The sequence below is a fragment of the Arcicella sp. GW821-FHT09D11 genome (assembly GCF_059416265.1).
This window is the reverse complement of the sequence record NZ_JBWKOV010000002.1, coordinates 1-57,671: the sequence shown is the minus strand read 5'-3', so window position 1 is coordinate 57,671 and position 57,671 is coordinate 1. Positions and strand designations below refer to the sequence as shown.

Genomic DNA, 57,671 nt, shown 5'->3' with positions numbered 1-57,671 from the left:
CCTTTTTCTATGATTTTGCTTTTTACTATTCTTCTGTAATTACATAAAACTTAAAGTTAAGCGGGTCGAAGACTTCAGCAATTTGCGTCAAGAATTCAGGGTTGTTCAAATAGAAATTCAAAAAGTTCTCGCTTCTTTCTTGGGGAGTTCCATTCGGGAAAAGCTTCTGTTTTACTCCCAACAGCTGATTTACTTCTGTTTCATGGTTTCTTTCTTCTGCTTTTTTCAAACGCTTTTCTAGGTTTTCAAGTGCATTCAATACTTTTTGTTGCTCTCCTTTTACGGCACCTTCCAACGTTCTATCTATTTTTACTGCTTTTGTCAGTATCTCCTCAAAAACCTGCACAAAAGAATTACTCTCGGTAGAAAGGCTTAAGCTATTTTCAGAATGCTTTTCAATAAAGCTTTTCTTCAAGCTTATTTCATCCAAAAATAAATCCTGACTGGTTAAATCTAATTTTTCTATCCTTTTAGCAGTAGCTTTATTGACGATCAAACAGAAGTTTCTAGGCATCAAGATAGGGAACGCTACCTGATGGAAATCAAAAATGCCTTTTAATTGAAGCCAATAAGGTACTTCTGATGGCCCACCAATATAGGCTAAGTTTGGAAGAACCACTTCTTCATAAACGGGTCTTAATACCACATTAGGACTGAATTTTTCAGGTTCAGCTTCTAATAGGGCAAGGATTTCCGTTTCAGAAAATTGCAAATTAGTATTCAATACTTTATAGGTATTGCCTTCTTTGACAATACGCTCACGAAGTCCATTTTCTAAATAAAAGAAGTTGATTTCACGGGGAGAAATTTGGGTTTTATAGCCCAAAGATTCTAGTTTTTCAGAAGTTTTTGAAACGACATCAAAAGCAGTATGGTGTAGTAAATCGTTTTTAATAATGGGCGCAAACAGTTTTTTCAAATTTCTGTCATCGGCGTCGATACAAATCAATCCTTGGTCTCCGAATAAATCATTAGCGTAACATCGTGCTGCATTGGCCAAAGTCTCATTGTTCAGGTATGCATCCTTGAAAATAGCAGGACATTCGGCCATTTCTGTTATCAAAGCCTCTAATTCTTTCGGGTTCATTCTACCTACTGCTCCTTTTTGGGCTGTCTCCCAAGCTAGTTTCTTACCGAACAATGAAAAATGATTGATTTCTGCAAAATCATGGTCTTCTGTTGCCATCCAATATACTGGTACAAAATTGTAAGCTGGAAAAGCATTTTTCAATGATTTCGCCAAGTTAACTGTTGTAACAAGCTTATAAATTACATAAAGAGGGCCTGTAAAAATATTGAGTTGATGTCCCGTAGTAACGGTAAACGTATTTTCTTCTAAAAGAATATCAACATTTGGCTTATTGCTTATACCTGAATACTGTTTTTTTAGCGTTTCTACTAAAATACTACGTTTGGCTGAATCAAATTGTTTTAAAGCGATTTGCTTTTCAAATCCTTGAAGAGCGGGATAATTTTCGTAAAAATCTTTAGTTTTTGTGGATTGATTAATGAAGTCTAAAAAAAGAGACGAAAACTGATTGACGTCCTCTAACGGTAGTTGATGTATTTGCATTATTGCCTTATGCGTTTGATATTTAAAATTCAAACAGTCTTGTTTGGATTACAAGTTTAACGTAGAAGTTTTAAACTTTGTTCTTTTCTAGCAAGAATTTCAACAAAAAAGCCTTTAGAAATTTTCTAAAGGCTTTCGATATTCTCCATAAGCTATTTAATTATCTTTTATTTCCATAAAATTTTGCAGTAATGCATCTTTATGAAAACCTGTACAATCTTAGTTTCTACACAAACCCAAGCCGATTGTCTTTCTAATATCATCTACGTGATAAAAACAACTAAGGTTTCATGGGTCTTTGCTTTTTTTCACTTACCTCTTTGATTTCTAAATATTTACCTTCCAAAAACAGGCTTATCTACCCGTTATTTTGATTGAAGTAAATAAATCGACTAATAGTAACTAGTAAGCATGATAATAGACACATATTTTTTTCAAAAGGTTGGATACTCATTAGAATATTAATAGAAAAACCTCTTTTATTATTATCTTTAGTATTAAAATGTGAACTTCATCGCTATTATGCCCAAAATTATACTTGTTTTTTTAATGATTACCGCGAGTTTGATGGCATTTGCCCAAACTCAACCTCAGTATAGTCAATACATGATGAATAGCTATTTAATCAATCCAGCAGTTGGGGGCATTGAAGATTATACTGATATTAAAACGGGTTATCGAAACCAATGGACAGATTTTGAGGGAGCTCCTACTACTTATTATGTGTCGGCTCATATGCCCATTGGCAAGACAGATAGAACAAGTACGGGCGTTCGTCCTAATTTTAGTAAGTCTATTCGGCGACCTATGGCACTATCAAACCAATTCAATACTTCGGCTAAAGTACCTATCCACCACGGTATTGGGTTTATATTAGTATCTGATAAAACAGGAGCCAATACGCAGAATAGTTTTAACATCAGCTATTCATTACACGTCCCTATTACCACGAAAATGAAACTTGCCATCGGGTTTTCTGGTGGAATATCTCAATACACTGTAGATTTCAGCAAAGTACAGGTAAAAGACAACCCTGACCAAGCTATTGTTGCAGGCTCAAGGCTTACAGCTCTTCAACCCAATCTGAATGCTGGTGCTTGGCTATATTCAAAGCAGTTTTTTGTGGGAGTGTCAGCTAATCAATTTATTTTTAATAGCTTTAATTATAAAAATACGGATAACCCTAATCAAAGTTGGAGTGGCGATGCCATACCTCATTATTTTCTAACAGCAGGTTTTAGACAAGAACTCAGTGAAGATTGGACCCTCACTCCTTCTACACTTATTAAAAGAGTAGCACAAGCTCCCATCAGTTTTGATGTTAATGTAAAAACTGTTTTCAGAGATCGCTTTTGGTTTGGCACATCATATCGTCATAAAGATGCTTTTGTGGGATTAGTTGGTGCAAATATTAGTTCGTTAATCAACTTGGGGTATTCTTACGACTATACATTATCTGGACTAAAGGAACGCTCGAGAGGGTCGCATGAGGTAGTAATTGGCATTATGTTGAATAATCGTCAACGAGTACTTTGTCCACAAAATCTATGGTAGTTTATCGCTAGCCAATCTTCCAATACTTTAAGAAACTCCAAGCTCTTCTATTTTCCAAATATGCTAGCTTGTCTTCGTTTTCATAAGCTTCCTTCTCAAAACAAATATTGCTATACGCTACCTGATGGTTTTGTCCTTTGAACCTGTTCAATAAATATTCTGACAAATACCAAATATAAAATGGGAGGATGAGTAACTCGAGCTGTTGCGCTAAATGGATGCACTCATGATTAATTAATATTTTAGAAGGGGATTTTGTTCTAACAAGTATAAAAGGAAAAATCGCCATGCCATCGACATTAAGAAAAGGGCAATAGATGGTAAAAAACAAGGCTTTTTTACGATTTCCCAACATCTTACGGCTTTTACTTGCTATATTTTTCGTTTATTTTATCGTAAAGCGAAGCAGGTATTTTAGATTCATATTCAGTAATTTTCACTTCTGGACGTACCCAGTCTAAATGACCTTTTATCCAAGCATAGGCTAAGCCAATCAATAATACGCCAATAAATACGAACATTTCTACTAACGAGAACCACCCCCACAAACCATCTGTATCAGCAATTAATCGCTGATTGCCAAAAACTGTTGCCCAAGGAAATAAAAAGATAATTTCGACGTCGAAAAGGATAAAAATCAAGGCAATTACATAAAAACGAATATTAAATCGAACGTTTGCATTCCCGTCTGGCTCTTCCCCCGACTCATAAGTAGTGAGTTTTTCCTCATTCGGGCGGTTCGGGCGAATCAGTTTTGCCAAAAATAATATTACGGCTACAAAAACTATCGCAGCAATGATAAAGAGTAATATATAACCAAAATCAGTAATCATCGTAAAAAGGTATTGTCGTTAGGCATTTTTTATTTTTTCCTGAAATTCAAGTATCCTTTTACTACCGTAAAAGTGGTGATAGCCAAGAAGAATAAAATAACGTAATGAACATAGTTGATAATCCAAGGGAATTCTACTCCAAAATAATAGCCTCCGCCTACTAAAGAACCAACCCAAATTGCACCGCCAGCAATATTCAAAAAGAGGTATTTTGGGTAATTCATTCGGCTAATTCCTGCTAAAATTGGAGCAAAAGTACGGATATAAGGCAAAAATCGACTAATTATTAATGCTTGGCTACCATATTTTTCAAAAAAATCGCGGGTAGAATCCAAGTGTTTTTGCTTAAAATACCAAGTATCGGCCTTATTTTCGAGGTTACTGCCAAAAAACCGCCCAAACAAAAAGCCCGTTAAGGAGCCTACTACGGCCGCCACAAAAAGGTATAACAAAACCGTTCCGATAGTATACTTTAGGAAGCCTGTTCCTACAAAAACACCCGTCAAAAAAAGCAGATAGTCACCAGGAAGGAAAAAGGCAAAGAACAAACCGTTTTCAGCATATACAACAAAGGTAATAGCAAAAAGCCCCGCACTAATGATTTCCTTAGAATCTGATAAGTATTTAATGATTTCGGATATGTCCATTTTACAAATAGATGAAATGCCTGTCGGGCTGAAGTATAAAATACTTGTTTCTGTTAAGAGGCTTTTTTCAACGTTAGTTTATAACTAAACAACTGAAAGACAAATTTAGTCTATCAATCTGTTTATTTTAATTTTATTAATTGATTTAAAGAGTATTTCATACAATCAAAAACAAAATACTTAACAAAGCGTTCTGTTAACATTGAATGTTACATTAGTAAAATTACTTAAATTTCAGACAAATTCTCTAATCCTAAAATCATTAATTAATCAAATCATTGTTTCCTAAAAAACACTTAAATGAATTAACGACTATGAAAAAAACTATCATTATCATTTTAGTGCTTCTACTACTTCTCGGAGGGTTTTTCTCTTCTAATCTCATCCGGTTTTTTTATAATTCATCTTCTGATGCTGAGACCGCCGAAGCAGATACAATTAGCGTAATTCCAGAAATGGCAGAACCTGTTTTTAAAAAAGAAGGAGAGTTAGAATTTGTAAAGACTAAACAAAAATTAACGATTGAGATTGCCGATAATGATAAGGAAACAGAACAGGGCTTAATGTTTCGTCGTTCAATGCCCGACTCTTGTGGAATGTTGTTTATCATGCCAGAAAATCAGCCTCAAAGCTTTTGGATGAAAAACACTTTTATTCCTCTTGATATCATTTTTTTAGATACCCAAAAAAGAGTTGTAACCATTCAAGCCAATAGAGCTCCATTTTCAGAAGAAGAGATACCATCTTATGAAAACGCAAAATATGTATTAGAAGTAAATGCAGGGTTTTGCCAAAGAAAGGGGATTGAGAAGGGGGATTTGTTGAAGTGGTGAGTTAGGGGAGATTTTAGACACAAGACGTTAGACACTAGACATTAGACTCAAGACGAAAGACACAAGAAAAAGATATAAGAGGAAAGGCTAGGATACATGATTTAAAGTTTTTTTTACTATTAGTATTAAAAACCTTGTATTTTATCTCTTGTTTCTCCAGTCTTGAGTCTAATGTCTAGAATCTTAAATCTAAAATCTTGTGTCTAACGTCTTATATCTACAATCTACTTAACCTCCACCTCAAAAGTCCCATCAAAATCTATACTCCCTACCGTAAATGAACCATTTTTGATTGGAGAGCCATTCACTGGTGGTTGATGGTGTAAAACCACCTGCAATTTGCCCGTTCCTGCTACAGAAGTTTTTACAGTGGCCGTCAAGCCCACATCAAAACCACGAGAATCTTTATCTTTTCCAGAAACAGTTAATAATGTTGCAGGAGTAGCTATATATTCAAACAAATGTTCATCTTTTTGCTCTTGAATCTCTTCTGTCACATTGACAACAGGCGTTTTTGTTTCATCTAGCATCTCGACAGCCAAAGCATAGGTTTTGTTCGCATCTAACGAAATCTTATCAATCGTCGGGGCATTTCCTCCAATACCATCAAGGTCTTTGAATAAAAAAGTTTTAGTAACACCGCCCTCAGTAAATTTCAACCTTACCGTTGTTAGGTTCTCATTGTCTTCCTGTGGTACAGGGTCATCCTTCTTACATCCTACTACCAAAGCAAAGGCTAACGTTGCCATTAAAAGTGTTTTCTTAGTCAATTTCATATTTGTTGAATTTATATAATGCAATAACGTTGCAAATATAACAAATGGAGATAATATTTTTGCACTATTGTTGCAAAATAAAATTTCTGTTGTCATATTTGCAACATTGTTGCAAATATGAAAAAACTATTTTTTAAATATCGTTATGATTACCTAGGCATATTAGGCTCAGGAATCTGCTTGGTGCATTGCTTAGCTACACCATTAATAATGCTTGTACAAGCTTATTATAAAACAGAAGCCAGTGTTAGCGCTCATGAAGGTATCCGCTATTGGGATTATATCTTTCTAATTACCTGCTTTGTAGCAGTATTTTTTACTACTAAAGAAAGCACTTCACAGAAAATAAGTAGTTCATTTTGGTTATTCTTCTCGCTTTTCGCAGGCGCTATTCTATTTGAAGACGACTTTAAATACATCAATCTACTGGGCTATTTTGCTTCAGTTGGACTCATCATCACTCATATCATTAATATTAGAAATTGCAGAAGATGTCAAACAAAAAACTCCCCGTTACAGTGTTAAGTGGTTTTTTAGGTGCAGGAAAAACCTCGTTGCTCAATCATATCTTACATAATAAAGACAACCTAAAAGTGGCAGTTATTGTAAATGACATGAGCGAAATAAACGTAGATGCCCAATTGGTGAAACAAGAAAATACCTTATCAAGAACCGATGAGAAGTTAGTCGAGCTATCAAACGGTTGTATTTGCTGTACGCTTCGGGAAGATTTGATAATTGAAGTAGAGCGGCTGGCCAAAGAAAATCGTTTTGATTACCTTTTAATTGAATCAACAGGGATTTCAGAACCTTTGCCCATTGCCCAAACTTTTAGTTATATCGATGAAGAAAATGGCATAGATTTATCTAAATTCTCCAGACTAGATACAATGGTTACAGTCGTAGATTGTTTCAATTTTGCCAAAGACTTTGGCTCTATTGATACTGTGTGGACACGTGGCATGAACGACGAAGACCCAAGTGATACTAGAACAATTGTAAACTTGCTGATTGAACAAATTGAATTTGCCAATGTAATTATCTTGAACAAAACGGATTTATTAACGCCAGAAAAAGTAGGCGAATTGAAGGCTATTATTCAAAAGCTAAATCCTAAGGCTAAGATACTCTCAGCTGAATTTGGAAAAGTACCCACAAAAGAGATATTGAATACTGGTTTATTTGATTTTGAAGAGGCTTCTAATACTACTGACTGGATACAAGAATTAGCCAATGCAAAGCATACCCCTGAAACAGAAGAGTATGGCATTAGCTCGTTTGTATTCAGAGACCCTCGTCCTTTTCATCCAGAAAGATTCTGGAATTATATTAATAACTATTGGCATGGCGGCATTATTCGCTCGAAAGGTTTATTCTGGATAGCCTCTCGCCCCAAAGATGCCCTTAATTGGGGTCAGGCTGGCGGGTCAGTCCGTGCAGATTGGGCTGGTTCTTGGTGGGCAGATGTTCCCTCATGGGAACGTCCTTTTTATCCCGCTTGGCTAGAAAACAAGGAAACCATCATGAAACGGTGGGATAAACGCTTTGGAGATAGAATCAATGAGTTAGTAATTATTGGTCAAGATTTAGACAAAGAAGCCATTATTGAGGAGTTGGAGGAATGTCTCTGTGTTGAAGAAGAAATTGTACGAATGCAAAATAAAGGAACATTTATAGACCCATTTCCAGTATTTCAATAAAAATCTTAAGTAAAATAAAGGTAGTGTAATACTAAAACCCATAGGCTTTTGGCTTATGGGTTTTTATGTAAGAACACTTTTTTATCTATTATAAAACCTAAGAGCGCACGAAATGTATTAGCGTATAGGCTATCTTAAAAAAGATGGTCTCCCTAACGATTTTAGAACTGTAAGATACAGATTGCCAATTTTTTTTCGTAAAATTGCTTTACAATGAACACATACATATAAGCTTTATATGGTAGATGCCAACGTTTATTAGGTTTTCATAAATTGATAAACATTGGCTAATTAATCTTACCTCAATACAATAATGACTTCACGAGAAAAAATAAATCAAGTTTTTGAAGAAATGGGAAAGGTAGTGGTAGGTCACGAAAAATTGACGAATCGACTACTTATTGGCTTATTTACAGGCGGACACGTTTTATTAGAAGGCGTACCGGGCTTGGCCAAAACATTATCCGTAAATACTTTATCAAAAATCCTTAAGTTAGATTTTCACCGTATTCAATTTACGCCCGACTTATTACCTGCCGACCTTATCGGAACGATGATTTATAGTCGGAAATCTGATGATTTTGAAGTGAAAAAAGGACCAGTTTTCGCTAATATTATTCTAGCGGATGAGGTAAACCGTGCCCCAGCAAAGGTGCAATCTGCCCTTTTGGAAGCCATGCAGGAGAAACAAGTGACCATCGGTGATTTTACTTATCCGCTTGATAAACCATTTTTAGTACTGGCAACTCAAAACCCTGTAGAGCAAGAAGGGACTTTCCCTTTACCAGAAGCACAAGTAGATAGGTTTATGCTCAAAGTATTTGTTGACTACCTCAATAAAGAACAAGAATTGGAAGTAATGAGGAAAATGTCGAACATGGATTTTAATTATCAGCCAAAACCTATCCTTAATAAAGAAGACATTTTCAAAATCAGAAAGGAAATCAATGATATTACTATTTCTGAAACCCTTGAACGATATATCATCGAATTGATTTTTGCCACGCGTAAGCCAGGAGATTATGGATTGAGGGAAGAAGCGCGTTATGTACAATTTGGAGCATCGCCTCGTGCAAGCATCAATTTAAATTTAGCAGCGAAAGTTTTAGCGTATTTAGATGGTCGAGATTATGTATTACCAGAAGATATCAAAGAAATAGCTCCAGATGTATTGAATCACAGAATTATGCTTAATTATGAAGCTGAGGCTGATGGTATCACAACGATGCAGGTAATCGACACTATTTTAAGAAGAGTAGCGATTGGCAGGTAAAGAATTGTAGAAGATTTTCTACACAATCTTCTACAACAAAATTGAGTATTTTATTCTACAAACTCTTTGTTTTGAATTTCACCTCGTATAATGAAAAGAGGTCGGTTTTTAGACTGGAAAAAGACCCTTAAAATGTATTCTCCTAGTACGCCCAACGCTAATAATTGAACGCCACTAAAAAGAATAATCATAAAAAGCAACGCAGGAAAACCCTCTATTACTTCTTGAAGATAATATTTTTTTATCAATACACTTATAAAATAAATCAACGAAACAATAATTGAAAACAAACCCAATCTTGTAACAAATTTGATGGGGAATTCACTAAAATTAAAAATGCCACTATAGGCTAATTTAAAAAGCTGTTTGAAAGAATATTTTGACTCCCCAGCTTGGCGTTCTTCTCTAGCGTACTCTACTCCTATCTGTTTAAAACCTACCCATGTACGCATGCCTCTTAAATAACGACTTTCCTCAGGCATTTTATTTAAGATATTCACTACTCTACGGCTCATCAAAGCGAAGTCTCCACTATCCAAGGGAATATCTACATAAGCGATACTCTTCAATAAGCGATAAAATAGATAATAAGCACTACGTTTAACAAAGCCCTCTTTACGCTGTTTACGAACAGCATAAACAACATCATAGCCTTGTTTTAAATAAGGATAAAATTCGTGGAGTAATTCAGGAGGATCTTGGAGGTCGCCATCAATGACCATCACAGCCTCAGAACCTTTGGAAATGGCTAAACCTGCGGTAAGGGCTAATTGGTGTCCGTGGTTTCGTGCTAAAAATAAACAATGATATCTTCCATCGGCTAATGCCAATGCTTGCATCAGTTCTGCTGTATTATCACGGCTTCCATCATCTACTAACACAATTTCAATGCTTACTTGAGTCGAATCCATTAATGCATTTAACCTTTCTATCAAAAAGGGGAAAGTTTCACTTTCATTATAGAGAGGGGCGATAATTGAAATTTGGGGGATATTCAACGAATTAAACTGTTTTCAGGTAAAGACTTTATGAATTGGTTTCTATAATAGAAAATATAATCAGCCTCAAATATAGCCTAAAAAATTCAGATTAAACTTTCTGCCAGTCTGAATCCTATATGTTTTGCTATCAGACGAAGCTTTAACTGTTTGAAAATTTAGTTTTTTTAAGGAGTGGATACAGCAACACTGAGATTAGAATGATAAATGTTCCCGCATAGAACCCTACGGTCATTCGTTCTTTTTCTCCAAAGAATATATAAGCCAAAATAATCCCATAAACAGGTTCAAGGTTTAATGTAAGATTAAAGGTAAAGGCCGAAAATTTACGAATTAGCTCCACTCCTTCAGCAAAAGCATAAACTGTACACACAAAAGCTAAGATAGATAGCCACAGCCAGTCTAAACCCTGCGGAATAAGGATAAAATCATTATCTGCTTGAATAAACAAATACAAAACAGGTATAAAAGTAATGAATGCCGCACCGAGCATCTCATAAAAAGTAATGATTTGTGGGCTATGTTGTTTAGCAAACTGAGCATTAATGACTGAAAACAATGCACTTAAAAATGCGGAGAATATTCCGACTAATAAGCCCATGATATGGTCTACTTCAAACAAGAAAATTAAATATAAACCTACTATTACCATTAAGCCTAGTCCTACTTCTATGACCCTAATTTTCCTTTTGTCCCACAAAGGCTCAAGCAAGCTTGTCCATAATGACCCTGTAGAAAAACCTGCAAGGCATATCGCTATTGTTGAAATTTTGGCTGCATAAAAGAATGTAAACCAATGCAAAGCAATAATTCCACCTGTGGCTAATAATTGACAAGTAGCTTTTGTAGAAATTTTAATAGGCACATTCTTAAGGTATAAATACAGGAATAATCCTGCGGATGCCATAAAGGTTCTAAAGAAAACAACACTTAAAGAATGGGCAGAAATTAAGGCTCCTAGAATAGCAGTAAACCCTGCAATGAGCACGACAAAATGAAGTTGGAAATAATCTTTTATACTGTTTGTTTTCATGAAGTGCTTTGGTCTGTGTTAGCAATTAGTAATGCTGAAATTCGTTGACTATTATGTTGATTTATCCGTTAGAAAGAGTGCCTGAATAATTGAGAACAAGATACACCGAACTCTAAATTCAAAACTCCTCACTACCTAGGCACAGTATAATATAAAATAAACCCAATCGTCGTAAATACGATATTAGGCAACCAAACGGCTAGTAGCGGAGGCATTCCCCCTGATTGGGCTATTCCCTTGCTCATCATAAAGAATAAAATATATAAGAACGCCAACATAAAGCCTAGGGCAATCTGAAAGCCTACTCCACCTCTTGCTTTCCGAGCTGATACGATTACACCGATTACACTCAGAATGATGACGGCAAACGGATTGGCAAATCGTAAATATTTCTCAATTAAGAAAATTTCAATACCATCTGCTCCACGTGTTCTAATCTGATTAATAGTAGCTTCTAATTCTGAGTTTGTTAGCGTTTCATGAATCTGGTACTTGCTTTCAAAATCTTTGGGAAGTAAATTAAGCGTTGTATCTATCTTAGCGCCGTAAGTTAGTTTTTGTTTGCCATTAGGCAGAAATGTTCTCACTCTATAATCGAAAATAGACCATTTTTTGCGAGTAGAATCCCATGTAATATGGTCTGCTAATAATTTCATTTTTAATTCATGCCCATCTATTTTATCCAAAGAAAAGCGATAGCCCGTTTGTGAACCCGTATCATAGCTTTCCATGTAAGCATAATCCTGTGGGCCTATTTTGATGTGCACATCTCTATCACTATAATAGTAGGAACCTACTACGTATTTTCGTTCAAAAGCAATACGTGTTTTATTGGCATTGGGAATTATCCACCCTACCATAAAGAAGGTAAGAATCCCCACAATAGACGAGGCGATAAAATAAGGTCTGATAAAACGAGTGAAGCTGACACCTGTACTTAGAATGGCAATGATTTCTGTACGTGCTGCCAAGTTTGCTGTAAAAAAAACAGTAGCAATAAACACCATTAATGGGCTAATATAATTGGCCCAATAGGGAATAAAGTTCAAGTAATAGTCAACCAGAACAGCATGAACAGACGCTTTATTATCGATGAAGTTGTCAATTTTCTCGGTATAGTCAATCACCATGATAATAGATACGATGATTAAAACTGCAAAAAAGTAAGTTTTAAGAAATTTTTTAATGATGTATAAATCAAGAATCTTCATTTTTTTTCAGGTAACAATAGCCTAAATTATCGCTATTGAAATAGTAATATGCTACAAAGCTACGAATAAATAAATGTCTGTGCTTTGAAGAGCCATTCTATAAGATTAAAAAATGTTAAAAGTTAATATTCTTCGTTATAACAAAATAGGCAACTGTGGGTATCTAAACAATATTGTTCAAATTATTGTCTGTCATATAGTGGCTCATATACTATAAATGTGTGCAAAAAAATACCCACTTTTATGCAACATCTACAAATTTAAGATGTTTTTGTAGAACGAATGTTTCTTAAAAGAATAGCCACATCTTTTTACACATATCTGAGTAGTTTATCGTTCAGCAAAAACTATAAAACATTATCATTATTCTGGGATAATATTTATATTTTTTGAGAGTGTATTAAAATTATTTGACCTTGTTGAATTATCAATGATATAATAAATTATGATAATTTATGTACTTTTGTCTATCAATCGAATGGAATTCCTGAACTTAGTAGATATATTACTATTTTATTCAAAGCGCAAGCAGTAGATAATTCATCAAAACTATTTTATTGGCGAAGCAACTAAATTAAAACTTCATCATTATGATTTCTAAAAAAGCTAAATATGCTTTGAAAGCCCTAAAGGTTCTAGCTCGTGAATATGAAAAAGGGCCATTACTTATTTCAAATATTGCTGAATCAGAAAATATTCCCAAAAAGTTTTTAGAAGCAATTCTTCTTGAATTACGCAATCATGGGCTTTTACAAAGCCAAAAAGGTAAAGGTGGCGGTTATTATTTAAGAATACCACCTGACCAAGTTTCTTTCGCTAAAATCATTCGTATCATTGACGGTCCTATTTCGCCAACACTCTGTGTATCATTACATTTCTATGGCAAATGTGATGATTGTGGAGACGAAGAAAGCTGTTCATTAAGAAACGTTATGGAAAAATGGAGAGACGCCAATCTTGCCGTTTTAGAGGACAATACATTAATGGATTTAGTAAAATAAAAAATAGCCCAAGCATCAGCTTGGGCTATTTTTTTGGCTTATATCAGCTTTTAAAAAATATTAAAATTGGTATTCTTTCAAGGAAAAAAGTTTATTTTTTTCCCATTCCTTAAAAACCTTTTTTCAATTTTTTAGCTCCAAAAAACGCTTCTTTTTAAGATTAGAAAGCATTTTCATAATTATTTGCATAATAAGCATTAAATAATTGTAATATTTTCAACCTATTAAATATTGCTATATTGAGAATTATTATTATTTTTACAACATAATTGTTCACAATAACCACTATCTAATAAAATGAAAAAGTTTAATCAATTCATGATTCTACAATGGCTAGTATTTTTACCATTAATACTTCCTTTGAGCATTGTTTCGGGCATTCTTCATGGTGTCAAACACTCTATTAGCGACCTTGTAGAGCAGATATCAAGAGATGTGGCACATCCTATTATTCATGAAGAAAATCCAGATTCTTTTGCTTAAAATCGTCTGGATCAAGTTCAAGAAACTCTTCCCAGAAAGCATTCGTTGGAACAGCCGCTTTACAAATAATAGGTTCTTTCTTAATCGGATGAACAAAATACACCCTTCTGGCATGTAAGTTAATGCTTGCATCTGCATTGGGGCGATCAAACCCATATTTTAAGTCTCCACGAATAGGGCAACCCATTGAGGCTAACTGAACTCTGATTTGATGAGGGCGGCCAGTAATGGGTTCTACCTCAATCAAAAAATGTTTATTGATTTCGCCTAATACTTTGTAATTAAGTTCCGCTTTTTGCGAGCCTTTTACTTCAGTCTCATGAGCCGTCACCACATTTTTCGCTTCGTCCTTAACAATCCAATGAATTAGCTTGCCTTTTGCTTCTTTAGGTTTACGCCTAACAATTGCCCAATAGGTTTTTTGGATATCCCTTTTTCTAAACAGCTCCATCATGCGCTCTAGCCCTTTAGACGTTCTGGCAAAAATTACCAACCCACTAACAGGCCTATCTAGGCGATGAACAGGATGTAAAAATACATCTCCTGGTTTATTATATTCTTTTTTGATATATTCCTTAACGGCGTCCGTCAATGTTCTATCCCCTGTTGAATCTCCTTGCACTAAAATTCCAGCCCTCTTGTTGACAATAATAATATGATTGTCTTCATATACTACGTGAAAATCTTTCATTTTCTATTTTTGATTTTACGAGTTCAATTACTATTTAAACTCGATTTTTGATTAATAACTCTCTTTTTCATTCGGAAAATCAACTGATTTTACGTCCTGAATATATTGTGTGATTGCTTCATTCATAATGCCATCCAAATCAGCGTATCTCCTTAAGAATCTTGGTTTAAATTCTTTATTGATGCCAAGCATATCATGAATTACTAAAATTTGCCCATCTGCATCAGGGCCTGCTCCTATTCCAACTGTTGGTATGGTGATACTCTGAGATACTTTTTTAGTAAGACTTGAAGGTATTTTCTCAAGTACAACACCAAAAGCACCAATTTCGTCCAACATTTGTGCATCTTCAATCAATTTGTTGGCTTCTTGGTCTTCTTTTGCTCTTACATTATACGTCCCAAACTTATAAATTGATTGTGGCGTCAAGCCTAAATGTCCCATCACAGGAATACCTGCACTCAATACCCTGATAATCGACTCTTTAATTTCTGAACCACCTTCCATTTTCACGGCATGCCCACCAGATTCTTTCATAATCCTGATAGCCGAACGAAGTGCTTCAGAAGAATTTCCCTGATATGAACCAAAAGGGATATCCACGACAACCAATGCTCTTTTTACAGCCTTCACTACCGAAGTAGCATGATAAATCATTTGGTCGAGTGTAATAGGCAAAGTAGTTTCATGTCCAGCCATCACGTTTGATGCCGAGTCACCAACAAGGATTAAATCTACGCCTGCTGCATCTACAATACGAGCCATAGAGTAGTCGTAAGCAGTAAGGCAAGAGATTTTTTCACCCCTATTTTTCATTTCTTGCAAAATATGTGTAGTAATTCGTTTGATTTCGTTATTCACTGGCATGATTTTTTAAGCTTTTTTTTCGTTACAAATAAGATATACATAAATACATACTTTTAAGCTGAATGATTCTTTTACATGAAAAATAAATCGATTTTCAATTTAAATTAAGTACAGATATTTATATATAGTCCAAGTAAAATTAAATAATGTACAAATTTAAGATTTATTAGTATCTAAAATAGTTAAAATATATTTCGATATGCTTTTTTTCAAAATAAGTGCTTTTTTCAGAGAATATCACTAAATATTTACTAAAAAAGGGGTACTTTTACTTGATAAATCTTATATTCATTCTTATATTCATTTTATCTAATAAATCTATTTCAGTCCCTATCATTTATACTAAATCAAATCAAGTTATGAAACAGATTTTTTCAACAAGAAGTCTATTGCAAAACAAGTCTGCTCAGATTGGCCTGGGTTTATTGACGTGTTTAGCGCTAAGCAATCCGTCATTTGCTCAAGACTCTAGTAAAAAACCAACGATTGTAAGTACAATCACAGACAATGGAATTACAACGACGACCTATTCAAATGGTCAAATTGTAAAAACGGTTGCAGACGGGTATTATTTAGATTCTGCTTTTTACAAAAACAGCAATGTCTTAAAAGCTACTCAAGGCAAACGTTACTGGAAGCTTACTGATAGAGTAGGGGTCTCGATCCCTGTTGGAAACACAGTAAATGGCAAAGATATAACGATGTTCTTGAAACCGGGTGGTTCTAACTCGCTTTCAGTGACACGTCAATGGGGTATAATTGGTCTTGGTATCACTGGAGGTTATCAGTTCTTTCAGGTTGGTGATGATTATAATGGTCCAGATGGACGTATCTATAAAAATTATGATGCTTTAGTATTGTCTGGAAAAATCCCTGCTGGTATTACAAGAAATGATTTGAAATATGATAAGATATCGAGCATGGAAGATTTTTATTTATTGATTGGACCATCATTGGACATTCCGATTGGTAAAAAATTAAATGTGAATCTTGATGCTCGTGGTGGTTTATTCAATACTTCTGCTCCTCGTTTTGGTGCTTATTTACAAGACGGAAATTTTGGTGCACAGTCATTGATTTTTAGAATGAACTCTTCTGCTTCAAAAAATAAACTTGGCGGACTTATTGCCTTAGATGTAACTTACAAAGTAGGTAAAACATGGGCATTAGGCCTTAACGCACAAGGTTTCGTTACAGAAACTCCATTTACAACAGTAGGTCAAGACGTTTCTCAAGGATCTACTAAAACTTTAACCAAAGAAGATTTAAGCACACACGGAGGTTATACTTTCGGACTTGCATTATCACATACATTTGGTGAAGACAACGGTAAAACTGTTTATACGCTATTACCTCCTCCGCCAGCACCAATCGTGGTGTATGCTCCAACAATATTAGGAGAAAACGGAAAGATGTATGATTATAAATCTGCTGAAAAACCTGTATTCAAATGGAAAAGCAATGCTCCTAATCCAGATCAGGAAGAATATTTGTTCAAACTTTACAAAGCTGATGGTTCAGATACTCCAATCTATCAGCAGACAACTAAAAATACTAGCTTAACATTGCCTGATAATGTTGCATTAGCTAACGGTGATGAAGGTGACTTCTACTACTACTCTGTACAGTCAGTAGTTCAGAACAAACACTTCTCAGAAGCAGATGCTGCTAGCTTTGGTTATAAAGCAAAACCTGTAGCTTCAATTACGCCAACTAAACCTACTACTGACCAGTATATGTTTAAAGTATTTGGAGGAACTACAGCACCAAGCTCTATCAAACCAAAAGTACGTCGTAAAGTAACTAAACCTGCTGTAGCTGTTGTTCCTAAGAAATTGGTACCTCGTAAAAAATCTACCAAGCCTGCAAGCAACTATGTTAACTACGAAAACGTAACAGAGAATCCTAAAGTAAAATGGCCTGATGATCTTCCATTACCGAAGAATCCATCAATCTATGAATACGAAGTTCAACGCTTGAATCCTGGTGATTGTAAGCCTGTTGGTCCAGTAGCAAAATATAGATTCTATATTGACCCTAAAAATCCTGATGATATCCGTATTCTTCCTGACAAACCGAAGAAAAAATAATTAGGATTAAATATTAGATAAAACGAAAAAAGCATTCTGAATTCAATTCGGAATGCTTTTTTCGTTTGTATAAGGTTAAACTTATTTTTTTATTTTTCTCCTGTTAATTATTTCTCTATTCTCTGCTTGATAATATTTTTTTTACTCTTTATTAAAGGTATAATCTCTCCATTAGAAATTAACATGAGTGGTTCTGTTTACTTCATATCATTTTAATATACAGTTAGTTATCAATAAATCATGATAGATTTACATAGCCCATAAAGAAATCAGGAAAGAAAAAGAGGATAGTTGTCAGGAAGACTATAATCAGCAATGAATATCAATAAATGTAGAGATGTATGAGTACTTCAAAAAAAGTTTATTTTTTTTTTACTTATCAAGCAACCTTTAAAAAAAGTAGCTTGTCTATATAAGTACAAATAATAAAGCAATTAGTGGTAACATAAACAACCCCTCCGACATGAATCAGAGGGGTTTCGTTTTTTCTACTAGTCTGCTTTTTGTTCCATACGTTTACGCATACTTGGATCCAAGTAAATTTTACGCATACGAATAGACTTTGGCGTTACTTCTAAGTATTCATCTTTTTGGATATATTCCATAGACTCTTCCAAAGAGAACTGGATTTTCGGAGCAATTTTAACATTTGTGTCTGTACCAGAAGCACGCATGTTAGTTAATTGTTTCGCATTCTGAAGGTTTACTTCAATATCATTCTGACGGTTGTGCTCTCCAACTACCATACCTGCATAAACTTCTTCAGTAGGGTCGATAAAGAAAACACCTCTATCTTGTAATTTATCTACAGCATAAGGAGTAACAACACCTGAATTCATAGAAATCAATGAACCGTTGATACGTCCAGCAATTGTTCCTTTGTAAGGCTCATAAGCTTTGAAACGGTGTGCCATGATAGCTTCACCGAAAGTAGCTGTCAATACTTTAGAACGCATACCAATCAAACCACGTGAAGGAATGTTGAATTCTAAGTGTTGTAGGTCACCTTTAGGTTCCATAATCAACAACTCACCTTTACCTTGCGTAGCCAATTCGATTACTTTACCTGCAGATTCGTCTGGAACGTCAACTACTAATGTTTCAATTGGTTCTAAACGCTCGCCATTTTCACCTTCTTTGAAAATTACTTGTGGTTGACCTACTTGTAATTCATAACCTTCACGACGCATCGTTTCGATTAATACAGACAAGTGAAGAATACCACGACCAAATACTAAGAATTTATCTTCAGAGTCAGTTGCAACAACTTTCAAGGCTAAGTTTTTCTCAGTTTCTTTGTATAGACGATCACGTAAGTGACGAGATGTTACAAATTTACCTTCTTTACCAAAGAATGGAGAGTTATTGATGGTGAACAACATGTTCATTGTTGGCTCATCAATCGAGATTCTTGGTAATGCTTCAGGAGTTTCATAGTCAGTAACAGTATCACCGATTTCAAAATCTTCGATACCCATCATTGCACAAATCTCACCAGCACTTACTTCTGCCACTTTTACTCTTCCAAGTCCTTCAAATACTTGAAGTTCTTTGATTTTCATTCTTTTTACAGAACCATCTGCCTTCATCAAAGCTACTTGCATACCTTCTTTGAAAGTTCCACGGTGAACACGACCAATAGCGATACGACCAACGAATGAAGAATAATCTAAAGATGTAATCTGCATTTGTGGGATACCTTCGTTTTCTGGTGCTGGAGGAATCGTATCGATGATTACATCTAATAATTCAGTAATATCTTCAGTTTTACGTTTCCAGTCAGTACTCATCCAACCTTGTTTAGATGAACCATACAAAGTAGGGAAATCTAATTGGTCTTCTGTAGCACCCAAGTTGAACATCAAGTCAAATACTTGCTCGTGTACTTCGTCAGGGCGACAGTTTTCTTTATCTACTTTATTGATGATTACGATAGGTTTTAAACCTAAGTCGATTGCTTTACCTAATACAAAACGAGTTTGAGGCATTGGACCTTCAAAAGCATCCACCAAAAGGCAAACACCATCAGCCAATTTCAATACTCTTTCTACTTCACCTCCAAAGTCAGAGTGACCAGGGGTATCAATAATATTAATTTTTACGCCTTTGTAGCGAACAGATACGTTTTTAGAAACGATAGTGATACCACGTTCACGCTCCAAATCGTTGTTGTCAAGAATTAAATCTCCGAACTCTTGGTTATCACGAAATAACTTTGAAGCATGGATGATTTTATCAACGAGGGTAGTTTTACCGTGGTCAACGTGAGCAATGATGGCAATGTTACGAATACTTTGCATGATTTCAATTTGAAAATTTGAAACGGGCTCGCCCGTGCGATGAATTAATTTGAAAATGAAATTGTAAGAATTATACTCTTCAAACTATCTGATTTCCAAATTTACATTTAAGGGTGCAAAGGTAAGGATATTATCTTAGAAAAATGCTATTAGCTTGAAAAAATAACAAAGAAATAAATTGAAGCCCCAGATTTGGCATAAAAGAGTTAAATGATTGTAAATCAATGGCTAGAAGTAGATTTAGAAATATTAATTTGAAGGATTTAATATAAATTATAAAAGAAAAAATAGCAATAATACAATTTACCAAAACCAGAGCTTTCGTTAAGTCCTATTTAATATTCAGTGGTACTTTCAGTTCTATTAATGTTCCTTTAGATGGTTGCGTCAAGATTTGAAGACTCCCGTTCATAGCAGCGGCTCTTTCTTTCATATTATTTAACCCATTTCCCTGTTTGATGTTGACTTCTTCAAAGCCAATTCCATTGTCTTTCACAATCACAGTAAAATATTCTTCTGTAAAATAAATAGCAATTTCAAGGTAAGTAGCTTGTGCATACTTGACACTATTATTAACAGCTTCCTTAAAAACAAGGTAGATATTATATTGCTTTAAGGGCGAAAACTGAATCTTACTTAAGTCTGCTACATTAAAACTATAATCAATGTTTTTGGGCTCTAGCATTTCGGCTGTGAACTCCTTCATCTTTACGATTACACTATCCAGACTTTCCTCTGTTTGTTTTGTTGTCCAGACAATATCACTTAGCGAACGCTGTACTTTCTGTGAGCTCTCACTAATTCTATGAATCAAATCTTTCACCGAAGTAGGATTTCTATCAATTTGGTTTTCAACAACTTGACTCAATATCCCAATACTACTTAAGGTAGAACCAATGTCATCATGCAAATCACGTGCTATTCTATTTCTCATTTGGTCATTGGCTTTCAATTGTGTAATTACCTCCGCCTGAAATTGTTCTTTTTCCTTCCTGTCTTTATTGATTCTATAAGCCAAAGCAAATGATAGAAGCACGACTTCTAGCGCCGACCCTACCTGTAGTGCATTCCTTGTAAAATTATCGCTAGGCAAAATGTTTGAAAGTTGCATGATAAATATCAAAGCACTTATCAGCATGATAGACCATGCACTTAAAAAGAAGAGTGCTTCTTCTGAGCCCTTCATCCATACGTAAGTGGCAATTACCAACACATAAATCACTGCTACAAAAGCGATTGAATTTAATAATATAATGCTAGTAGTACCTAGCCCCATCCAATGACCCACCAGAAAGAGCAAAATGAGTATGATTAAAACACGAGAAATTTTGTTGGAAATAGGTAAATAACGTTGGACATTCAGAAAGCTATTTGCAAATAATAGACTGAAAATTATGCCCATTGAAATAAAAATGGGTGTAAAGCGATTGAACCAAACAGCATTTGGCCATATAAATTCATGCGAAATCCCTTTGTTATAGGCGAAAAAGCATGCAAATGAGGAAACGTAGATGACATAATAGAGGTACACCTTAGTACGAACTGTACAGAAAATAAAGAAATTGAAGATTGCCATTACTATCATAATGCCCAAGTAAATGCCCTGCATTAAGTCTTTAGGGTGGTTATCTTCAAAATAGACTTTAAGCGGAGCAACCCGCATGGGGAACAATAAAGGCAGGGATGTCTGGAAACGTATATAATACGTACAGGTTTCGCCAGCAGGGATGTTTAAATCAAACAAATAGAAATTGGTTTTTAAATCTCTTTCTGTAACAGGCACATAAGTACCCGATTTTTTTAAGGTTACTTTATTGTGTGAGTCTATTTTATAGAAAATAATGCTATCAATAGTAGCCTCGGCAATCTCTAAAAATAGTCTTTGTGTTGTTTTATTTTGCAACGTTACTCTTGCCCAAATGACAGAAGAAGTAATGCCAAAATTAGGATTTGTTTGTAAGCTCCTAGTAAAATACGCGTCAATATCACGTCGTTTACTTACGTCATCAAAAGTTAAGGATGCTGTTTTATCTTCAAAGATTTCAATTTCTCTACCAATGATTCGGGACTCGTTAGGATTATCAATAACGACCTGACGTTGAGAAAATGCTTCAAAGAAAAACAGCTGTGTAAATAAGAAGATTAGACAAAAACCTTTTACCTCTTTCATAATAATAGTTGTGCTCGCTTTCACTAATATGTGTAGTAAAAGAAAGCAATGAATGTTTTTCAATAAACCTAAGCATTTTATAAATATGCCGTTTATTGACGTTATTAACTTACAAAAAACCTGTGCCTAATCTAGTCTCTTTTGGTATTTTCTCAATACAAAATATGTTAACGGTACAAAAAAGGAAAAAAACTTCAAATATGCTTTTCCTAAATAGATATCAGGCTCTACTTCCACTAGATAATCACGGAGTAATCTTACTGGCGAAAATTTCGCATTCGCTTGGTGATGCCCATAATTAATCAATAGTGTTTTTGATGACCCATCTTCCGAAACATGATAATACCCATCGGTATTGTTTGTCATTAAAGATTTAAGGTGGGGTTCATCAAGCCCGTTTTGCTGCGCTTTTAAATTATAGCCAATTACTGCGTCTCCATCAATATGTGTTGTAAATACTTTAAAGAATTTTCTAATACCCAACACCTTTGTTAATACACCAATATTAACCCCTATAAACTCCCAACCAATCAAATCGGAAGTAATAGGTTGTTTGCCTCTTTCAAAGATAGTTTTTAATTGATTTTGACTAAGAAAGTAATACTTCCTGTAGATGTTTTCCATGTTAATGTAGGTTTTGGAGATATAAGACAATTTAGAGATATATTAGAGGTAATTTAATAACTCAAAATTACAAATATTATGATATTTCTGAGCAAAAAAGGGATAATACAACAAAACCACTAGACTCATGATGTATCTAGTGGTTTTGATATTAATACCGAAAAAATTAAAGCGAATTGAGCCTTATTTGAAAATAAGTACTTGCTAATAAAGCAATTTTTTGAAAATCGGGTACCCTGATTCTCTCATTTTGTATTTTGGAAGCAGGGCAAAGTTTTATTTTATCAAAAAGCCTTAAATAATACCTATACGCCAGATATACCCCTGATTTTGCCCCTTTGGGCAATGCAAGGATTCCTCGCAAAGCAGCATCAAAATCTGCTTGGATATCATCTTCAATCACTTTTTTATCTTCCAAAGTAAAATTTCTGAAATCTACGTTCGGAAAATACGTTCGTCCTCTTTCTTGAAAATCTGACTTAATGTCTCTTAAAAAATTAACTTTCTGAAAAGCAGAGCCTAATCTTCTTGCATCGTTTTTCAATACCTCATACATGGCGGTATCTCCTTCACAAAAAACCCTTAAACACATCAGCCCCACTACTTCGGCCGAACCATAAATATATTCCTTATATCCCTCCTGATTATAGTCGGCAAAATATAAATCCATTTCCATCGAATGTAAAAATGCTTCAATCAACTCGTGGTCAATTTTATACTGGTTCACAATCAACTGAAAAGAATGCAACACAGGATTCAGGCTAATCCCTTCTTTAATACATATATACGTTTCGGCTTTAAAACGACTCAATAATGTTTTTTTATCAAAGCCATCAAAAGTATCTACGATTTCATCAGCATAACGGACAAAACCATAAATTGCATAAATGGGTAAATGAAAACGTTTATCTAAAGTTTTTATGCCTAAAGTAAAAGACGTGCTATAATGTTCAGTAATGAGCTTACTACATCCGAGGGTTGTCTTTGTATATAAATCCATGTGGTTCATTAACTGGTAGTTGATTTTATTTGCTGAGTTTGTACTAAACTTTAAATGCCTTACTTACTTCTTCAGCCGCTACTATGCCCGAAATTAATGATGGTGGTACACCAGGCCCCGGGACGGTTAACTGTCCTGTATAAAATAAATTGTTAACTTTTTTGCTCTTCAAAGATGGCTTTAAAAGGGCTGTTTGCATCAACGTATTTGCCAAACCGTAAGCATTCCCTTTAAAAGCATGATAGTCGGTTTTGAAGTCGTTATGGGCATAACTTCTTTTGAAAACCACTGAATCGCGAATAGTAACACCGCAGTATTTCTCTAGTCGTTCCATGATAATATGATAGTATTGCTCGCGGGTTTCATCCGTATCTATTAAATCAGGTGCTACAGGTATCAACAAAAATAAATTTTCACAGCCTTGGGGAGCAACACTGACATCTGTTTTTGACGGAGCAGAGACATAAAACAATGGTTTTGATGGCCACTGTGGTGCTGTATAAATCTCATGGGCATGCACCTTGAAATCCTCGTCAAAAAATAAATTGTGATGTAATAATTTAGGAATCTTTTTATTAACCCCTACATAAAATAAAAGCGATGAAGGAGACATTACTCTGGAGTTCCAATAATCTTCATCATAATTTCGGAATTCGTCTTCCAGCAATTTATCCTCCACATGATGGTAGTCGGCACTAGCCACCACTATATCAGCTATAAATTCTCCTTGATTAGTAATTACTTTTTTTACAGCACCTTTTATTACCTCTATTTTCTGAACCTCATGATTTAAACGTAGCGCTACTCCCTTCTCCTTTGCCAAGGCAACCATTCCTTCTACGATTTTGAACATACCCCCCATCGGATACCAAGTTCCCAATTTCATTTCAGCATAGTTCATCAGGCTATACATCGCTGGAGTGTTTTCGGGCGTAGCCCCTAAAAACAAAATAGGGAATTCCATTAATTTTAAGATTCTCTCGTCTTTAAAAAACTTGCGAATGTGTGTGGCGAAAGATTGAAATACATCTAAGCGAACTACATCATATAATAATTTGAGGCTCAAGAATTCTATTATACTCACAGAAGGCTTCCAGACAAATTGATTCATTCCTACATCATATTTGTATTCAGCCTGACGCAAAAATTCTTGAAATTTTGCTTTACTTCCCACTTCCATCCCTTCAAACAAATTACCTAATGCATCAAGGCTTGCTGGCAACTCTACCGCCTCATTCCCTGCGAAAATCACCGCATAAGAAGGATCTAGGCGAACTAAATCGTAATAGTCGGATGGTTTTTTATTAAACTTAGCAAAGTAGTTCTCGAAAACATCAGGCATCCAATACCAACTTGGACCCATATCAAAAGTAAAGCCTTCTGCTTTAAAAACTCTTGCCCTTCCCCCCGCCATACTATTTTTCTCTAAAATAGTAACCTCGTATCCTTTATCTGCTAAACTTGTTGCAACTGATAATCCCGAAAAGCCTGACCCTATTACTATTACTTTCATTGAACAATATTCCCGAAGGAGATTTATGCATTTCCTTATTAGCTTCTAACAAAGATAAACTTGTTTTGTTTGATTGATTTTTAATTAATGGATTTTTAAGACAATCATTATAACAAAAAAGTCGAACTATTGCCCGACCTTTTGTGGAATTCTTCTGTTAACCAAAAACTAATACATTGTGGTGTTTCTGACTTGCAGTAACCACAATAGTGATTTAGTTGATGAGAGTTCTTGGTAATGATGAAGCGTAACTCAAACAATCAACTAATACGAGTACATGTGTAATCTATCTTTTAACTCTTTACGAGCGATATGGATTCTATTTTTAACTGTTCCGATTGGAATATCTAGTTTCTCTGCAATTTCATGATATTTAAACCCTCTGAAATACATGATAAAAGGGGTTTTATAAGAATCTTCTAAGGTTGATATAGCACGATTGATATCATTCATGGCAAAAGCACTATTAGCTAAATTATCTGTGCTACTTTCAAGTGAATTGATATAATGTAGGTTATCCGAGGTATCTATGAAAGTATTCTTCCTAATCATTCTTTGATAATTAGTGATGAACGTATTTTTCATAATAGTGTACAACCATGCCTTTAGGTTAGTACCCTCTGTGTATTTATCGCGATTAGTAAAGGCTTTTAATAAAGTATCTTGTAGTAAATCATTGGCTTCTTCATAGTCTCTTGTGAGTTTCATAGCGAAGGGCTTTAATGACTTTGATACTTTTCCGATATGATATGTAAATTCTAATGTTGTCATAGGTTTAAGTTGTTGATGTTTTGTTTAACAAATATATATATTATATAAACAAAAAAGCAAATATTTTCTAAATTAATTTTATGATAACATGATAATTATCAGTTTAATTAAATTAATTTAACCTATAAAACATTATTAAACAGCAAGAAAATGACGCTTCCATAGAATTATTTTTGTTTAATAAATTTCAAATTAAATTAAACAAAAATAATTCTATGGACATATTAAATAATTGTATGTGATGTATATCTTTTTGTTAAATGATAAACTAGAATAAATTTTAATGCAATATTGTTGCAAATATTAGAAATCGATTGCCAAAATATCAGTAAATTGCATGCTCAATCTTCATCATCGTTCATGAAAAGCATATATTATTTTATACTTACGGTATTTATCTTAAAAGGGATTTCCGCAACAGCACAATCTCAAAATTGTTTTTGCACACTTCAAGGCGTAGTCCACGAAAAAGATATTCACCAAGTAGTGCCTGGTGCTGTTATTTATATTAAAGGCACTAACATCTCCACTTTTACAGATGCTAAGGGTATATATTCCTTTAAAAATCTATGCCAAGGGAATTATGTGTTAATCTGTCAAGCAGTAGGTTTCCAGAAAGTGGAAGTCCCAGTCAACCTCACTACAGAACACCATGAAGATTTTTCTTTAGAAGATAAAGATGAACATTTGCAGGAAGTAGTAGTCAGTGGCAAAAAAGTACAGGATGTTACACAATCAAAAGGCATCTTAGAAGGACAAGCCCTAGATCAAACCCGTGGGCAAAGTCTGGGTGAATCCCTAAAGGGCATTACTGGTGTAACTACCCTGCAAACGGGAAGCTCTATTTCCAAACCCATCATTCATGGAATGCATTCAAACAGGGTGTTGATTTTAAATAATGGTATCCGTCAGGAAGGACAACAATGGGGCAGTGAACACGCCCCCGAGATTGACCCCTTTGTCGCCAAAAAACTAACCGTTATCAAAGGAGCGGCTGGCGTACGCTACGGCTCGGATGCTATTGCAGGCGTTATCATGGTAGAACCCGCCCCCCTACCCGATTCTGTTAATATTCATGGTGAAATCAATACGGCTGGTTTTTCAAATGGAAGAATGGGTGTATTCTCGGGTATTGCAGAAGGCGGTTTGGCTCAACTAAAAGGTTTTTCATGGCGTGTGCAAGGCACTTATAAACGCGGAGGTGATTTGAAAACGTCCAATTATTACATGGCGAATACAGGAGTACAAGAAAGGAATTTTTCTGTAGCGCTTGGCTACAACAAAATACATTATGGTAGCGAGCTATTTTTTAGTTATTTCGATACTCAATTAGGCATTTTTGCAGGTTCGCACATTGGTAACACAACAGACTTACAGAACGCTATCAATAACCCCCAACCTAACGAAGCATATACGCCGACTTCGCCAAGTTATAACATCAACCGCCCCAACCAAGACTTAGCCCATCATTTATTAAAGCTAAAGAGCTTTGCTATTGCTGAAAATTTGGGGAAATGGACACTTACACTGGCTCGTCAATATGATTGGCGTTTAGAGTATGACGTTCCGAGAGGAAACAGAAATCTTAATACTTTAAATTTTAAGCTAACAACGTATACAGGTGAGTTGTTGCTCGACCATAAGCCGCTTTTCAATAAAATTGCAGGTTCTGTGGGTATCAGCGGGATGTATCAGGAAAATCTTTCTTCCTCTTATGAATTGAAAAAGCCCTTGGTGAATACCGTACTCATTCCTAATTATCAAGTAAGTACGATTGGAATATTTTTGATAGAACGTTATTTGAAAAATCGTTGGGAATTTGAAACAGGCCTCCGCTATGACCTTAGAAATGCGGAGGCTTATGGACTTACCTTCAATAATCAAGCTTATAACAATTCATTTAGCTTTAATAATTTCTCGGCTACTGCTGGTGCTACTTATACGCTGAATAGTGAATGGGATTTTAAATTCAATGTAGCTCTTGCTTGGCGAGCGCCCAATATGAATGAATTATTTTCTGATGGCATTCACCACGGAGCGGCGGCTTATGAGAAAGGGAATATCAACCTCCAGCCCGAAGTGGCTCATAATTTAAGCTTCTCTGCCAATTATACTAGTGAAAAATTTAGTCTGGAATTTAGCCCTTACTTGAATTTTATTGATGATTTTATTTATCTAAAACCTCGTTCTGAAAATGGCGTATTGCAAACTGTGCTTACTGTACGAGGTGCTTTCCCTGCCTTTGACTATACCCAAGTAAACGCTCGTTTTGCAGGAATTGACCTCTCTGCCAATTATTTGATTACCAATAAAGTATCAATTACCGAGAAATATTCGATGGTAAGAGCCAAGGATATTTTAAATAATCAATACATGGTAAACATTCCGTCCGACCGTCTGGAAAGTACTTTAAAATACGACTTCAAAAAGCATAGTGCCTTCATTAGCATCAGTAATTCATTAATAGCCAAACAAACCAGAGTAGAGGAAAATAGCGATTTCTTACCTCCACCACCTAGTTATAGCCTTTGGAAAGCAGATGCAGGCTTTGCTATCAAAAAAGTAAGTATTGGGATAAGTGTAAGCAATGCCTTTAACCTATCCTACCGAGAATACCTCAATCGTTTTAGGTACTTTACGGATGATATGGGGAGGAATATTTCAGTTAGGGTGAAGTATAGGCTTTAAACAACTATCCTAGCCCTATATAAGCTATCCTAACAATGTAATAACTTATGCCTATAGTAAGATTAATTATATATGTTATGGAATATTGTTGATTATGCGATTTGTCATTATAATTTTTTAGAATATTACAATACAACAAATAGTAAAACTTACTTATATTTATGAATAAGCAAGAGTAGTAATAGTCATTTTACACACATTTTAAATATTAACTATAGATAATAAATGGACAGTCAACTTCAATCTATTTCAAAAATATTTACAGAAAAAATATTTCGTATTCCTGATTATCAAAGAGGGTATGCTTGGACAGATAAACAACTTAAAGATTTTTGGTCTGACATTTTTCTTTTGGAAGAAGGGAAAAATCATTATGTAGGTGTATTAACATTAGAAGGTGTTCCTGAAAAAACCTTTCAGGCTTGGTCTGATGATAACTGGATAATCAACGCTAAAAATTTTGAACCATATTATGTTGTTGATGGACAACAACGATTAACAACTACAATAATATTGATCCAATCATTAACAGAAGTAATTTCAGAAAACGAAGTCCTAAATTATACAACAGTTGCTGAAATTAAAAAACGTTTCATTTTTGAATCAAAAGACAATGGTATTTCAAGATCATATATTTTTGGTTATGAAAAAGATAACCCTTCTTATGAATTTTTAAAAACAAAAATCTTCAAAGAAGATTCTACTAGTGGCTATAATAACGAAATCACTATTTATACTCATAATTTAGAGTATGCTAAAGATTTTTTTATAACTAAATTAAAAGATCTTACAAAAAAAGAACGGGAAACTATATTTAAAAAAGTAACTCAAAATTTGCTATTTAATATCTATGCAATAACAAGTGACATAGACGTTTTTATTGCTTTTGAAACAATGAATAACAGAGGAAAGCCTTTATCAAATTTAGAGCTTTTAAAAAATAGGCTTATTTATTTATCTACTAAATTTAACAAAGAGGATATAGAAAAAAATAAACTAAGAAAAATAATTAATGATGGATGGAGAGGCATTTATCACTATTTGGGTCTAAACAAAGAGAAACCTTTAAATGATGACTTATTTTTAAATAATCATTGTATAATATATTTTGGTCATGAAATTTTTCCAAATGAAGAAATTGAAGCAAATAGATTAAGAAGACCAAGCTACTTTTTAAGAGAAAATTTAGACAATTTTTTATTAGAAAATAAATTCACATTAAAAAATGTGATAATTGATAAAAAACTTACAATTAACTCGGTAAAAGAGTATGTAGAAAGTTTACAAAATTCAGTAATACACTGGTTTTATTTTTTCAATCCAACTTTGTCGACTAATTATTCTGATAATGAAAAATTACTTTTAGATAGAATAAATAGAATTACCCCATTTATCTCTGTTAAAAGTAACTTTTCATCTCTAATTCTTGCAATATATTTGAAAAAACCAAATGAAGATATAAAAATAAAACTTTTAGAAAAGCTTGAAAAATTAGGGTTTTTATATTTGCTCGTTTTATACAGATATTCCGCTCATACGATAGACTTTTCTATGATAGCTATTAAAGTGCAAAAAGGCGATATCTCATTAAATGATTTAATTAAAAATCTAGATTTACAAATAAAAGAAATTGAAGAAAACGCTGATTTTATTGACCGTTTAATTGATAATTTTAAAAGTTATGGATTTTACAGTTGGAGTGGTATCAGGTATTTTCTTTATGAATATGAGCTAAAAATTAAAGAAGTTTCAAAAGCACAAAAAAATAAAATTGACTGGTATGAATATAGAAACGAAAAAGATGATTTTATAACAATCGAACATATTTATCCACAAACACCTAAAACTGAATGTTGGAAAAAAGATTTTAATGTTTATACTCTAAAAGAACGTAAAATCCTCAACAATTCATTAGGTAATTTATTACCTTTATCTAAACCTAAAAATTCAAGCTTACAAAATAAATGTTTTGTAGATAAAATTGACAATGGGGATAACTATGTCGGTTATAAATATGGTTCATATAGTGAAAATGAAATTTCAGGACTATCGGAATGGACACCAATTAGCATATTAGAGAGAGGACTAAAGTTGTTAAAGTTTATGGAGCAACGTTGGGCTTTAAATTTCATATCAGATGAAAAAAGAAAAGAAATATTGAACTTAACATTTATAAAAACAACCACATCAAATAAAAGTTCTATAAGAAAGATTTCAAGTTAATCTTCAATTAGTACAACTAATTAGGAATGCCTGACCAACTAGTGCAAGTATTTAGCGAAGCCTTATTGTAACTAAAATATTCCAATTTCAAGCTGAAGTAAAAACTAATACAAACAACAGACTTGAACTAGTCTTAAAGATGTTGAATTACCTTCAAATTGGACTTATAAAGAAATTTTATAAGTCCAATTTGAAGGTACAAGAACAATACCTCATAAAACTAAATTTTATAACTTAGCTACTATAATTTCAGTAGGTTATCGGGTAAAAGCTACTCAGTTTAAAATTTGAGCAAGTATGGCAGACTACTCTACCTCCAAACTCAAAGCATACATAGCAAAAGACCCTAACCAATGGTCGCCTCCATAATTTCCATTTGCAATATTGGGCAAGGTTTTTTGTAAAAATGTCGTGGCCTTTTCTTGAAATTGTTTCTTGCGTAAGTCTGTAGTGGGTAATTGCTTGGCGATGCCTAATAAACACCAAGCTTTGCTTAATGCTAATCCATCTAAATGTACAATTTGATAATCAGAACGGTCGCTTACAATGGGTAATTGTAGTACGTTTTTAAGCCCTTCTGTTGTGTAAAATTGATTGAACCATTTTTGAAATGCTTGTGGTGTTAATACTCTTCTCATCAAATCTGCAATTTCAAGACTGGGCGATAGAAAGTCTGTTCCATCTGGCTCAAGGGTAGCAGCAACGGCTTTATTAGTGAGATAATAGTCTTTGCTTCGTTGTACTAATAATTGTTCAAAAGAAGTATTTTTAGTAGTACGAGCCCAATCTAACGCAAACACCATCCCAAAGGCCGTATTAGGGTGTACGCCTGTTCGGTTAGGATACGTTTGCTTAGGTAAGTATTCTGTCCATTTTTGTACAATTACTTGTGTCAAAGGTTGTAAGCTTTTATGCCAACGTTTAGCCATTGGATTATCCCAAGTCAATAATTCCTCGTCTAATTTGAGCAACCAAGCCCAGCCGTAGGTGCGTTCAAAGCCTTTTGCAAGCTTATATTGGCTAAAGTAATCTGCTTCTTTTTGTAGATTTTCTACTAAAAAGCTGTTTTCTAACACCGCAATGATTTGCTGAGTTTCGGGTAAATTGGGGTAAGTCTTGAGTATCTTTACCAACATCCAATGCCCATGAACGGAAGAATGCCAATCTAAACAACCGTAAAAAGCTGGATGCAATTGTTTAGGACTAAGTGTCACTTCTTGTGCGGTTTCTATCGTATGATTGGGTTTGTTGGGATATTCTGTTTGAATACAATGCAGGGGCAGATTTGCTAAGAATGAAGCTCCCTCCGCACTTAGCCCTACTTTACTCCCGTCTTTTGATACCGTTAAATATTGATTTTGTTGCCCATAAACTGATAATCCGCAAGCTAACAATGCAGTGAGTAATACATTTTTGATAATCATGGATAAGTTTTTTAATTGTTGATTGGTTTATACTATTTTTGAATAAACATTGATAAAGTGTTATTAGAAAGGTATCGATACTATTTCTATTTTGCAAAAATTTTAATCATAAAGTCAACAAAGAAGTCTATATGGTGTTTTAAAATAAAGAGATAGTCCTTCATTTTTACAAAACTATTTGACCTAGTACCGTTCTCCACATTGTTTAAAAAACAAACTAAACCGATATTAAAAAGCGCAAATGAGCCAAGCATTAAGACGACATTTTGAGAAAATCACCCCCTTAACAGACCAAGAGTTTGATTATATCTTGTCGCACTTTACCACAAAAAAACTAAAAAAACATCAGTTTTTGGTTCAAGAAAACGAGTTTGTGTTTAACGACTATTTTGTAATCAAAGGGTTGTTAAAGGCTTATTATATTTCCCCTGAAGGCAAAGAACATATCTTACAGTTTGCTATGGAAGACTGGTGGGTAACTGATTATCAAGCGTATTTCAATCAGTCAAAAGCAATCCTTAATATAGATTGTATTGAGCCTGTAGAGGTTCTTTGTTTATCGCTTGACAACCGTGAAAAGATTTGTGCTGAACTTCATAAAATCGAACATTTTTTTAGAAAGAAATCTAATATGGGATATGTTGCTTTACAACGAAGAATATTATCTCTTTTAAATAATAGTACAAAAGAGCGATATGACCAATTGCTCAAACAATATCCTACCCTTTTTCAGAGAGTTCCCAAAACTGTAATTGCTTCTTATTTAGGTGTTTCCAGAGAAACATTGAGCCGTCTTTCTTCATAATATGTGATATACATCACACCAAACTTGTGATATACTTCCTGTGTTAAACGCCCTAATGTGCTGAATTTTGCACTGTAATATTTAAACAGTCAACAATGAACAGCACATTAAAAGGTATTTTAACAAGCATAATGCTGATAGCAGGATGCACCCTAATATTGGGTATTAACAACACAAACGCACAAATATTAAAATCTAAAAAGATGAATAAGAAAATTTTATTCGTGGTAACTAGCCACGACAAAAAAGGCAACACGGGACAACCAACAGGCTATTATCTTGGAGAAGTTACGCACCCTTGGGAGGTATTACATAATGCAGGATATGAGATTGATTTTGTGAGTCCCAAAGGAGGAAAAGCTCCTGTTGATGGTTTCGATTTAGCAGATTCTATCAACAAAAAGTTTTGGGAAGACACAAAATACCGTCACAAAATTGAACATACGATGAAGCCTTCGGAGGTTAAACCTGACGAATATATTGGTATTCTGTATGCAGGTGGACATGGAACGATGTGGGATTTTGCTGATAATATAGCGTTAGCAACCATTGCTACTAAAATCTATGAAAACAATGGTTTAATAAGTGCTGTTTGTCATGGTTCTGCGGGATTAGTAAACATCAAATTGAGTAATGGCAAGTATCTAGTAGATGGCAAAAAGATTAATGCTTTTACCAATGAGGAGGAAATTGCTGTGGGTCTTGAAAAGGTAGTGCCGTTTAGTTTAGAAAACAAACTTATAGAACGGGGAGCAAAATTTGAAAAATCAGGACTTTGGCAATCACACGTAATAGTTGACCAACGCGTGATAACTGGACAAAATCCACAGTCGGCACACGCTGTAGGTATAGCTACTTTAAAGGAATTACAGCAATTAAAATAATTGAAGGACTACCCATTAAGGCTTTTATTAACCTTAATGGGCGTTTATTCAAGTATATCTTCATTAAGTTTTGCCCTTGCTTCACTCTCTGATAATTTCTATCATCATTGACATAGATTTTCACTGATTTTATTTTATGTTTGTAAATAGTAAATAGATTTTCCAAACTAATAAAACCACAAAATAAATGTATCAAAAACCATCAGCCGCTTTTATCGGAGCATCATGGGTTGCCTTAGGCACAGGAATGGTAGGCTTTCTTATAGGACTTTGGAGATCTGAGATGTTACTTAATGAAATAGGATATTATTTCACCGTATTAATGTACGGACTTTTCTCTGTTATCTCTGTTCAAAAAAGTGTTCGTGACCGACTTGAAGGTGTTCCCGTTACAGATATTTACTATGGGCTTAGCTGGTTCTCTACTATTTTATCAATCCTCCTCTTAGTCGTTGGACTTTGGAATGCCACTTTACTACCAAGCGAAAAAGGCTTTTATGCATTTGCCTTCCTACTATCTATTTTTGGAGCTATTGCTGTTCAAAAAAATACTAGAGATTCTTTGAATGCAGAAAAGAAAGACTAATACAAGGTTAAAAATCTAATAGATTCAATACTAATAACACTGTTGAGACACAGTGTTATTATTGTTTTATAATCCTCTCATTCTATGCTTCAAGAAACATTCATCATTTTACTGACAAAATATTCAAGCAACCATGAGCTTATTAATGAACTATGGTTGGAAATTGAGAAGCACTATTCAAGCAAAAAAAGATATTATCATACATTACAGCATCTTGATAACTTATTAATACAACTCAATAAAGTAAAAACAAGTATTCAAGATTGGGATACTGTGCTATTCTCGCTTTACTATCATGATATTATTTACAATGCTTTAAAATCAGATAATGAAGAAAAAAGTGCTGAATTAGCTGTTAATAGAATGCAACAACTTGCTATTCCATCTCAGATGATTGAGGTTTGTAAACAGCAGATTTTAGCAACAAAAAGCCATTTGATTAATCAACAAACTGATACTAATTATTTTACAGATGCTGACCTTTCTGTACTTGGGCAAGACTGGGAAATCTATTTTGAATATTGTAAAAATGTAAGAAAAGAATATTCTTATTATCCCAATTTAATTTACAATGCTGGACGGAAAAAGGTATTAAAGCATTTTTTAGCAATGGACAGCATCTATAAAACTGATTATTTCTTCAACGAATTTGAAAAACAAGCGAAACAAAACCTCATGAATGAATTAGCGTTACTTTAATTTTGCAAACGACCTATCCTCTTATTATTTATGACATCGACCAAAACCTATATTATTTTATTGATTTTCCTTTCTTTATTCGCAGTTTCTTGTTCAACAACTAAATCTTCATTTGGAGTCAGTACTATTGATATTAGTACCGATACCACTAAAGCAAAACAAGAAATTGCTAACATTAGAAGCTTAGAAAACGACCTCTTTGATACAAGTACATTTGTTGGCAAAGAAAATATTATCATAAAGTATCGTCTATTTAACCCTAAATCTACTGACAAGTTACCCTTAGTTATTGTATTTCATAGTGCAGGGCGTCCCATAGGGGATGACAATAAAGCTCAGCTCGGAGTATTAGCTAAACTTTGGTTACTTCCCGAAATTCAAAAGAAATATCCAGCTTATGTTTTAGCACCCCAATTCTCAACCCGTTCATCAGATTACGCGTTAGATAAGCATAGAAATATCCTTACATCAACGCCTCGGAACAACTTACATACTGCCTTACAATTGATAGACTCTCTAAAACAAAGTCTTAATATTGATACCACTAGAATATACGTAGTAGGGTTTTCTATGGGAGGGTCAACTGTCATTAACGCACTGTCTGCCAGACCAACACTATTTGCTGCTGGCGTCAGTATTGCAGGAATCCCACAGTTTGATAAAAATAAGGAATTATCAACAATCCCTATTTGGTTAATTCACGGTATTGATGATACGGAAAATCCTATCGATAGCGACGACATCTTTTATAAGGAGATTAACACTAATCATAAAACTAGATTTTGGAGACTTAAACAAACTACACACGACAATATTTTTCTAAGACAAATCTTAGGAGAAACAATACCAGAGTGGTTGTTTAAACAACGGAAAAAATAAAAATTTTCTGATATTGTAGAAGTTCTAACGGTGTCGTAACTTCAACTAATCATTACATTTTTAGACTTATACAACAATCAAACACTTTTTTAGCTCCTTATTTTAATATCATCATGAACAAAATATTCCTCATTACTTTATTCTTATGTTCTTCTTTTACGGATACCGTTTTTGCTCAGACAGATGCTTTAAAAGTCAACATTGAGCAAATCCTCCAAACAAAAAAAGCTACTGTAGGGCTAGCCGTTTATGGACTTGAAGACAAGGATACGTTAAGCATTCATAATACCACGCATTTCCCGATGCAAAGTGTCTTTAAATTTCATATTGCTTTGGCAGTTTTGAACGAAGTTGATAAAGGACGCTTTTCTTTAACACAAAATATTTTTATCAAAAAAAGTGATTTATTACCCGACACTTGGAGTCCGTTGAGAGATGATTATCCAAATGGTAATGTAAATGTTTCTTTAGATAAAATTCTTGGTTATACTGTCTCACAGAGTGATAATAATGGGTGTGATATATTACTCCGACTTATTGGGGGAGAAAAGGTCGCTAATCGATACCTCCACAGTATTGGCATAAAAGACGTAGCAATTGTGGCAAACGAAGAAGCCATGCATAAAGATTGGGATGTACAATTTTTGAACTGGACGACTCCACAAGCGACCATCGCATTGCTTAAAAAGTTTTATGAAAGAAAAATTCTATCTCAAAAAAGTCATCATTTTCTATGGAAAATCATGGTTGAAACGTCAACAGGTAAAAATAGAATCAAAGCTCAGTTACCCTCAGGAACAATAGTGGCTCATAAAACAGGAACATCTGGCACTAATCAAGCAGGAATAACCTCCGCAATCAACGATATAGGCATTGTAACTTTACCCAACGGTAAACATTTTGCTATTTGTTTTTATGTAGCAAACTCGAAGGAGAATGAGCAAACCAATGAAAAAATCATTGCCGATATATCGAAGTTAGTCTGGTATTATTACATCAATAAGAGCAAAAAATAGTTGTTAGGGCTAAACAATAAACATGAGTCATCCCAAATTTTCCCTCAAATAACTCATTTGGGGAAAATTTGAGAGGGTCTTTACTTATTATTGTCCAGTCCTTACTTTTCTTTCCTTGATGAAAGAAAAGTAACAAAAGAAAATCAAGAATTCCTAAACTCGCTCCGCTCAAACAGTAGGAATTCGAGAAACATCAACCATAAAAAAGCGGTCTAAATTAATTTTTAGACCGCTTTTTTAAGATTTTACAATTTGGGATGACTCATGTTTATTCTCTATTTATTCTGTTAACGGAAGTTAACGATGTAGCTGAGCTCGTTTCTAAATTCATTAAAACTTGTCTGACTAGAACCTGGTGTTGGCTTGTTAGAGGTATAGAAAAGTGCTGTCCTCAATTGTTGTCGCTTGGTTATATTATAGCTGACAAGCCCTGTTGCACTGATGAGTAAACTTTTACCTTGTTCTGTAATGCCTTGTGTCAACGAGTTATTCACGTTAACCTGTAATTTTTTTATGAATGTACCATAAAAGCCTAAGGTAACCCCTTGATAAGTATTGTTTAATACCGTACTGGTTAGTTCGGTCCTATTAATATTTACAAAAGCACCTAAGCTCTTTTTAGGGAAATTAATTGAATAGTTAGCCATGTATTGCTTTGTATCAATCGTTCTGTTTGACGCTTCTCCGCTAGTAATTATCTGGTTAAAATCACTGAGTTGATTTTGGGATGCCGAAACGCTGATAGTCTGAATAATAGTAGGCTTAATAATCGTATAACGTGGCGAAACAGTGGCATTTTGGGTAGTTTGCACAATGCGCAACGAATCTGGATATAAACGCAGTGTATTGGGCATCTGATTGTTCGAGAAGTTACTATAGTTCATATCCAATGCGAATGCCTGAGAAATATCCAGACTTAGACTACCAGAACCGATAATTCGTTTATTCGTCGACCGTTTTTGATTCAATAAGTTATCGTGCTGAAACCCTAAACTACCACTTATTCTCAATCTGTTTTTAAAGATATTTAGGCTAGGCCCAAACGTCCATGATTCAACATCTGAATTGAAGAAATACGAGCCCATCGTTTTGTATTCAGGGTCAATGCGTTTATAGTCAACCTTAAGCCTGTAGTTTTTAGCACGGTAACTTAATGAAGCATCCAATGCAGTATAAAATTCGGTAGTGCCATTTACATCAATATATTTTCTTATGTCTTGAACCGCTTTGCTATCTTCGGCAATGGCAATAGGCGAATTAAGGTCACGGGTATAAACACTTACTGCTCCTCTTGTTTCTAACGTTAATCTTTTGAAGAAGGTAATGCGCGTATTATAGCCCAATACATTGTTTGAGGCAGGTGCTATATATTGGTCTGCTTTTACATCTTTACGAGAGACCGTCGTGCTATCATCTCTGGCTTGTAAATAACTGAATTCAAAAAACGCATTGTCTGTACCATAGCCTATTTTACCTGCATAAGCTGTTCGCGAGAATGAGTAAGGCACTAAAGCCTGTGTAGTAGTATCAATCGTAGTAGCACGGTTCAGCTTACCATACATAAATCCTACGCGCAGTTTGCCCGGGTGTAGTTCTACTCCTCCTCCCAATATAGTGTGTCCGCCTAATGTATATGGCGAATAGTCAATATTGCGATAACCACCATGCAAGGTAATCCATTTGTAGGTAGGGCTAATACCAAATTGGTTAAAGGGCTGCCTAAAAGAGCGGTCGGCTTCGCTATACGTACCCGAAAAAGGAATACTTAATCCATAAATATTTAACGTAGCTGCCACGTTGAACAGGTACGAAAACGGCTGACGGCGATTTGCGATACCGCTCGCATCATAAAAAGTCCCACGGCTTTCGAAAGTACCATTAAGGCTCACAGGCTTTTGCCCTCGAATATTCGAAAAATCCTGAGCAGACGCTGGAATAAGGGTTGAAACAACGATGAATAGTATTACACAACCATAGCATCTCTCCCAAAAAAATTTAATTAGAGTAAAAGTTATTTTCATAAGTACAACAACTAATTACAAAAGCTCAGGAAATTCGCTATATATAATTGATTATTAGAGTGTTAAAATCGGTTTTATTGATATTAAAAAAGATTTTCATCTACGATTACCAAAGCATGTAGTATCAAAAACCTATTATATTTTTTGCTTTATCAAAATCTTTTAGAGGCAAGTACAGTACTTATTAAAAGTGGTAATAACATAGTATTACAACTGTTTAAACAATTGAAAAAACACATCTTTATAGTTTCGACCAATCGGAATTTCTTCGTCTCCGAGGTGAACCATATTTTCATTAAATGCCGTAAGATAATTTACATTAATAGCGTATGATCGGTGTATTCTCACAAATCGTTCAGTATTAAAAATATCAATCACATTTTGTAAGGAGTTTTTTATAACATACCGTTTTTCAGTGCTTTGAATATAGGTATAGTTGCCATCAGCCTTTAAATACTGAATATCTTCAAAAGACACTTTGGTGTATTTATAATTCTGCTTAATAAATATGGCATTGTTAAAATGCAAAATACCTTCTTGTTCTGTTGGTTCTTTTTTGACAACAGCTTTTTCTCGTACATCTACTACAGAAGGTTGTAATTGCGAAAAATGATACATCGCTAATTCAATGGCTTTGCGCAAGTCATGAATACGAAAAGGCTTAATTAAGTAAGCCGAGGGCATCGTAGCCTTAGCTCTTTCAAATGTGCTATTATCAGAATAAGCAGTAACATAGATAAAAGGAATCTTTTTAAAAGCACTCAACTGTGTTGCTGTTTCGATACCATCCCAATCTCCTTTGATATGAATATCCAATAAAATCAAATCTACATCTTCTCCTTTAAGTATTTCAAGAGCCTCTCTTCCGTTATCTGCAACTGCCACAACTTTAAACCCTTCTTGTTCAAGGCTCTCTTGTAGTTCAAGGGCTACTATGCCCTCGTCCTCTACAATTAAAATACTTACTTTGGTATGCATAAATTATGGTGTGTTAGTAATTCATTTGGTTGCAATTAATGGAATCTCCAATTCAAATGTTGTACCGTTTTCATTTAAAATGTTTGGTAGACCTGCTATTTGCTTAATCAACATCTTTATCATCTTTACTCCGAAAGAACCCGTAGGGTTATCCCATGACGACTGAGGCATTCCAATTCCATTATCCTTAATTTTTAATTGGATAGCTATTGGTGTTTGACTGATAGCAATAACGATTGAGGGTCTTCCCTCCCAATTTTTAAAGGCATGCTTAAAGATATTGGTAATCCATTCATTCATTATTAAGCCAAGGGGCATAGCTACGTCCACGTTGATATCATCAATACCGATGTCTACAGTAATGTCGATGTTATCACGATTTATACCAAAGCTTTCTAATATACTACTTATCAATACCGCTACAAACTCCTTCATATCAACCATGTTGGCATTATCTTGCTGATAAAGGCTACTATGGATAATTGACATGGCTTCAATTCTTTGTCTACTCACATCAAGCGCTTGTTTGGCATCATCATCTACCATCCGATTTGATTGTAAAGTAAGTAAGCTTGATACAATTTGCAGGTTGTTTTTTACCCTATGGTGTAGCTCTTGCATTAAAGTTTGTAGCTTTTCTGCTTGCTCATTGATTTTTATATTTTTATCATTTAAGGTCGTATTCTTCTTGCGAATAATATTATAAGAATATACAAGCGTAGAACTGAGTAGCATAAAAACAATAATACCCGCAATCAGCCATTGCATCTGTTTGCTTTTTAGCTCCGATGCCTGGTGCATTAAAGCTAACTCTGTATCTTTTTTACTACTCTCATACTTAATCTGCAATTCTCCCATCAGCTTTTCATTATTCTGCACATTTAGCGAATCATGAACCTCCAAGTATCTATCCATAAAAGGGATTGCCTTCTTTAAATCACCAGATGATCTATAGCAGTTAGCCATTGTTTCATAAAGCTCCATTGTGCGGTATGGTTGCTTAATTTCTATGCTAATGCTAATAGCTTTTTCTATGTACTTTGTTCCAAGAGCACGATTACCTTTGCGATAATATGCTTCGCCTAGCCAGCAGTAGCCATACGTTAATGATCTTTTTTTGTTGAGCGCCGTTGCCAAGGCTATGCCTTTTTCAGCATACATAATTGCTTTATCATAATCCCCCATATCTTTATAATGTTGGGCGATATTATGATAAAAGCTTACTCGTTCGCGTTCATATTTAGGACTTGACTCTGCCAATTTCAAGGCCTCAAACTGGGTATAGATACTACTATCAGCAGCTATCGAAAGCCCAAAATGCCTGACATATCCTCTTTTAAACATGGCTGATAGCCCCATCGCACTAATAATCCGCAATGTATCTTTGTTTAATTTGGCAACTTGTAGCGCTTTTGCAGCAGCCTCAAATGCCATAGGATAGTTAGTATTTTCTTTATGTAAGTTACCTATCAGCATATATATTTCTGCCATAGGTTCTTTTACATTGTATTTATGAGCCCTGTTCAAAGCATCAATGGCATAGCGCATAGCGCCAACATGATTAGCTTTTAAATGCTCATAATTGGCTTGAGACAAAGAAGCATACACCAACGACGCTTCATCTTGGTATACAGTATGAAAATTGTTAAAATCCTTCACAATCAGCAACAAAGAATCATTACTAAGCTTACGCGATTGTGTGACTAACTTATTAAGTCCTTCTTTGTAAGTTGCTTCATCGCCTTTTGTATTCCCTCCTTGGCCATAACCTGAGGCACAAAGGCATAGTATTAATATAAAAACACCGTAAATCGTCTTTTTAAGCATAATTAAGCAATGGCAACCTAACAAAACAGTATATCAGACCTTATTTCGATTACACACATAACAAGTTAATAGTGAAAATTATGATACTAATGTATGGACAATAATTGAAATAATACAAATCAAAGTATTTAAACAACCTATTTAAGGATGTAAGTGAGAGTTTTATGTATGCTAATAAAAATCATTTACTTACCTCATGATGCTTCCATAAAATACTAGTTGATACTCTCTCAACATTCAATATTTCATTATAATCTTCTATTATCCAAGGATGATTTTGACACAACACTGAGAATATTATTCGTCCCATAAACCATATTTTAAAATATTTCGAAATTCTAAATGTTGTGCATTATAAAATAGGATGAAGATATCAATATCTATCTGAACAAATAGAAAAGATAAAGTCTTCCATGTAAATTAGTATGTTGAAATCCTTGTTCAATTCATGACAAGATTAAATCTTAAAAACCTTTTCTATAAACAATAAATACCATGAAAAAAATATTAGCAGGCCTATTGTTTGCAGCCCTTTGGGGTTCTGGCTCTGTTGCTACAAAAATAGGTTTAAAAGTTGCTCAACCACTTTTATTAATCACTACTCGCTTCTTTATTGCTGCATTGATAATGTTAGCAGTATCATTACTCATTAATAAAACACGTTTCCCCAAACAACATGAATGGCTTCCATTAATAATATGTGGAGTGCTAAGCATGGCTATTTATCCAAGTGCCTTTGTTTTTGCGATGAAACACGTCACTGCTGGTATTGGCACATTGGGTAGCGCAGCTTGTCCACTCATAATAAGTGTTTTAAATGCTGTGTGGTTACAACAAAAAATCACTTGGAATATCTGGGCTGGGCTTTTTATAGGCTTAGGTGGCGTAGCTATCGCTATTTATCCTTTATTATTAAAAGCCTATGCTACACCTTTCGGAGTAATCTTATTAACATTTAGTATGCTGTGTTATTCGGTAGGAACGGTTTATTATCAAAGCATCAACTGGACATTATCTCGACTAAGTATCAATGGCTGGCAAGTATTATTCGGAGGATTGGTATTACTGCCTTTTACTACTTATTTCTATGAAGCAAGTCTCAATACTATTGACACAAAATTCTGGATTTCTATTCTTTGGCTCGTAATTCCTGTCTCTATTTTAGCTATCCAACTTTGGCTATACTTATTAAAAGTCGAACCTACAAGGGCTTCACTATGGTTATTTTTATGCCCTATTTTTGGCTTTTTGTATGCATCGCTACTTACTGACGAGCCTATTACTATTTATACCATAATCGGGACAATTTTAGTAATTGTTGGACTGTATTTAGGTAAGAAAGAAAATATTGCCTCTAAAGATACAGCAGGGAAGTAACCTATTTTACTTCTCTCCTCCATTTTGGCTACATCATTTTCCAATTCGGCTACATTGTTTCAATGACGTCTGATGAAATTTGTATTCAATTTTAAACAGAAGAAAATGAAGACAATATTCATCACAGGAGCATCAGCAGGTTTAGGAAAAGCCACAGCCAAACTATTTCAAGCGAAAGGATGGCAAGTAATTGCTACCATGCGAAACCCCGAAAAAGAGACAGATTTATCGCTGTTAGAAAACGTAATCTTATTACCTTTAGATGTTACCAATCCGACCCAAATCAACGCAACTGTACAAAAAGCTATCCAATTAGCCAACATTGATGTTGTTTTCAATAATGCAGGCTATGGTTTAGTTGGAGCTTTGGAAGCTTATTCCGACGAACAAATTACGACCCAAATTGAAACTAATTTGGTAGGCGTTCTTAGGGTGACTAAGGCATTTATTCCTTATTTTAAAGAAAAGAAAGAAGGCCTTTTTATCACTACTACTTCTATTTGTGGTTTATCATCCAATCCGTTATCGTGTGTGTATAATGCTACAAAATGGGCCTTGGAAGGTTGGAGCGAAAGCATTTCTTATGATTTAGCCCTCTTTAATATTGGCATTAAAACAGTAGCACCAGGGGGTATTAAAAGTAATTTTATGAATGTTATGCAGGTATCTTCAGATGCAAGTTATGATAATTTAAACAACCGAATGACGGAACTATTTGCTGATGGTACTTTAATGGAATTTACAGAGGCAACCCTCATTGCGGAGGTAGTTTATGAAGCTGCCACTGATGGTAAAGACCAATTGCGTTATCTTGCTGGCAATGATGCTAAAAGAACTTATCAGCAACGATTAACCCAAGGAACGGAAGGATTTAGGATTGGTATGAAAAAATTACTACATCTACAATCTTAGTTAAAAGTTGTGAATACAAATCGCTGATATACACTATTTAAATCATTGTGAAAACGTCATTTATTTACCAACGGGTACTTAATCGTTTTGTTACATTTGTATTATTTTAATTTTTTGCATGATGAAAAGAGAAATTGGTTTACCTGCTGTGTTTAATTCTATCTCTGACCTCCACAAAGCCTTGGGATTTCCCAAGCCTTTGCACCCGTTAATTAGTTTGGTTGACTATAGTGATATAAAAACAGCTCCTGACCAATTACCAACTTCTTTGTTACTGAATTTCTATAAAATATCTTATAAAACTAACTTGCAAGGAAAAGTAAAATATGGGCAACATTATTATGATTTTGATGAAGGTGGTTTATCTTTTATTTCACCCAATCAGTTAATATCAGGCAATGAATCAGAGAAAGATTATGCTGGCTATACGTTGCTTATCCATCCAGATTTCATTAGGCATTATCCATTAGGAAAAAGCATTAAAAACTTCGGTTTCTTTTCCTATTCAGTCAATGAAGCACTTTTTCTTTCAGAAAAAGAAAAGCATACAATCATAGCGGTTTTTAAAAATATAGAACAAGAATTAACGGCTACCATAGATGATTTTAGTCAGGATGTAATGATAGCCCACATTGAAGTTTTATTAAATTATAGTAATCGTTTTTATAAAAGGCAATTTATCACAAGAAAGTCGGTTAATAATGACTTACTAGCCCAATTAGAAAGTTTATTGAATGATTATTTCAATCATAAAACGGGTATTGAACATGGCTTACCTACTGTTCAATACCTCTCTGAAAAATTAAATGTATCTTCACGGTATTTAAGTGATATGCTTCGTACATTAACGGGTCAGAATGCACAACAGCATATTCATCATCATTTGATTGAAAAGGCGAAAGAGGTATTATCGACTAGTAATCTGACAGTAGCCGAAGTAGCCTATCAGTTGGGGTTTGAACATCCACAGTCGTTCAATAAAATATTCAAACAAAAAACTAACCTTACACCGATTGCTTTTAAGCAATCATTCAACTAACACCATGTCATATTGTAATGCAATAGAATTTATGTCGGAAGATAGAAAAGCCTTACACAAAGCCTATCACGACAAACTGTATGGTTTCCCTATACACGATGATAACGAGCTGTTTTGTCGACTAGTGCTTGAAATAAATCAAGCAGGATTGAGTTGGGAAACTGTTTTAAAAAAAGAAGCATCTTTCAGAAAGGCTTATGATAATTTTAACATTGAAGTTGTAGCGGCCTATACCGAAGCAGACCGAGAAAGACTATTAGCGGATGCAGGAATTATTCGCAATCGCCTAAAAATAAATGCTGCCATAGAAAATGCCAAAACGATTTTAGTACTTCAAAAAGAATATGGTTCATTCGAAAAATGGCTGGAACACCATCATCCAAAAACAAAAGAAGAATGGGTAAAAATATTTAAGAAGACCTTTAAATTCACAGGCGGAGAGATTGTCAATGAATTTTTAATGAGCACAGGATATTTACTAGGCGCACATTCTGAAAATTGTGCTATCCATCAAGAGATAATAGCGACTAAACCGATGTGGTTGACAACGGTTTAAGTATGAGTCATCTCCTATTTTTCTTTGAAATAATGAGTTTTAGACGTTTTGTATATATTATAATCTAGTCCTTACTTTTCTTGTCTTGAAACAAGAAACGTAACCGCGCGGCGGACCGCAAAAGAAATTCAAGAATTCCTAATCGCATCGGCGAACCGACTCGCTACCGCTCAAACAGTAGGAATTCGTTGTTCATCAATCAAAAAAAATTGTGATGACTCATGTTTCTTTATGGATGATTAACTAAACTCGCTACAATATCTTGAACAGGAATAAATATTACTTTTTCAAGCACGATATAGAAAAACGAAGGTCTTAATTCATAATGCCCGTAGAATACAATGTTAGGAATGACAACGGATGCAATCAGGCAATAAATAGTGGTTTTACTTATTTCCTCTTTATCAACAAATTTGTTAAGCTGGCTTAATACAAGCATAAACAATGGAAAAAGGAAAGAAATACCCCTTGTTTGGTCGGCAACTACAAAAGCAGAGGCTGAAAAAACCAAACATACGATTAAATAAAAAGGAATCTTTTTTAGTCTAACTACTAGCAAAAAAACAAACACCCATAGTCCTTTGAATGTAAAGATGAATATGCTAAAAAAAGAGTGTTGCCCTAACAAGTAGCCAAGACTAAAATCGTCTGGTAAACTTGTTTTAAAATTTGGTAGACTTAACAGCGTGTATTTCCCAATAAAATAGCCAATCACTGCCAATGGAACTGCTCCATATATCATCAGTTTTTTGTTGGGTTGCTCTTGAAAAAACCACCAAAACCATACAGCTGGTACGGTTATAATTAATGTTCGTTCATTGGCAAAAATGGCACAAAATAAGCTTAAAGCAACGATAATTGGTTGGTTGCTATAAATAGAGATTAATATAAACAAGAAGGCAAAAGTATCCGCATGACCGAAGGTATCGCCTGTTGCCGTATGACTGAAATAACAATAAGTACACGCGATACAAAACAAGATGGTATTGATAATGTGTCCCTTATTGATTCGATAAACCAATTTTACCAACAGAAGCTGAAAAATAAAACTTACTAGCAATTGGATAAGATACATTTGCTTGGTGCTACTGATAGAAAGAAGTTTCATAATCACAGGTACAGTCAGCCTCAAAGCTCTGTTATAGCCATATAGCACATTCTCTAAATAATCATTATTAGTAATATCCTTTGCCTGCATCAACATTACTCCCCACAAGCCCGTATGTAAATCTCCTGTATTAACAGGAGGATTTAATTGTACTGTCCAAACAAATAAAAAAAAGCTAAATACAATCCACCATATTATTTTATTATGAAGCGTGTTAGATTTCACCTCTTCTATAAGTCTTGTAATGTTTTCTTGCATGCTTTCTTTGTTTTATTTGTAGTTTTTTAGTTGGTATATACCAATTTTGGGCAAAAGTAGCTCATTTACTGTTATTAAGCATAAGTGTCTGTCAATTAGTTTTAGAGGAAACTTTAATAAAAAAAATAGTCTAAACCTTAAGCTTAGACTATTTATAGCAATTAACATAGTTATTTTACTGCTCTGTATAATGAAATGTAAGTCCTCCATCTACATAATAAGTAGAGCCTGTTACATATTTTGCATCATCAGACGCTAAAAATGCTACCACACCTGCTACATCTTCTGGTTCACCCAAACGGCGCAATGAAATATTATTTTGTAGTATTCCTAACAATTCGGGCTTGCTTAATAAATCTGCATTTATTGGTGTACGAATGGCTCCAGGGGCTACATTGTTAATTCTAACATTCATAGGCCCTAATTCTACCGCTAAATTCCTCATGACCATTTGCATCGCTCCTTTACTAGCACAATAAGCCGTGAAATTCGGGAAAGGTAACTCTTCGTGTACAGAACTATTATTCACAATTACACCCACTACGTTGTTTTCTCTCATGTAACGAACAAAGGCTTGTGTCAGGAAAAACATACCTTTTAGGTTGATATTCATTACTGTATCATAGTCTTTTTCGGTTACGTCCCAAAAAGGTGCATTAATCTCTACGCCAGCATTATTTACCAAAATATCTAGTTTCCCAAATACCTCTACACTTTCTTTAATCATGGCATACACCACTTCCACTTTCGAAATATCACTTTTTATAAAATGTACTTTTGCTCCTGTGGCTTCTATTTGTCTCTTGGTTTCGGCTACGTGCTCATCATCGTTTCTGCTATTAATTACTACGTTTGCCCCTTCTTGTGCAAAGCGAACGGCTATCGCCCGACCAATTCCTTTACTGCTACCTGTTATTAAAGCTACTTTCCCTGAGAATCTTGACATGGTATTTTGTAAGTTTAGTTGATAGAATTTTAAAATAAACTGCTTGTATTTTCATAAAAATAGTCAAAATCCTTCGTTAAAAACATATTTCTATACTAGGATTAAATTTTAATATTGTATTTTCATAAAACAAAATTAGTACTTATTTAACGAATTTTATTTTGGAAAATTTAAAGCAATATTTTCAAGGCGTAGGTTTCTCGGAAGAAGATTTAGAGATTATCATGAATTCTTTTTTCTTAAAAGAATTCAAAAAAGATGAATATTTTATTGAAGTAGATAAAATAAGCAAACATCTAGGGTTTATTGCCACGGGTACATTCCAATATTTTGTGTTATTAAATGATGGAGAGGAAAGAACAACCTACATGGCTATTGAAAACAGTTTTGTAGCTTCTTTACTAAGTTTTTTGAATGAAACTCCCTCGCGAGAATACATCCGAGCATTATCAGATTCAAGCGTTTGGCTCATTGAAAAAAGTAGCCTTTTAAATTTACAAAATACCATTCCCGCTTTCAAAGACTTCTACATCGAATTGTTAGAATGGCAAATAAGCTGTATCGATAAAAGTCGTCTTGATTTTATTATGCTTACCGCCGAACAACGTTATGAGAAAATGTTAAAAGAAGAACCGCATCTTTTACACAAAATTCCCTTACAATATTTAGCATCTATCCTTGGTGTTACGCCTCGACATTTAAGTCGCATCCGTAAAAATATTGCTTGATATCTTTCAGCATCTCATCGCTTTTAGACATTTGTCTAGTACCTTTAAAAATCACCTAGCGAACTTTGTATCATCAATTTAACAAATAAACGATGATATGAAAAAGTTATTCTTACTCTCTTTACTTCTTTTAATTGGAAGTAAATCTTTCACTCAAAACAAGCTTTCTAAACAAGAAATTAGCATCAATGCTTTTAGAAATCCATCTATCGGATTAGAATATCGCTACAAATCTGTTTCTATTCATGGTGGTTATTATATCACTAGTTTTGATCCGGGCATTACCACAAAATTCATTAAGGTTGGTGCTACTTTATGGTTTTTGCCAGTGGGGCATCAAGAAAATCCTTCTTCATTTTATGCACAGCTAAGTTATTTACGAGGATTAAATAGAGCATATGAAGATAAAAACGGGGCTTCGGTAGATGTTGGTTTCCGTTGGATGGTTTGGCAAGGATTAAACCTTAGAATTGGCGTAGTTGCCTTAGTGGCAGAAGGACAAAGCTTAAAAATAAACCCTACACCAAGCATTGGCTATGCCTTCTTCTTTTAAAATCATGGAAAAGCAATTATTTAACACAGAAAAAACGATTGGTATTTTACTAATTACGGGTAGCATTCTTTTATTGATTCCTTATACTATTCTCTCAATCATTTTTGAATACCCTGTCATTCTCAGACAAGACACAGGGGTCATTCTAACAAAATTCCATGAAGGAGGAAGTCCTCTTATCTGGACTTGGTGGGCATTTGCTATAGTGGGTTTACCATTATTAGAAGCAGTTATATTAATGGATCAAAAACTAGAAAACAAGTTCTACTTTGTTCGTTGGGCTACTACTTTAGGCATTATTGGTTTAGTAGTGCAGATGATAGGATTATTACGTTGGACTTTCGTTGTACCCGTACTAGCAAACAATTATGTTCATGGCGATGCCATGCAAAAAGCAGCGAATGTAGTTTCATTTCAATTAATTCACCAGTTTGGTGGCGTAATATTGGGGGAACATTTAGGGCAGATTTTTACTATTGCATGGACAATCATGATGGCCTCTACTTTACAATTAATGAAGGTAATGCCCAAATGGATAATTTATTGGGGTTATATAGCTTCGGGTATTTATTTGTTGGCTCAAACAGAATTATTTGCTACAGTCATTCCTACTTTTCCAGTAGTTAATTTGGCAGGATTTATCGGAAGTACCCTCTGGTTGATTTGGTTAATAATTATTGGAGTTAAGTTTTTGAAGATTAAACTTTAGTCGAATTTCAACGATAATTTGAACTATGAAACACGATTGAACATTATGATTAAAGAGTTTCATACTCATTCATCATTCTAAAACCGTTCAGTTACTTATGTCACAATTATTTAGTTCGATAAAAATTAAGGAGCTTACTTTAAAGAATCGTATTGTTGTTTCTCCGATGTGCCAATATTCATCCATAGATGGTTTTGCAAACGATTGGCACTTTGTACATTTAGGCAGTAGAGCCGTTGGCGGAGCAGGGTTAGTCATTACCGAAGCAGCCGCTACTTCACCAGAAGGCAGAATTTCACCCGATGATTTAGGCATTTGGAAAGATGAACATATAGAAGGCTTACGGAAAATAACTACTTTCATCAAAGCAAACGGCGCAGAAGCAGGTATTCAATTAGCCCATGCAGGCAGAAAAGCAAGTACTGCTTCTCAATGGAAAGGAAGTAAATTAGTACCGATAGAAGAAGGCGGTTGGCAAGTAGTAGCACCAAGCGAAATTCCTTTTAATGATGCTTATGGTTTACCAAAACCCTTAACACAAGCTGAAATTCAGCAAATTGTAATAGATTTTAAAAATGCTGCTGAAAGAGCTTTGAAAGCAGGATTTAGCGTTGTTGAAATTCATGCAGCACATGGTTATCTGATTCATCAGTTTTTATCCCCTTTGAGTAATCAACGTACAGATGAATACGGAGGAAGTTTTGAGAATAGAATACGTTTTTTGTTGGAAGTCGTTGAAGCCGTAAAAACCGTTTGGCCAGATACGTTACCATTATTCGTAAGAATTTCGGCTACGGAGTGGGCAGAAGGAGGATGGAATCAAGATGATGCTATCAAGCTTTCAGCTATTCTTAAAAATCTTGGTATTGATTTAATCGATTGCTCGACAGGAGGGAATATCCATACTGCTAAAATTCCAGTAGGTCCTGCTTATCAGGTGACTTTTGCTAAAAATATCAAAAAAGAAACAGGAATTCTTACAGGTGCAGTAGGTTTGTTAACTAGTTCTGCTCAGATAGAATCAATCCTTGTAACAGGTCAAGCTGATTTAATCTTTTTAGCACGAGAATTACTCCGTGACCCATATTTCCCATTAAGAGCTGCCGCTGAATTAGGGCAAAAAGATGTACAATGGCCAGTGCAGTATGAACGAGGGAAATTTAGATAATAGTAGCACGAGTTTCCAACTCGTCAAAATTCTAATATAGTTCTCCCAAAAAATTGCTGATGAAGACAATATCAAGTTAATCTCTTGTTTACTTAAATAAAGCATTTTAACAATCATAAATAATAGTTACAATATGAAGAAAGTCTTTTTATACTTTGTCATAATAGGCTTTAGTTTATCCTGTAAACAGGATTATAAACAGTGTGAATTTAAGCACTCTAATATTGAAATGGCAGTATATAATGACGTTCTTATTGAGTTAACTGAACATCATTTTTATTATCGGTTTTTGGGTAAAGAGGGTGAAGCAATAATGGCTAAAAATTATAACTCATCTATAGATTCTCTACAATTAGCGAATCACATAATGGAAGTTCAAAACAAACTTTTTGGAGATACTATAAGGTTTCGTACTATTTACTTATGTGATACTCTTAATCGAGATTTCGACTTTAACAATTATAAAATTAGTAGTAACACTACTATTCAGTTAGATAAATTTTCAGAGGAATTTTCAACTAATAAAGCACAGCTATTAGAGATTATTAATCAACCTAAATTAAACTATAATGCTGAAAGTTTTCATTCTTGTACTTTTAAAGTAAAGTCTATTCGTGATTTCAAAGTAAAAGATTTAGATACCGAAATTGGGATTATTAGCTTTTCCAAAATTGTCTTTAATCATAATAAAAACGAAGCTATTCTTATTTGTAATTACTATGGGGGAGGATTGAGTGGCAAAGGGTATTTTTTACATGTAAAAAATATAACTAATCATTGGAAGATTGTAGATTATCATAAAACGTGGACTTCATAAATATCATTAAAAAATGGGATAGGGGAAATAAATTATTTCCCCTATCCCATTTTTTAAATCTTAAACTGCAAAGTTGCTACAATACTTCTTCCATCTGAACTCCAAACACCAACACCAGGATAGCCCGTTGGGCGTTTTGTAAAATATTGTTCGTTAGTAATATTGTTGATACCTAGCTTTAACGTATAGCTTGGGGCTATTCTTAAAGAAGTATTAAAGTCTAAAATACCATAAGATGGTACTAACCCTTTTGAACCATCTGCACTAGGCTTTTCGGTATTAAGGGCATCAGAATAACTATCTGCCACATAGCTATATTGCAACGTAGCACTTACAATTTTATGTGCAATAGTTACACCATTTCTGCTAATCCATCTTGGTACAGTCTCTAAACGATTGCCTACGATACTTTTGTTTTCACCACTCAACGTAACAGACCCTTTTACATAACTTGCATCAAAATATGAAGTAGCCGTGAAAATAGATACCTCAGTAGTTTTTGTTCTAATTGGTTTTGCTTCAACAAATATTTCTAACCCTTTGGTCAAGCTACTTCCTACATTCGTTTTATACACAAAGTTGTTTCCCGACGCATCTGGTAAAATCAAACTTCCAATTCTATTATCATACTGAATCTGGAAATAAGTAATATCAAAATGCAAAATCTGTTTGTGATTTCCTCTAATACCTATTTCAGCATTATAGCCCGAAGCATCTTTAAGATTTTGGTCGGTAACATCCAACGCTGTTGGTGGTATAATATCTGAGAAAATAACTGGTCTATACGCCTGAGACCACCCTCCATAAATTTTAAGATGATTGTTAATCTTGTATTGCGAATTAACACCAAAAAGAGGGAAAGAATGTTTAATCTCGTTAGGTACTTTATCAGAGGCTAAGTATTTAATGTATCCTGACATTTTAGTTGTACCACTTTCTAAACGAAACGCAGGCGAAATATTAAATCTTGGTGTTACATAAAATATGTTTTCTACAAACACCGCTACATTCTGTGTTTTATAATGTAAATCTCTTCCCCAAGCTGGGTCAACCAATGTTAAATCATAATCTGACCCTGTAGTTCCTTTTCCTAATTGCTGACGATTCAAATCATTATTGATATAACGAAGTCCACCGACTAAAGTATTTTTAAAATTGCCGATATTGTAATACTTCGTTAAACGCAATTCAGATGAATAACTATTGAAATGGTCAATATCAACCTGACGGTTTTTATATTGATTTGTTGCTGGGTCAATGGCATCTGGAACATTTGCTAAAGCTACTATTTGTACGCTACTTCTCGTTCCTAATACAGCAGAGTTTATCCAGTTTAGTTGCGTACTCTCATTAATTTTCCAATCTAATGATAAAGAAGGAACAACAATATCTGGACTAAAGTAATTTCTGCTACGTGTTGACTGGCGAGGGTCTTGATAGAACATATCGTCTGTCAATGGACCGGGGATATGAAAAACATATTGGCTTCTTCCGATTTCAGCTTTTGCTTTTAATTTAGATGAAAACTCATATTCTAAAGCAAGAAACTGCGACTGTGCATCAGATTGTGCATTTTTACGATAGCCATCTGAAACTCTTTTTTGAAAATATCCATAATATTTCAATTTCCCCACTTTACCACCAATCGCATTATAAGAACTAAATAAGCCATACGAGCCTACCGAATTGATACTTTCAAAAGATATTTTTTTAGTCGTATCAGCCTGTTTGGTTACATAATTTATCATTCCACCAAACTGTGCTCCATATTGTAAAGAAGCTGTACCACGTACAATTTCTATCTTTTGAATAGATTCCATTGGCGCACTATAATGACTTGCGGGATAGCCATAAATATCACTATTGGTCATTATTCCGTTCTGACGAACATTATATTCCCAACTACGGTGTGGGTCGAGTCCACGTGTTGATATATTCATTTGGTTTCCAGAACCATCCATATCATACACAAAGGCGCCTGCTACTTTCGCAAAAATTTGTCTTCCAGTTTTTTCTGATATATTTGCGTTCAAACTTTGAACAGAAATTACTTCATGTTTTTTACCCGAGAAAATATAGGAATTATGAACATCGTTTAAAGGCAATAAGCTATTTTCATCACGTTTAAAAGCTTTTACTTCTACTTCGTCGAGATGCTTAACCTTGCTTGAATCACTGGTAGTCTTTTGGCTAAATGCTAAAGAGGGGAGTAATAAAAAGGGGAGTAAAATATGTTTCATATTGCTGGTTAAAGTTAATCTATTTGTATTTTTCCAAAATTATGGAAAAATACATTTTTATCCAAAAATACGGAACGTAATTTTTAACTAGTCTAGTTATAATCTTTTAATAGCCATTTCAACACTGTTTTTTCTATTGTTGCTTTTAATACGGGCTTTGTGATATAGTCGTCCATTCCTGCTTCCATACATCTTTCTTTCTCTCCCACAATGGTTTCGGCAGTTAAAGCAATAATCGGTACTCTCCTTTCTTGTTTTTCGAGTGCTCTTATAATTTTTGTTGCTTCATAACCACCTATTTCTGGCATCTGAACATCCATAAAGATGATATCTGGATTACTCTCCTTATACTTTTCTATCGCAATTTTGCCATCAACAGCTTCAACTACTTTCGCTTCAGGAAATAATCTGCTAAATATTGTTCTAGCTAATAGCATATTTATTGGATTATCTTCCGCGATAAGTATCGTTATGTTATGTAGCCTATTCCCTATTTTAGCAGGAGGTTGCTCTTCTATTTGAACTGTTTCTACAGGCTCTATTCTATTTATTAATTCATGCAAAGCATTGTATAACTGTTGTATTTTAATAGGCTTTACTAATTGCTGTTTTATGCCTAACTCTTCGCATGCCTTCGTAATTTCATAATCATCCGACGAGCTATACAATAGCATGATTGGCTGAGCTTCTGGAGATAGTCTTAGTTCTTCTCTAATTTTTCTTGCAGCCTGAATACCATTCATTTCAGGCATTTTGTAGTCAATCAAAATAGCATCATAACGGTTGCCAGCACTCAATAATTCTATACATTCTTGACCACTTACTACCTGTTCTGAAGGAATAGATTTCAATGCCAACATTTCTTTCAAAATGATGCGGTTATTAGCATTATCATCTACTATCAACACATTTTTAATGCTCTCTAAAGAGGCATCCGACTCTACAGCATCGCCTTCTACAGCTTTCAGTGAAATATCAAAGAAAAAAGTACTACCTATACCCATCTGACTTTCTACTTGCAGTTTACTTCCCATCAACCCCAACAATTTATTTGAAATCGTCAAGCCTAAGCCTGTTCCGCCAAACTTTCGGGTAGTTGAGGCATCTTCTTGAGAGAAAGCTGTAAATATCTTTTTTTGATTTTTAGGATCAATCCCCACACCTGTATCTCTTACCGAAAATCTAAATTTAGCATGCCCACTCAAGTCACTTTTCAGCAACATGATTTTCAATTCTATTTCCCCTGACTTCGTAAATTTCACAGCATTCCCTAAAAGATTTACCAATACTTGGCGTAAGCGAATAGAATCTACCCAAATAAAACGAGGAATATCTGACTGAATATTAAGCAATACTTCTAGCTTTTTATCATTTGCCTGATAGCTTATGATATCAACTACTTGTTCGCCCAGTTTGTATAAATCATATTGTTCAATCGACAGCTCTAGTTTTCCAGCTTCAATTTTCGAGAAATCAAGAATATCATTGATAATATCTAATAAAGAGTTGGCAGATTGGAAAACAGTAGACATATATTGCTTCTGCGTATTGTCTAGCTTGGTCTTCATCAATAAATCAACAAAACCAATTACGCCATTTAAAGGTGTTCTGATTTCATGGCTCATATTTGCCAAGAATTCAGATTTTGCCCTTCCACCTTGCTCTGCTTGTTCTTTAGCTTTTCGCAAAGAATAGGCAAATCGGTAAGACAGAATCAGGTTTTGAAAAAATATAAAGCCTAAAAACCCAAAAATGAAATAAAATGGTGATGCATCTAATACTTTTAGGTAACTAAGAATGGTGAGTCCAATAGCAATTCCTAACGATAAAAAGCTTAAAAAGGCATATTTTGAGCCTACCCGTTTATTAATTACAGCCCTAATCGCTACATAAAAACTATATACGATAAAGAATAATACAATAAAAAGGAATAACTGAGAGGCCAACGTAAAAAAAGAAATTGGCGTCAGCATTAATATAAGGATATAAAATATGCTTGAAAAGCTTACAAATTTGATAAAACAATCTTTTGTTTCGTCGGGATATAAGTCTTTAAGAAATAATGTGAAAATAAAAATGCAGAAGAATATTGCAAAATATTCAACATGGATTGAAAAATACCAATTTAAGTTAGGCAAGATATGATGCAAATAATATTGCTTATCGACCCCAACGATTCTGTAAATAAAGAATAAGCAAAAGAGGGCAAAATAAAGAATTTCACGGTCGCGTTGCCCCATGAAGTAAAGTCCAAAAAAGAATAGACTACCCATAAACAATACGCCTGCGAGTAACAAATCAGATGCAATTTCTCTTTCTCTTTGTTCATGCATTATTTCGGAGTCCCCCAACACAATCATTTGAGAAATTCCACCCTTATAATGTTCAAAATTAGCAATCTGTAAGACTAACTTTAATGTATCAGTTTTAGCATAGTAATTCCTAAGGATGGGTAACCATTGCGGTTTATACTGCTCTTTATTTTTAGCAACTACTCCATTAACAGCAAATAGTTCTCCGTTTACCCAAAAGTTAAAAGTGCAGTAAGTAGCAGGCAGAAAGAAGGCTAAAGAAAGATTTCTCTTGTGGTCAATCACCAAATCTAATGAATAAGTAGCTACTCCAAAAGCTTTATAAGGCATATTCAATTGCTCATGCTTATTCCAAACTTTGGTTAAATCTGTATAATAACTTGGTTTAGGCTTAGCAGCAAGCATCTGAGGAGTTAATAGCTGGTTCCAATAAAATGCCCAAGGACCTCTTAACTCTGTATTATCTTTTTTGAAATTATGTTGTCTTAAATCCAACACTCCTTTATTAGCATGATATTCTGTTGCCCATAAAGGTGAAGTGATGAAAGATAGGAAGAATATAGTAAAGGTAAGTACGCTATGTTTTACATTATAATTCTCAAAAACAAAATAATACATTCTTTGATTCATGTTTTTATTTTGTTTTTGCAAGTACTGATAACGCTGAATTTCTAAAAAGAACTTTTTCATCAGAATACTTGATTAATTATTGATACTAGAACTGAAATCATAGCAGTTAATTCCGTTACAAAAGAATATTAAATAATTCTTTTGTACAAAGTTATTTTCATTATTAATTAAGCATAAATAATCAATAACGAAAGTTTATAAATAACACTGTAATGGCAGATTTGTTTTTAAACGCAAAAACACCCCTTATTATTTAATTAATAAGGGGTGTTCTAATATTTTTGGGGTTTATTTACTTTCCCGCATGTGATTGCAGTATCATCAACGGAACTGGGCTTAACTTCTCT

General features: G+C 34.4%; 49 protein-coding genes. 25 read left to right on the top strand and 24 right to left on the bottom strand.

The genetic code is table 11. The annotated features are described in order from the left end of the window. Positions 1 to 25: 25 nt before the first annotated feature. A complete protein-coding gene (gene bshC, locus AC07N0_RS05665; protein ID WP_494588442.1) occupies positions 26 to 1,573 on the bottom strand; it encodes a bacillithiol biosynthesis cysteine-adding enzyme BshC in 1,548 nt (515 codons plus the stop codon). A 522-nt stretch (positions 1,574 to 2,095) separates the two neighbouring features. On the opposite strand from bshC, the gene AC07N0_RS05660 reads away from it, so the two are divergent. Then, positions 2,096 to 3,127 carry a PorP/SprF family type IX secretion system membrane protein gene (locus AC07N0_RS05660; RefSeq protein WP_494588441.1) on the top strand — a complete coding sequence of 344 codons (1,032 nt, stop codon included), beginning with the start codon at positions 2,096 to 2,098 and terminating at the stop codon, positions 3,125 to 3,127. 7 nt (positions 3,128 to 3,134) lie between these two features. On the opposite strand, the gene AC07N0_RS05655 is transcribed toward AC07N0_RS05660, so the two are convergent. The 3 genes from AC07N0_RS05655 to AC07N0_RS05645 form a co-directional block, all read right to left on the bottom strand. Next, positions 3,135 to 3,293, bottom strand: coding sequence for a hypothetical protein (locus AC07N0_RS05655; RefSeq protein ID WP_494588440.1), 159 nt, complete (start codon positions 3,291 to 3,293; stop codon positions 3,135 to 3,137). Between the two features lie 199 nt (positions 3,294 to 3,492). Further along, complete coding sequence (locus AC07N0_RS05650; protein ID WP_494588439.1) at positions 3,493 to 3,960, bottom strand: NADH-quinone oxidoreductase subunit A; 468 nt, start codon at positions 3,958 to 3,960, stop codon at positions 3,493 to 3,495. A 29-nt stretch (positions 3,961 to 3,989) separates the two neighbouring features. After that, on the bottom strand, positions 3,990 to 4,607 hold the full coding sequence (locus AC07N0_RS05645) for a DedA family protein (RefSeq protein ID WP_492801395.1): 618 nt from the start codon (positions 4,605 to 4,607) through the stop codon (positions 3,990 to 3,992). A 314-nt stretch (positions 4,608 to 4,921) separates the two neighbouring features. Here AC07N0_RS05645 and AC07N0_RS05640 point away from each other — a divergent pair, with 314 nt between their 5' ends. Further along, positions 4,922 to 5,440: a DUF192 domain-containing protein gene (locus tag AC07N0_RS05640; protein ID WP_494588438.1), complete on the top strand. Its 519-nt coding sequence runs from the start codon at positions 4,922 to 4,924 to the stop codon at positions 5,438 to 5,440. 224 nt (positions 5,441 to 5,664) lie between these two features. On the opposite strand, the gene AC07N0_RS05635 is transcribed toward AC07N0_RS05640, so the two are convergent. Further along, positions 5,665 to 6,216 carry a hypothetical protein gene (locus AC07N0_RS05635; protein ID WP_494588437.1) on the bottom strand — a complete coding sequence of 184 codons (552 nt, stop codon included), beginning with the start codon at positions 6,214 to 6,216 and terminating at the stop codon, positions 5,665 to 5,667. A 117-nt stretch (positions 6,217 to 6,333) separates the two neighbouring features. Between AC07N0_RS05635 and AC07N0_RS05630 the strand changes: the two genes are divergently transcribed. From AC07N0_RS05630 to AC07N0_RS05620, 3 genes are all read left to right on the top strand, one after another. Then, on the top strand, positions 6,334 to 6,741 hold the full coding sequence (locus AC07N0_RS05630) for a MerC domain-containing protein (protein ID WP_494588436.1): 408 nt from the start codon (positions 6,334 to 6,336) through the stop codon (positions 6,739 to 6,741). Then, positions 6,708 to 7,916 carry a GTP-binding protein gene (locus tag AC07N0_RS05625; RefSeq protein WP_494588435.1) on the top strand — a complete coding sequence of 403 codons (1,209 nt, stop codon included), beginning with the start codon at positions 6,708 to 6,710 and terminating at the stop codon, positions 7,914 to 7,916. Before AC07N0_RS05630 ends, AC07N0_RS05625 begins: the two co-directional genes overlap by 34 nt. Before the next feature lie 313 nt (positions 7,917 to 8,229). Continuing rightward, on the top strand, positions 8,230 to 9,189 hold the full coding sequence (locus AC07N0_RS05620; RefSeq protein ID WP_309924180.1) for an AAA family ATPase: 960 nt from the start codon (positions 8,230 to 8,232) through the stop codon (positions 9,187 to 9,189). A 50-nt stretch (positions 9,190 to 9,239) separates the two neighbouring features. Here AC07N0_RS05620 and AC07N0_RS05615 read toward each other — a convergent pair whose 3' ends face one another. From AC07N0_RS05615 to AC07N0_RS05605, 3 genes are all read right to left on the bottom strand, one after another. Next, on the bottom strand, positions 9,240 to 10,187 hold the full coding sequence (locus AC07N0_RS05615; protein WP_492801391.1) for a glycosyltransferase family 2 protein: 948 nt from the start codon (positions 10,185 to 10,187) through the stop codon (positions 9,240 to 9,242). Positions 10,188 to 10,329: 142 nt separating this feature from the next. Then, positions 10,330 to 11,220 carry a DMT family transporter gene (locus AC07N0_RS05610; protein WP_494588434.1) on the bottom strand — a complete coding sequence of 297 codons (891 nt, stop codon included), beginning with the start codon at positions 11,218 to 11,220 and terminating at the stop codon, positions 10,330 to 10,332. 131 nt (positions 11,221 to 11,351) lie between these two features. Beyond that, positions 11,352 to 12,431, bottom strand: a complete 1,080-nt coding sequence (locus tag AC07N0_RS05605; RefSeq protein ID WP_494588433.1) for an LptF/LptG family permease — start codon at positions 12,429 to 12,431, stop codon at positions 11,352 to 11,354. A gap of 590 nt (positions 12,432 to 13,021) precedes the next feature. On the opposite strand from AC07N0_RS05605, the gene AC07N0_RS05600 reads away from it, so the two are divergent. Beyond that, positions 13,022 to 13,432 (top strand): RrF2 family transcriptional regulator, encoded by a 411-nt coding sequence (locus AC07N0_RS05600; RefSeq protein ID WP_492801388.1) that lies wholly within the window; start codon positions 13,022 to 13,024, stop codon positions 13,430 to 13,432. Between the two features lie 297 nt (positions 13,433 to 13,729). Then, positions 13,730 to 13,915, top strand: a complete 186-nt coding sequence (locus AC07N0_RS05595; RefSeq protein ID WP_492801387.1) for a hypothetical protein — start codon at positions 13,730 to 13,732, stop codon at positions 13,913 to 13,915. Here the strand turns inward: AC07N0_RS05595 and AC07N0_RS05590 are convergent. Both AC07N0_RS05590 and panB read right to left on the bottom strand, forming a co-directional pair. Next, positions 13,881 to 14,606, bottom strand: a complete 726-nt coding sequence (locus AC07N0_RS05590; RefSeq protein ID WP_492801386.1) for an RluA family pseudouridine synthase — start codon at positions 14,604 to 14,606, stop codon at positions 13,881 to 13,883. The two genes, AC07N0_RS05595 and AC07N0_RS05590, sit on opposite strands and share 35 nt — an antisense overlap. A gap of 51 nt (positions 14,607 to 14,657) precedes the next feature. Then, the gene (panB, locus tag AC07N0_RS05585; protein ID WP_492801385.1) at positions 14,658 to 15,473 is read right to left on the bottom strand and encodes a 3-methyl-2-oxobutanoate hydroxymethyltransferase; all 816 of its coding nucleotides are present in this window, start codon (positions 15,471 to 15,473) and stop codon (positions 14,658 to 14,660) included. A 359-nt stretch (positions 15,474 to 15,832) separates the two neighbouring features. On the opposite strand from panB, the gene AC07N0_RS05580 reads away from it, so the two are divergent. After that, positions 15,833 to 17,563: a hypothetical protein gene (locus tag AC07N0_RS05580; protein WP_494588432.1), complete on the top strand. Its 1,731-nt coding sequence runs from the start codon at positions 15,833 to 15,835 to the stop codon at positions 17,561 to 17,563. Positions 17,564 to 18,054: 491 nt separating this feature from the next. On the opposite strand, the gene typA is transcribed toward AC07N0_RS05580, so the two are convergent. The 6 genes from typA to AC07N0_RS05550 all read right to left on the bottom strand — a co-directional run bounded on the left by typA (position 18,055) and on the right by AC07N0_RS05550 (position 25,941). Beyond that, positions 18,055 to 19,863 (bottom strand): translational GTPase TypA, encoded by a 1,809-nt coding sequence (typA, locus tag AC07N0_RS05575; RefSeq protein WP_492801383.1) that lies wholly within the window; start codon positions 19,861 to 19,863, stop codon positions 18,055 to 18,057. Between the two features lie 331 nt (positions 19,864 to 20,194). After that, entirely contained in the window at positions 20,195 to 22,033 is a 1,839-nt protein-coding gene (locus AC07N0_RS05570) for a sensor histidine kinase (protein ID WP_494588431.1), read from the bottom strand. 126 nt (positions 22,034 to 22,159) lie between these two features. Continuing rightward, positions 22,160 to 22,657 carry a hypothetical protein gene (locus AC07N0_RS05565; protein WP_494588430.1) on the bottom strand — a complete coding sequence of 166 codons (498 nt, stop codon included), beginning with the start codon at positions 22,655 to 22,657 and terminating at the stop codon, positions 22,160 to 22,162. A 166-nt stretch (positions 22,658 to 22,823) separates the two neighbouring features. Next, a complete protein-coding gene (locus AC07N0_RS05560; protein ID WP_494588429.1) occupies positions 22,824 to 23,666 on the bottom strand; it encodes a phytoene/squalene synthase family protein in 843 nt (280 codons plus the stop codon). A gap of 34 nt (positions 23,667 to 23,700) precedes the next feature. Next, positions 23,701 to 25,209, bottom strand: a complete 1,509-nt coding sequence (gene crtID, locus AC07N0_RS05555) for a bifunctional phytoene desaturase/3,4-desaturase (RefSeq protein WP_494589088.1) — start codon at positions 25,207 to 25,209, stop codon at positions 23,701 to 23,703. Between the two features lie 225 nt (positions 25,210 to 25,434). Continuing rightward, positions 25,435 to 25,941, bottom strand: coding sequence for an RNA polymerase sigma factor (locus AC07N0_RS05550; RefSeq protein ID WP_494588428.1), 507 nt, complete (start codon positions 25,939 to 25,941; stop codon positions 25,435 to 25,437). Between the two features lie 360 nt (positions 25,942 to 26,301). Between AC07N0_RS05550 and AC07N0_RS05545 the strand changes: the two genes are divergently transcribed. Beyond that, a complete protein-coding gene (locus AC07N0_RS05545) occupies positions 26,302 to 28,629 on the top strand; it encodes a TonB-dependent receptor (RefSeq protein ID WP_494588427.1) in 2,328 nt (775 codons plus the stop codon). Between the two features lie 225 nt (positions 28,630 to 28,854). Then, positions 28,855 to 30,852, top strand: coding sequence for a DUF262 domain-containing protein (locus AC07N0_RS05540; RefSeq protein WP_494588426.1), 1,998 nt, complete (start codon positions 28,855 to 28,857; stop codon positions 30,850 to 30,852). A gap of 305 nt (positions 30,853 to 31,157) precedes the next feature. On the opposite strand, the gene AC07N0_RS05535 is transcribed toward AC07N0_RS05540, so the two are convergent. Continuing rightward, positions 31,158 to 32,276, bottom strand: coding sequence for a DUF2891 domain-containing protein (locus tag AC07N0_RS05535; protein WP_494588425.1), 1,119 nt, complete (start codon positions 32,274 to 32,276; stop codon positions 31,158 to 31,160). A 241-nt stretch (positions 32,277 to 32,517) separates the two neighbouring features. Between AC07N0_RS05535 and AC07N0_RS05530 the strand changes: the two genes are divergently transcribed. The 6 genes from AC07N0_RS05530 (at position 32,518) to bla (ending at position 37,145) form a co-directional block, all read left to right on the top strand. Further along, positions 32,518 to 33,081 (top strand): Crp/Fnr family transcriptional regulator, encoded by a 564-nt coding sequence (locus tag AC07N0_RS05530; protein WP_494588424.1) that lies wholly within the window; start codon positions 32,518 to 32,520, stop codon positions 33,079 to 33,081. 95 nt (positions 33,082 to 33,176) lie between these two features. After that, entirely contained in the window at positions 33,177 to 33,965 is a 789-nt protein-coding gene (locus AC07N0_RS05525; RefSeq protein ID WP_494588423.1) for a type 1 glutamine amidotransferase domain-containing protein, read from the top strand. A gap of 187 nt (positions 33,966 to 34,152) precedes the next feature. Then, positions 34,153 to 34,551: an inner membrane protein YiaA gene (yiaA, locus tag AC07N0_RS05520; protein WP_309924142.1), complete on the top strand. Its 399-nt coding sequence runs from the start codon at positions 34,153 to 34,155 to the stop codon at positions 34,549 to 34,551. A gap of 84 nt (positions 34,552 to 34,635) precedes the next feature. Further along, positions 34,636 to 35,250 carry an HD domain-containing protein gene (locus AC07N0_RS05515; protein WP_492801371.1) on the top strand — a complete coding sequence of 205 codons (615 nt, stop codon included), beginning with the start codon at positions 34,636 to 34,638 and terminating at the stop codon, positions 35,248 to 35,250. Between the two features lie 30 nt (positions 35,251 to 35,280). Continuing rightward, the gene (locus tag AC07N0_RS05510) at positions 35,281 to 36,129 is read left to right on the top strand and encodes a carboxylesterase family protein (protein WP_494588422.1); all 849 of its coding nucleotides are present in this window, start codon (positions 35,281 to 35,283) and stop codon (positions 36,127 to 36,129) included. 113 nt (positions 36,130 to 36,242) lie between these two features. Beyond that, positions 36,243 to 37,145: a class A beta-lactamase, subclass A2 gene (bla, locus tag AC07N0_RS05505; RefSeq protein ID WP_494588421.1), complete on the top strand. Its 903-nt coding sequence runs from the start codon at positions 36,243 to 36,245 to the stop codon at positions 37,143 to 37,145. 287 nt (positions 37,146 to 37,432) lie between these two features. Here the strand turns inward: bla and AC07N0_RS05500 are convergent, their stop codons facing one another. The 3 genes from AC07N0_RS05500 to AC07N0_RS05490 form a co-directional block, all read right to left on the bottom strand. Further along, entirely contained in the window at positions 37,433 to 39,166 is a 1,734-nt protein-coding gene (locus AC07N0_RS05500; RefSeq protein WP_494588420.1) for a hypothetical protein, read from the bottom strand. Positions 39,167 to 39,373: 207 nt separating this feature from the next. Then, the gene (locus tag AC07N0_RS05495) at positions 39,374 to 40,144 is read right to left on the bottom strand and encodes a LytR/AlgR family response regulator transcription factor (RefSeq protein WP_494588419.1); all 771 of its coding nucleotides are present in this window, start codon (positions 40,142 to 40,144) and stop codon (positions 39,374 to 39,376) included. A gap of 21 nt (positions 40,145 to 40,165) precedes the next feature. Next, the gene (locus AC07N0_RS05490; RefSeq protein WP_494588418.1) at positions 40,166 to 41,971 is read right to left on the bottom strand and encodes a tetratricopeptide repeat-containing sensor histidine kinase; all 1,806 of its coding nucleotides are present in this window, start codon (positions 41,969 to 41,971) and stop codon (positions 40,166 to 40,168) included. A 495-nt stretch (positions 41,972 to 42,466) separates the two neighbouring features. Here AC07N0_RS05490 and AC07N0_RS05485 point away from each other — a divergent pair, with 495 nt between their 5' ends. From AC07N0_RS05485 to AC07N0_RS05470, 4 genes are all read left to right on the top strand, one after another. Then, positions 42,467 to 43,348: a DMT family transporter gene (locus AC07N0_RS05485; RefSeq protein WP_494588417.1), complete on the top strand. Its 882-nt coding sequence runs from the start codon at positions 42,467 to 42,469 to the stop codon at positions 43,346 to 43,348. A gap of 105 nt (positions 43,349 to 43,453) precedes the next feature. Next, a complete protein-coding gene (locus tag AC07N0_RS05480; protein ID WP_494588416.1) occupies positions 43,454 to 44,260 on the top strand; it encodes an SDR family oxidoreductase in 807 nt (268 codons plus the stop codon). Positions 44,261 to 44,378: 118 nt separating this feature from the next. After that, positions 44,379 to 45,299, top strand: a complete 921-nt coding sequence (locus AC07N0_RS05475) for a helix-turn-helix domain-containing protein (RefSeq protein WP_494588415.1) — start codon at positions 44,379 to 44,381, stop codon at positions 45,297 to 45,299. A gap of 4 nt (positions 45,300 to 45,303) precedes the next feature. Further along, positions 45,304 to 45,855 carry a DNA-3-methyladenine glycosylase I gene (locus AC07N0_RS05470; RefSeq protein ID WP_494588414.1) on the top strand — a complete coding sequence of 184 codons (552 nt, stop codon included), beginning with the start codon at positions 45,304 to 45,306 and terminating at the stop codon, positions 45,853 to 45,855. A 229-nt stretch (positions 45,856 to 46,084) separates the two neighbouring features. Here AC07N0_RS05470 and AC07N0_RS05465 read toward each other — a convergent pair whose 3' ends face one another. Further along, complete coding sequence (locus AC07N0_RS05465) at positions 46,085 to 47,221, bottom strand: hypothetical protein (protein WP_494588413.1); 1,137 nt, start codon at positions 47,219 to 47,221, stop codon at positions 46,085 to 46,087. A 175-nt stretch (positions 47,222 to 47,396) separates the two neighbouring features. Then, a complete protein-coding gene (locus AC07N0_RS05460; RefSeq protein ID WP_492801360.1) occupies positions 47,397 to 48,167 on the bottom strand; it encodes an SDR family NAD(P)-dependent oxidoreductase in 771 nt (256 codons plus the stop codon). Between the two features lie 161 nt (positions 48,168 to 48,328). Between AC07N0_RS05460 and AC07N0_RS05455 the strand changes: the two genes are divergently transcribed. The 5 genes from AC07N0_RS05455 (at position 48,329) to AC07N0_RS05435 (ending at position 52,142) form a co-directional block, all read left to right on the top strand. Further along, entirely contained in the window at positions 48,329 to 48,895 is a 567-nt protein-coding gene (locus AC07N0_RS05455) for a Crp/Fnr family transcriptional regulator (protein ID WP_494588412.1), read from the top strand. A gap of 97 nt (positions 48,896 to 48,992) precedes the next feature. After that, positions 48,993 to 49,448, top strand: coding sequence for a hypothetical protein (locus tag AC07N0_RS05450; RefSeq protein ID WP_494588411.1), 456 nt, complete (start codon positions 48,993 to 48,995; stop codon positions 49,446 to 49,448). Positions 49,449 to 49,452: 4 nt separating this feature from the next. Next, positions 49,453 to 50,157: a DUF4386 domain-containing protein gene (locus tag AC07N0_RS05445; protein WP_494588410.1), complete on the top strand. Its 705-nt coding sequence runs from the start codon at positions 49,453 to 49,455 to the stop codon at positions 50,155 to 50,157. Between the two features lie 97 nt (positions 50,158 to 50,254). Further along, complete coding sequence (gene namA / locus AC07N0_RS05440) at positions 50,255 to 51,325, top strand: NADPH dehydrogenase NamA (protein ID WP_494588409.1); 1,071 nt, start codon at positions 50,255 to 50,257, stop codon at positions 51,323 to 51,325. A gap of 133 nt (positions 51,326 to 51,458) precedes the next feature. Next, positions 51,459 to 52,142, top strand: a complete 684-nt coding sequence (locus tag AC07N0_RS05435; RefSeq protein ID WP_494588408.1) for a hypothetical protein — start codon at positions 51,459 to 51,461, stop codon at positions 52,140 to 52,142. Positions 52,143 to 52,195: 53 nt separating this feature from the next. Here AC07N0_RS05435 and AC07N0_RS05430 read toward each other — a convergent pair whose 3' ends face one another. Both AC07N0_RS05430 and AC07N0_RS05425 read right to left on the bottom strand, forming a co-directional pair. Further along, on the bottom strand, positions 52,196 to 54,382 hold the full coding sequence (locus AC07N0_RS05430) for a TonB-dependent receptor family protein (RefSeq protein WP_494588407.1): 2,187 nt from the start codon (positions 54,380 to 54,382) through the stop codon (positions 52,196 to 52,198). 92 nt (positions 54,383 to 54,474) lie between these two features. After that, on the bottom strand, positions 54,475 to 57,384 hold the full coding sequence (locus AC07N0_RS05425; protein ID WP_494588406.1) for a response regulator: 2,910 nt from the start codon (positions 57,382 to 57,384) through the stop codon (positions 54,475 to 54,477). Positions 57,385 to 57,671 lie beyond the last annotated feature (287 nt).

Excerpts from the sequence above, each read along its gene's own strand:
- bshC (WP_494588442.1), bottom strand. The coding sequence starts at position 1,573 with ATGCAAATACATCAACTACCGTTAGAGGACGTCAATCAGTTTTCGTCT.
- AC07N0_RS05660 (WP_494588441.1), top strand. The coding sequence starts at position 2,096 with ATGCCCAAAATTATACTTGTTTTTTTAATGATTACCGCGAGTTTGATG.
- AC07N0_RS05650 (WP_494588439.1), bottom strand. The coding sequence starts at position 3,960 with ATGATTACTGATTTTGGTTATATATTACTCTTTATCATTGCTGCGATA.
- AC07N0_RS05645 (WP_492801395.1), bottom strand. The coding sequence starts at position 4,607 with ATGGACATATCCGAAATCATTAAATACTTATCAGATTCTAAGGAAATC.
- AC07N0_RS05640 (WP_494588438.1), top strand. The coding sequence starts at position 4,922 with ATGAAAAAAACTATCATTATCATTTTAGTGCTTCTACTACTTCTCGGA.
- AC07N0_RS05635 (WP_494588437.1), bottom strand. The coding sequence starts at position 6,216 with ATGAAATTGACTAAGAAAACACTTTTAATGGCAACGTTAGCCTTTGCT.
- AC07N0_RS05630 (WP_494588436.1), top strand. The coding sequence starts at position 6,334 with ATGAAAAAACTATTTTTTAAATATCGTTATGATTACCTAGGCATATTA.
- AC07N0_RS05625 (WP_494588435.1), top strand. The coding sequence starts at position 6,708 with ATGTCAAACAAAAAACTCCCCGTTACAGTGTTAAGTGGTTTTTTAGGT.
- AC07N0_RS05620 (WP_309924180.1), top strand. The coding sequence starts at position 8,230 with ATGACTTCACGAGAAAAAATAAATCAAGTTTTTGAAGAAATGGGAAAG.
- AC07N0_RS05610 (WP_494588434.1), bottom strand. The coding sequence starts at position 11,220 with ATGAAAACAAACAGTATAAAAGATTATTTCCAACTTCATTTTGTCGTG.
- AC07N0_RS05605 (WP_494588433.1), bottom strand. The coding sequence starts at position 12,431 with ATGAAGATTCTTGATTTATACATCATTAAAAAATTTCTTAAAACTTAC.
- AC07N0_RS05600 (WP_492801388.1), top strand. The coding sequence starts at position 13,022 with ATGATTTCTAAAAAAGCTAAATATGCTTTGAAAGCCCTAAAGGTTCTA.
- AC07N0_RS05595 (WP_492801387.1), top strand. The coding sequence starts at position 13,730 with ATGAAAAAGTTTAATCAATTCATGATTCTACAATGGCTAGTATTTTTA.
- AC07N0_RS05590 (WP_492801386.1), bottom strand. The coding sequence starts at position 14,606 with ATGAAAGATTTTCACGTAGTATATGAAGACAATCATATTATTATTGTC.
- panB (WP_492801385.1), bottom strand. The coding sequence starts at position 15,473 with ATGCCAGTGAATAACGAAATCAAACGAATTACTACACATATTTTGCAA.
- AC07N0_RS05580 (WP_494588432.1), top strand. The coding sequence starts at position 15,833 with ATGAAACAGATTTTTTCAACAAGAAGTCTATTGCAAAACAAGTCTGCT.
- typA (WP_492801383.1), bottom strand. The coding sequence starts at position 19,863 with ATGCAAAGTATTCGTAACATTGCCATCATTGCTCACGTTGACCACGGT.
- AC07N0_RS05570 (WP_494588431.1), bottom strand. The coding sequence starts at position 22,033 with ATGAAAGAGGTAAAAGGTTTTTGTCTAATCTTCTTATTTACACAGCTG.
- AC07N0_RS05565 (WP_494588430.1), bottom strand. The coding sequence starts at position 22,657 with ATGGAAAACATCTACAGGAAGTATTACTTTCTTAGTCAAAATCAATTA.
- AC07N0_RS05560 (WP_494588429.1), bottom strand. The coding sequence starts at position 23,666 with ATGAACCACATGGATTTATATACAAAGACAACCCTCGGATGTAGTAAG.
- AC07N0_RS05550 (WP_494588428.1), bottom strand. The coding sequence starts at position 25,941 with ATGACAACATTAGAATTTACATATCATATCGGAAAAGTATCAAAGTCA.
- AC07N0_RS05545 (WP_494588427.1), top strand. The coding sequence starts at position 26,302 with ATGAAAAGCATATATTATTTTATACTTACGGTATTTATCTTAAAAGGG.
- AC07N0_RS05540 (WP_494588426.1), top strand. The coding sequence starts at position 28,855 with ATGGACAGTCAACTTCAATCTATTTCAAAAATATTTACAGAAAAAATA.
- AC07N0_RS05535 (WP_494588425.1), bottom strand. The coding sequence starts at position 32,276 with ATGATTATCAAAAATGTATTACTCACTGCATTGTTAGCTTGCGGATTA.
- AC07N0_RS05530 (WP_494588424.1), top strand. The coding sequence starts at position 32,518 with ATGAGCCAAGCATTAAGACGACATTTTGAGAAAATCACCCCCTTAACA.
- AC07N0_RS05525 (WP_494588423.1), top strand. The coding sequence starts at position 33,177 with ATGAACAGCACATTAAAAGGTATTTTAACAAGCATAATGCTGATAGCA.
- yiaA (WP_309924142.1), top strand. The coding sequence starts at position 34,153 with ATGTATCAAAAACCATCAGCCGCTTTTATCGGAGCATCATGGGTTGCC.
- AC07N0_RS05515 (WP_492801371.1), top strand. The coding sequence starts at position 34,636 with ATGCTTCAAGAAACATTCATCATTTTACTGACAAAATATTCAAGCAAC.
- AC07N0_RS05510 (WP_494588422.1), top strand. The coding sequence starts at position 35,281 with ATGACATCGACCAAAACCTATATTATTTTATTGATTTTCCTTTCTTTA.
- bla (WP_494588421.1), top strand. The coding sequence starts at position 36,243 with ATGAACAAAATATTCCTCATTACTTTATTCTTATGTTCTTCTTTTACG.
- AC07N0_RS05500 (WP_494588420.1), bottom strand. The coding sequence starts at position 39,166 with ATGAAAATAACTTTTACTCTAATTAAATTTTTTTGGGAGAGATGCTAT.
- AC07N0_RS05495 (WP_494588419.1), bottom strand. The coding sequence starts at position 40,144 with ATGCATACCAAAGTAAGTATTTTAATTGTAGAGGACGAGGGCATAGTA.
- AC07N0_RS05490 (WP_494588418.1), bottom strand. The coding sequence starts at position 41,971 with ATGCTTAAAAAGACGATTTACGGTGTTTTTATATTAATACTATGCCTT.
- AC07N0_RS05485 (WP_494588417.1), top strand. The coding sequence starts at position 42,467 with ATGAAAAAAATATTAGCAGGCCTATTGTTTGCAGCCCTTTGGGGTTCT.
- AC07N0_RS05480 (WP_494588416.1), top strand. The coding sequence starts at position 43,454 with ATGAAGACAATATTCATCACAGGAGCATCAGCAGGTTTAGGAAAAGCC.
- AC07N0_RS05475 (WP_494588415.1), top strand. The coding sequence starts at position 44,379 with ATGATGAAAAGAGAAATTGGTTTACCTGCTGTGTTTAATTCTATCTCT.
- AC07N0_RS05470 (WP_494588414.1), top strand. The coding sequence starts at position 45,304 with ATGTCATATTGTAATGCAATAGAATTTATGTCGGAAGATAGAAAAGCC.
- AC07N0_RS05465 (WP_494588413.1), bottom strand. The coding sequence starts at position 47,221 with ATGCAAGAAAACATTACAAGACTTATAGAAGAGGTGAAATCTAACACG.
- AC07N0_RS05460 (WP_492801360.1), bottom strand. The coding sequence starts at position 48,167 with ATGTCAAGATTCTCAGGGAAAGTAGCTTTAATAACAGGTAGCAGTAAA.
- AC07N0_RS05450 (WP_494588411.1), top strand. The coding sequence starts at position 48,993 with ATGAAAAAGTTATTCTTACTCTCTTTACTTCTTTTAATTGGAAGTAAA.
- AC07N0_RS05445 (WP_494588410.1), top strand. The coding sequence starts at position 49,453 with ATGGAAAAGCAATTATTTAACACAGAAAAAACGATTGGTATTTTACTA.
- namA (WP_494588409.1), top strand. The coding sequence starts at position 50,255 with ATGTCACAATTATTTAGTTCGATAAAAATTAAGGAGCTTACTTTAAAG.
- AC07N0_RS05435 (WP_494588408.1), top strand. The coding sequence starts at position 51,459 with ATGAAGAAAGTCTTTTTATACTTTGTCATAATAGGCTTTAGTTTATCC.
- AC07N0_RS05430 (WP_494588407.1), bottom strand. The coding sequence starts at position 54,382 with ATGAAACATATTTTACTCCCCTTTTTATTACTCCCCTCTTTAGCATTT.
- AC07N0_RS05425 (WP_494588406.1), bottom strand. The coding sequence starts at position 57,384 with ATGAAAAAGTTCTTTTTAGAAATTCAGCGTTATCAGTACTTGCAAAAA.